Source organism: Myxococcus sp. CA005, from assembly GCF_006518205.1.
GTDB lineage: Bacteria > Myxococcota > Myxococcia > Myxococcales > Myxococcaceae > Myxococcus > Myxococcus xanthus.
This window is the reverse complement of sequence record NZ_SRLV01000006.1, coordinates 112,825-169,660: the sequence shown is the minus strand read 5'-3', so window position 1 is coordinate 169,660 and position 56,836 is coordinate 112,825. Positions and strand designations below refer to the sequence as shown.

The following is a 56,836-nucleotide window of genomic DNA, read 5'->3' as shown; positions in this document are numbered from 1 at the left end:
GCGCCTTCCTGATCAAGCACGGGAGCGCTGAGGAGCGCGCGCGCTTCGTGGACCTGGCGCGCGAGCTACGTCCGGTGGAGGAGATGGACGCGGTGCGGGAGACGGACCTCTTCATCGTCATTCCTGCCTTCGTCATCACCGAGTTGAAGGAAGCCTTCCAGATTGGCTTCCTCGTCTTCCTCCCGTTCCTCGTGCTGGACATGGTGATTGCCAACGTGCTGCTCGCGCTGGGCATGCAGACGCTGTCACCCAGCCAGGTGAGTCTGCCCTTCAAGATTCTCCTCTTCGTCGCCGTGGATGGTTGGTCGCTGCTCGCGCGGGGCCTCATCCTCGGCTACCGGTGACGCCATGACCCAGGACGTTTTCCTCACCCTGGGACGCGAGGCCCTGCTGTTGATGGTGATGGCGTCGCTGCCACCCATTGGCGCGAGCCTGGTGGTGGGGTTCTTGTCGAGCCTCTTCCAGGCCACCACCCAGCTTCAGGAGTCCACGTTGTCGGTGGTGCCCAAGCTGTGCGCGGCCGTCCTGGCACTGGTCCTCGCCGGACCCTGGATTGCCGGGCAGCTCACGCGTTTCACCCACCAGCTCCTGATGCTCATCTCCGAGGTCGCGGCATGAATCTGGAGCCGCTCCGCGCCTGGCTCGAGTCACTGGGGCCGGACATCATCGTGGTGGCGCTGTGTGCCGCGCGGCTGCTGCCTATGACGTTCCTGTGTCCGCTACTGGGAGGTCAGGCCACGCCGACGATGGTCCGCCTGGCATTGGTGCTGTCCCTGTCGCTCTTCCTCCGGGTGGAGGCAGGCGTGGTGCTGGATGCGCCTGTCACGTCCGCGGTGGCCCTGGGCGGATTGGTGATTCGCGAGCTGCTCTTCGGGACATCCGTGGGGTTGGTCGCGGCACTTCCCTTCGATGCCGCGCGCATGGGGGGCCGCTTCATCGACCTGCTTCGTGGAACCTCCGCCGAGGCGAGTCTGCCCCTGGCGGGGAGCCGTGAGTCCGCGGCAGGGGAGGGGCTCTACCATCTGCTGGTGGCGCTGGTGGTCTCCGGTGGCATGTGGCCGCTCGTCATCTCCAGCGTGCTGCGTGGGTTCGGCGTGGTGAAGCTCGGCGCCTTCGTTCCAACCGAGGCGGCCACGCTGCATGTCGTCCTGCTGGCGGGCGCGGCCATGGCCACGGGGCTGGCGGTGGGGGCGCCGATCGCCGCGGCGGTGCTGACCGTGGACTGTTTCCTGGGTCTGGCCTCGCGAGCGGCACCTCAGGTGAATCTTCAGGAGGTGGGGACGCCGCTGAAGATTCTGGGAGGGGGCGCCCTGTTGTGGCTGGGGACGGGCGTGTTGTGTGAGCGGCTGCTGGCGGGTGTGTTGTCCGTGGAAGGCGCGCTGGCGCTGTTGGGTGAGGTGGCGCGGTGAGTGGGGAGAAGACAGAGAAGCCCAGCGCGAAGCGCCTTCGTGAAGCACGGCGCAAAGGACAGATTCCCCGCAGCCGCTTGCTGAACGCCAGCGCGGTGACGGCGGGTGGCTTGTTCGGGCTCACGGCGGCCGCGCCAGTGGGCATGGCGAGGCTCCAGGCATGGACGGAGCACCTCTTCCTGGGACAGCAGGACCTTGGGGCGTGGCAGGAAGGGCTCTGGATTGCCGCGCGTTTTTGTGGCCCGGTGCTGGGGGGCGCGTTCGCCGCGGCACTGCTCGTGTCCGTGGCCACGGTGGGTCTGGAAGCCGACCTCCAGCATGTCGAGCCGAAGCTGGAGCGCATCAGTCTCGTGGCGGGCATGCAGCGGCTCTTCAGTTGGCGCCCCTGGGTGGAACTGGCGAAGACGCTGCTGATTGTCTGCCTGGTGGGGGCGCTCGTCTGGAGCGATGTGGAGGAGGCCGCTCCGGATGCGATGAAGACCGCGTGGCTGGGCGGTGCGGAGGGTTTGAGCTTGGCGGTCGCGCACGTGTCCGGACTCGCGAGCCGCCTGGCCTGTTTGCTGGTGGTGCTGGGCGTGGGGGACTACGCGCTGGCCTGGCGGCGCCACATCAAGGATTTGATGATGACTCGCGAGGAGATGAAGCGCGAGTACAAGGACAGTGAGGGCGACCCCCGGCACAAGGGGCAGCGGAAGGCCCTGCATCGCCAGCTTGCTCAGGGCGGTGCGGCACGCGGGGTGCAAAAGGCGACCGCCGTGGTCGTCAACCCCACGCACATCGCGGTCGCGCTCCGCTACGACGTCGACGAATGCGAGGCGCCCTATCTCGTGGCCAAGGCCCGGGAAGGGGATGCGCGCGCCATGCGGGAGCAGGCACGCCGACTTGGCATTGCGGTGGTGCGGGACATCCCGCTGGCACGCAGCCTCATCCACTACGACGTGGGCGAGCCCATCCCAGAGGAGCTGTACCAGGCGGCGGCGGTCGTCCTGCGCACGGCGATGGATGCGCGGGAGTTGGACGGCCATCCACGGAGACAGACGTCATGAACCCCCTCATGAAGGTATTGCTGAAGGCCCGAAACTCCTCGGACGTGGTGTTGGCGGTCGCCATGGCCGCGGTTCTGGGCGCGCTCATCATCCCCTTGCCCGCATGGCTCTTGGACGCGGGGCTCGCCGTCAATCTGGCGGCGTCGGTGGCCCTGCTGGTGGCCGCGCTGCGTGCCCGGGACGCCTTGAAGGTGACGTCGTTCCCCACGCTGTTGCTGTTCACCACGCTGTTCCGGTTGGCGCTCAACGTATCCTCCACGCGGCTCGCGCTCGCGGAGGGGCACGCGGGAGACGTCATCCAGGCCTTCGGTGAGTTCGTCGTCCGGGGCGACTACGTTGTGGGTGCGGTGGTGTTCGCCATCCTCACGCTGGTGCAGTTGCTGGTCGTCACCAAGGGCGCGGAGCGGGTGGCGGAGGTGTCCGCGAGGTTCACGCTGGACGCGATGCCCGGCAAGCAGATGTCCATCGACGCGGATCTGCGCGCGGGCGCCATCGACCAGGCGCAAGCCCGGCGCCGGCGGCGTGACCTGGAGCGCGAGTCACAGATGTTCGGCGCCATGGACGGCGCGATGAAGTTCGTGAAGGGGGACGTGATTGCGGGCCTGGTCATCGTCGCCGTGAACCTGCTCGGAGGAACCGTCATTGGCGTGCTGCAGGGTGGCATGCCCCTGGCCGAGGCGGCGTCGACATTCGCGCTCATTGCCATTGGTGACGGGCTTGTGTCCCAGGTTCCCTCGCTGTGCATCGCCGTGGCCGCGGGCCTCGTCGTCACGCGCGTCGCCTCGGAGAAGGAAGAGGACACGCTGGGTGCGGAGATTGGGGCCCAGTTCTTCGGAGAGGCGCGGACGCTCTGGGTGGTGGCGGGCCTGTGCGTCGCGTTGGCCCTCATGCCGGGAATGCCGCATGTGACGTTCCTTCTGCTGGCGGGAGGCCTGGGGGGGCTTGGCCATGTGCTGAGCCGCGCGGGTGTTCCGAAGGTCGAGGAGAAAGCAGGCGCGCCCGCGGACGGTGTGGCGCCTGGCGCGGCTGGAGCCCCACCGGAGAGTGCCGCGTCGCCCGTGGGTGTCTCCCCGCTCACGTTGGACATGGCGCCTGACCTGACGGTGCTGGCCGAAGCGGAGGGCGCTGCCTTCGTCCACAAGACGTTGAACGGCGTGCGGGACGAGCTGTTCTTCGAACTGGGGGTTCGGGTGCCCGGCATCCGGGTGCGCACGCAGGCCGCCTATCTGGGCCCCGGCGAGTACCGCGTCCTGGTGGACGAAGTCCCGGCGGGTGGAGGGCAGGTGCTGCCGGGGGCGCTCTACGCGCTGGCGCCGCCGGACGAACTGGCGTTCCTCCAGGTGAGCGCGGAGGCCGCGACGGAGCCCTCGAGCGGGAAGGTCATCAGCCGCATTCCAGAGTCGGCTCGGGTCCTGCTGGAGACGGCGCAAGTGCCGCTGCGGCGCCCGGGAGAGCTGGTCTCGGACCATGTGCGCGCCATCCTGCGTGTCCGCGCTGCGGACCTGCTGGGGCTGCAGGACGTCCAGGGACTGCTGGAGGGACTGGAGGCGCAGGCGCCCGTGCTCGTGAAGGAGGCGCTGCAGAAGGTGCCGCTGCCGCTGCTCACGGATGTGCTTCGCAAGCTGCTCCAAGAGGGCGTCAGCATCCGGGACTTGCGAGCCATCCTGGAGGCGCTTGTGTCGCCGACGACGGAAGGGGATGCCGTCGCGCTCGCGGAGCGCTGTCGGCAGGCGCTGCGGCGGTACCTCAGCCACAAGTTCGCGCCCACCGGGCCGCTGTACGCGTACCTCGTGGACCCGGAGGTGGAAGAGGTGCTTCGCGGCATGGGCCCGCGAGGGCTGGCGCCCGACCCGGAGCGGGTGGCGGAAATCCTCGAAGGCGTGCGGCAGGTGGCCACCGAGGGACGGGCGGTGCTGCTCACCGCTCCGGATGTCCGGCGGCCCCTGCGCAGACTGTGCGAGGGCGCGTTCCCGGATGTTGCGGTGCTCACCTATGGCGAGCTGGATGGGGCCCTCCAGATTCGCCCCATCGGCCGGCTGTCGCCGGTGGCGGTGGGGCGCTGACGGAGGTGGGCCTAGAGCCCCGTGCCCGTGTTGCCCGGCCCCTTGCTTTCGGGAAGCGGGGGCAGCTCCGTCTGGGCCTGCTGGGGCGCCGGACGGTTCACGCGGTCGCGCAGCTCCTTGCCCGTGCGGAAGAGCAGGCCGCGCTTGGGCTTCACCGGGATGACCTGTCCCGTCTTCGGGTTGCGGCCTTGGTAGCCCTGGTAGTTCTTCACGTGAAAGGCACCGAGCCCGCGAATCTCGATGTTCTCGCCGCGGCAGAGGGCATCCTTCATCGACTCGAAAATCGTCTCGATGGTGGCCTCAGCCTGCTTCTGCGTCACGCCCCTCTTGGCCACGAGGATGTTGATCAGATCGGACTTGAGCATCGGACGCTCCCGCAAACCCGGTGACCCCTTGGAAACAGGGCGCTCTGGCCCGTGGTCGAATCCTGAAAACATAACAGAACGCATCCTTCGTGCAAGCAGGGTGAGCTTCCAACCACCCAGAAACGCTACGGATTTCCCCCTGCGGCCACCCTGGGTGGTGGGGCGGGAGCAGGCTCGGCCAGCCCTGGGCGGAGCGGCACCACCAGGTCCAGCCATCGGGTGCGACGTAGCAGGTCGACACCGGCGCAGTCAGCTGCCTGGAAGATGGGCTCCATCTGTTCGAATCCGGGCGCCCGGGGCCCGTTCCATCCCTCCGCGCCGCCGGTGAGCATCACGCCGTGCACGGCGAGCGTGGTATCCGCCAGCGTGAGGACAGCCGGGTCCTTCGCGGGACGCAGGCCCCCTTTGCGGAGGCGCTCCAGCAGCTCGGCGGTCACCATGCGGTCGACGACCTCGTGGACCAGCGACTCGGGGACGCGCAGCCGCGTCGCCAGCTCGCGCGGCGAGGGAGGCGGCAGTCCGTCCACCCAGGCCAGGGTGGCCTCCTGGGCGACACGGGCGGCGACCAGTTCGTGCGCGCGCGGGTGGCTTCCAAAAGCGAAGAGGGAGTGCCGGAAGGCGGTGTGTTCCACGGCATAGGAGAGCCGGGCGCCAAAGAGTACCAACAGCCAGCTCACGTAGACCCACGCCAGGAACAACGGGAGCGCGCCAAGCGAGCCGTAGAGGGGGTTGTACTGGAAGCTGCGCTCCGCGAATGCGGCGTACACCTGCTTGGCGAACGTCCACCCCAAGCCGGCCACCAGTCCTCCGGCGAGCGCGGACCGGACGCGGACATGCGCGTAGGGCGTCCAGTAGTAGAGCAGGGTGAGGCTGGCCACGGTGACGAGCGTGGTGCCCAGCAGGATGAAGGCGCCGGCGTAGGGCGCGTGGCTCTGCAGGAAGACGCGGACCTTGCCCGTCCCGGAGAAGGACAGCGCGAGGAAGAAGGGGCCCACGAGCAGGAGGCCCGAGTAGATGAGCAGCCGGATGCGCCACGGCCGTTGCCGCCGGATGCCCCACAGCTCGTTGACGGCGCCGTCGAGCTGCCGCAGCAGCGAGCCGGCGGACAGGAGCACCGCCAGGAAGCCCACGCTGCCAATGGCGACGGTGTGCGTGGGGTTCAGGAACCGGTCGAGGAACTGGGAGGACTTGCCGCGCACCCCGGGGTTGAGCACTTCGCTGACGACGAAGCGCAGCTTCTCCTTGAACTCGTCCTGGTGGAAGGCGGTCAGCAGCACGAGCGCCACCGTCAGGAGGGGCACCAGGGAGAACATGCTGACGTAGGTCAGCGCGGCGGCCCGAAGCCGGAGATTCTCCCCGCGAAAGCCCTGGGCCACAGTCTTCGCGGCCAGGAAGGTGTCCGTCGCGAACAGCCCCACGGGTGTGTGCTGTAGGGGCGCCCAGAGCCGGGTGGCCCGCTCGCGGAAGTAACGGAGCCACGGGAGGGGCGTCAGCTTCACCGATTCCCTCAAGAGGCCCGGCCGCGCCAGTCGCGGGCCTGACGGAGGCGGAGGGAACGCTGCCCCACACGGGGCGATACGTGCTCGGAGCGTGAGGACATCATCCGTGTGACATGGCCGGCCGCGCGAGGCGGGAACCGCCTTGGGGCATGGAGGCTCACGCTAGCCAATCCGCGGCCGCCAGTGCCAGCCCACCTCGGTTTGAGGTGGCTTGCCGGCGTACACAGGCCGACACGGTGCGGGGCTTCGTGTGCACTGGCCAGCGACTTCCGCCTCGCCAGCGCCGCCGGCTCCCAGCCCCGGCCTTGAAACCACCGGCAGGGCAGGGCGCCGACGACTGACCGGCGGAAAGAACTCAGGTCGTGCCGCCCGAAGGCTCCGACCCACCACCCGAGGCTGGAGGCGGAGGCGGCGTCGAGCCACCCGCGTTCTCGCCTCCACCAGACGTGTTCTGCGAACCGCCGCGCTCTCCACGCTCGCCGCGGTCGCCACGCCGGTCGCCACGCTCGCCGCGCTCGGAGCGTTCACCACGCTCGCTCCGTTCGCCGCCGCGCTCGGAGCGTTCGCCCCGTTCGCCGCCGCGCTCTCCACGCTCCCCACCGCGCTCGGAACGGTCGCCCCGCTCGCCACCCCGGTCACCCCGAGGGCGGTCTCCGCCACTCCGGCCCTCGCGGCGGCCCTCGCGACGGTCTCCGCCCCGCTCACCGCGCTCGGAGCGTTCGTTGCCCCGCTCACCACCCCGGTCCCTGCCTCCACCACCGCCGCCACCACCGCCGCGCCGGCCCTGCTCCTGGCGGCCGTAGCCTCCGCCATTGCTGTCGGGCTTGCGCTGCTGCATGGCCAGCTCGCCATCACCCGAGCCAGGCGACGAGGCCACCTTGTGCTCCGGTCCCGAGGCCGAGCGTCCGTAGATGTCGTACTGCTCGCGGTGGTAGTTCTGCTGCGCCTTGACCTGGATGGACTTGTTGTACCGGTCCATCAGGTGCCGCAGCTCGTTGCGCTCCTCGCCCTGGAGCAGGCGCGCCACTTCCGCGTTGCAGTTGATGACCAGCGTGGAGTCCTTGTAGCCCGGCGCTTCGCGGCGAATCTCCCGGAAGATTTCGTAGGCCACGGTGGTGGCCGTCTTCACGAAGCCGTTGCCGTCGCAGTACGGGCAGTCCTCGTGGAGCATGCGGCCAATGGACTCGCGCACGCGCTTGCGCGTCATCTCCACGAGGCCCAGCTCGGAGATGCGCAGCACGTTCGTCTTGGCCTTGTCGCGGCCCAGCGCTTCCTGCAGCGCCTTGAAGACCTTGTCGCGGTTCTGCGCCTTCTCCATGTCGATGAAGTCGCAGATGATGATGCCGCCGATGTTGCGCAGCCGGAGCTGGTAGACAATCTCCTTGGCCGCCTCGACGTTGATCTTGGTGATGGTCTCCTCGAGGCTCTTCTTGCCGACGTAGCGGCCCGAGTTGACGTCGATGGCGGTGAGCGCCTCGGCCTGGTCGATGATGAGGTAGCCGCCGCTCTTCAGCCACACCTTGCGCTGGGTGGCGCGCTGGAGCTCCTGCTCGATGCCGTACGCGTCGAAGACGGTGTCGTCGCCCTCGTGCAGGGCCACCCTGTCTCGCAGCGCCGGGTCCTGCGCGGTGACGAAGCCGAGGATGCGCTCGTACTCCTCGCGGTCATCGACGACGAGCTTCTCCACGTCGTGCGCGAAGAGGTCGCGCGTGGCGCGCAGGATGAGGTCCAGGTCGGGGTGCAGCAGACCAGGGCCGCCGCGCTTCTCGTTCTTGCGCACCACCTGGTTCCACACCTCGATGAGGAACCGGATGTCGCTCTCGAGCTTCTCCTGCGGCACGTTCTCCGCGACGGTGCGGACGATGAAGCCCGTCCCGGGCGGGCGCAGGCGGTCCACGATATCACGCAGACGCCGGCGCTCCTTCTCGTTGGAGATGCGGCGGCTGATGCCCACGTGGTCCACCGTGGGCATGAACACCAGGTGCCGGCCGGGGATGGAGATGTGCGAGGTGAGCCGCGCGCCCTTGGTGCCGATGGGGTCCTTGGAAATCTGGACGACGACTTCCTGGCCCACCTTCAGCAGGTCCTCAATCTTGTCGGTGCGGCGCGGCTTGGCCTTCTCCTTGTCTTCGTGCTTGTCGCCCCGGCGCTTCTCCTCCTGTGGCCGGCGGCCCTTGTCCTTCTCGCCGCGCTCCTTCTCCCTGTTCCGGGGCTCACGCGCCTCACGGGCCTCGCGCGGCGTGCGGCGCTCGCCGGAGACCTCGGACGGCTTCGCAGCCTGCGCGCCCTCCTCAGCGGGCGAGGGGATGATGTCTCCCAGCGCGGCGGCCGAGGGGGGAGGGGGCTCGACGGGAAGACCGGTGGCCTCGCCCTCGGCCGCTTCCATGGCCGATTCAGCGGGCACCGCCACCCCGGCCGCGTCGGGCTCGGACGCCGCGGCAACGGCCAGCGCCGCCTCGGGCGACTCGACGTTCGCGTCGGGCTCCACGGCGGCCTCGGCCATCTGAGGCTCGGAGGAGGGCGCGGCCTCGGCCTCTCCACCTGCCGGAGCAGGCGCGGCCTCCACGGGCGCCGCCGTGGACGGCTCGACCGCGACAATCTGCTCGGGCGTGACGGGCTGAACGGCCACCTCGGCGGCCACCACCAGCTCCGACCCGGCGGCCGGCGCTTCCTCCGCGGGCGCCACCGGCGTCTCCGCGCCCGGCGGCGTCACCGTCGGGGCGTTGGCGGCCAGCTCCAGGGCGGTATCGCGCGGCAGGGACTCGGTGGGCGCCGCGACAGGCTCGAAATGGGCGTCCTCCGGCTCCGGCTCCAGGTGACGGGGGGGCGCGTGCCGGGCGGCGGCCTCCGCGGCCTCGGCCTCGGACTCGTCCGGGACGTCCGGCGCATCCTCGTGCTCACCTTCGGTCAGCTCGAACTGCGCGCGCGCGAAGTCAGGGTCGTAGACGACGTCACTGACATAGAGGAACGCGGCCTTCTCCAGGCCAATGTCCACGAAGGCGGCCTGCATGCCCGGGAGCACCCGGACGACGCGGCCCTTGTAGATGTTCCCGACGACGCCCTTGTCCTTCTTACGCTCGAGGTAGAACTCCGCGATGTGTCCGCCCTCGACGAGCGCGACGCGCGTCTCTCGGCCCGCGGCGTTGATGACCAGGATGCTGCTCATGGATGAATCCTGCTGGCGCGCGCGGTAGGGCGGACCTCACCGGACGGGCGGCGGCGAGACGCCGCGCCTCCGAGCGCGCTGCGAAGGGAGAGGCGGCCTCCGGCGGGCCTACAGCGAGCGACACCGGCCCGGGCATGCCGGGTGCGGCTGGGGGCTCGTTGTCGAGGACCGAGGGGACCACCGCCTGCTCCTCCGAGTTCATTGGCGCCCCGCATTGCGACCGGCACCGTGCCGGGCGAGGCCTTGTCTTCACAACGCGTTCGAGCTTCCCCACGACGCGCGTGCCGCCCGCTCTTCTATCCACACCCGGTCGATGCCCATCGTGGGCCACCTTGGGGGGGCGACTGGAGCCTCGGTGCAGCTGACGCGCCCGGAGGAGCCGGGAACGCAACCCGTCAAAATCCCTACCAGACGTCGACCCCCGACAACGCGGGGCGTCACACAACCGTCCAGAAACACGGGGAGTTTTTCACGGCCCCCCAGGTGTGTAAAGCCGAGAAACGGCTTCCATCCACTGTCAGGCAGATGCCGGGCGGCTACCCGGCAGGGCATCAGGCCTGGGCGGTGGCTCGCTTGCGCTCCCCTGGCTTGTCCGGTCGCCCTCGGGGCCGCCTCACCAGCCGGAGGCCTGTCCAGGTGGCGTCGATGATGCAGATTTTGTTGTCCACCAGACCGATGTCCAGGGCCGCGTGGCGGACGAAGTCCTCGGAGAGGTCCCGGCGGGCACCCTCGCCCCCCGGCCAGCACACCCAGATGCCGCCAGTGAGGGCCATGGCGCGGGCCAGGGCCGGCAGCCGCTGCACCAACTCCTGGGGGTCCTCGGTGAAGAAGAGGATGACATCCAGGCCCGTCACCGCGGTGATGAGGAACTCCACCCCATCCGGCAGCGGGTTGAGCTTCTGCACGAAGCCCCGCGGCGGGTTGATGACGGAGACCTTGGACCCGGCCCGGATACCCAGCATGGCCGGGAGAGAGGCCAGCGCGTAGGGCGTCATGACGTGCGCTCCACGTTGAATTGACTGAACTCGCCGGTGGCCTTGCTGTCCGTGCGCTGAACGCCCGAAACCCGGGCCTGCGCCGGACCGCGATGACACCAGTGGATGAATTCCTCGAGCACGGCGGGCTCCCCTTCCACGACGGCCTCCACGGCCCCGTCCGGCCGGTTGCGCACCCAGCCTGTCAGGCCCAGGCGTGTGGCTTCAACGCGGGCGCTCTCCCTGAAGAAGACGCCCTGCACCTTGCCTTCGATGCGCAGCGAGGCTCGCCGCGTGCCACTCATGGACTGCCCCATCCTCTAGGCGTTCGTCTGCAGCATCTGCAGGAACGCCTGCTCGTCCAGGATTCTTACCCCGAGTTCCTGGGCCTTCTTCAGTTTGCTGCCCGCATCCTCACCGGCCACGACGAAATCGGTCTTGCGCGAGACACTTCCGGCGACCTTGCCGCCCCGGCGCTCGACCTCTTCCTTGGCCTGCTCCCGCGTCATACCCGTCATCGCGCCGGTGAGCACCACCGACTTGCCCACGAAGGGGCCTCCCGTGGCGACCTGGGGCGCCGCGGGCTGGACCCCCGCCGCCAGGAGCGCGCGGATGGCCTCCTGATTCTGGGGCTCCTGGAAGAAGGTGTGGATGACCTGGGCCATGATGGGGCCTACGTCCTTTACGCGGGAGATGTCCTCCAGGCTGGCCTCGAAGAGCATCTCTGACCGGGGGAAGGCCTCCGCCAGCGCCTTGGCGGTGGCGTCACCCACGTGGCGGATGCCCAGGGAATAGAGGAAGCGGCGCTGTGTGGTCTGCTTGGAGCGCTCCAGTGACGCGATGAGGTTGTCCGCGCTCTTGTCGCCCATGCGCTCCAGCGTCAGCAGGTCCTCCTTGGTGAGCGCGTAGAGGTCCGCGAACGCCTTCACCCTGCCGGTGGACACCAACTGCGCGGCCAGCTTGTCGCCCAGCCCTTCGATGTCCATGGCCAGGCGGCTGGCGAAGTGGCGGATCTTCTCCACCAGTTGTGCGGGGCAGGAAGCGCCCGTGCAGCGGATGATGGCGCCGTCCTCGTCCTTGGTCGCCACCGCATCGCAGACAGGACAGTGCTTGGGGAACTCGAAGGGCGCGGAGTCCGCGGGGCGCTTGGACAGCACCACGGAGACGATTTCCGGAATCACGTCACCGGCGCGGCGCACGAAGACGGTGTCGCCCTTGCGCACGTCCTTGCGGCGCAGCTCGTCCTCGTTGTGCAGCGTGGCGCGCGCCACCGTGACGCCGCCCACCTTCACCGGCTTGAGGTGTGCCACCGGCGTCAGCGCGCCCGTGCGGCCCACCTGGATGCCGATGTCCATCACCTCCGTGGACTCCTCCTCCGGAGGGAACTTGTAAGCCACCGCCCAGCGGGGGCTCTTGGAGACCTGGCCCAGGCGCTTGCGCTGGTCCTCGTCATCCACCTTCACCACCATGCCGTCCACTTCGAAGGGCAGCTCGTGGCGGCCCTTGAGGGAGGCGTCATAGGCCTGGCGCACGCCCTCCAGGCCCTCGGCGCGGCGGTACTGGTTGATGGGCAGGCCCAGCGTCTTGAGGTACTCCAGCTTCTCGATGTGCGTCTTGAAGACGGGCACGCCTTCGCCCGGGACGCATTCGTAGAGGAACACGGAGAGGGGCCGGGCGGCCGTCATCCGCGGGTCCAACTGGCGCAGGCTGCCGGCGGCGGCGTTGCGCGGGTTGGCGAAGAGCGGCTCGCCTTCCTCCTCGCGCTTCTCGTTGAGCTTCTGGAAGTCCTTCTTGCGGATGAAGACCTCACCGCGGACCTCCAGCACGTCCGGCACCTTCACGTCGTCCTGGGGGAACAGCGACATGGGCAGGCTTCGGATGGTGCGCAGGTTCGAGGTGACGTCCTCGCCAGTGGTGCCGTCGCCCCGGGTGGCGCCCTGGACGAACGCGCCCTTTTCGTAACGCAACGCGATGGCGAGTCCGTCCAGCTTGGGCTCGCAGACGTAGGCGATGCCCGGCAGGCCCACCAGCTTGCGGATGCGCTCGTCGAACTCAGTGAGGCCCTGGTCCTCGAAGATGTTGGCCAGCGAGATCATGGGCGCCCGGTGCACCACCTCGCCAAACTCCTCGGCCGCCGCGCCGCCCACGCGCTGGGTGGGCGAGTCCGGCGTCTGGAGGCTCGGGTGCTTCGCCTCCAGGTCCTGCAGCTCGCGCATCAGCTTGTCGTATTGCGCGTCGCTGACCTCGGGCGAGTCGAGGACGTAGTAACGGTAGTTGTGGTGCGCCAGCTCACGGTGGAGCTCACGGGCTCGGGCTGCGGCTTTCTGGAAGTCGTCCACGGTTCGCGGTCCTTACTCCAAAACACGGCGCGTCGGCGCGTGCCTCGAAAGGCGGCCACTCTACGGTTCCCGACTGACAAGGTCCGGTCGTCGTCTCCGCGTGAACCGCGTCCTGAGGGGGAAGCGGACCTGGAGGGCCAGGTGTTATTGCTGGCAGTGGCGATGTCCGCGCGCCGACCCGCCGGGTCCTCAGGTCCGGGGCAGGGGACTCCGGAAGGCCCGCACGGCCGGCTGGAAATGAGGGCCCCGGGGGCGCGTGTTGCTCATCTGGAAGCGACGCAACCGTGGCCCTCAAGATGCCTTGACAGGCCAGGAGGGGGTCAATAACGTCCCTTGCGGTTCATGGCGCAGGTGTATTCCGACGGCGCCGACGCTTCTCCCAACCACAAGGCTCACGCCCGCGCAGTCCCTTCCTGGGATTCCGGCGGGGCCGTCCTCCTGGAAGGTGCTTCCGAGGGCCGCGCGGACGTCTCCCCCCGCCATTCCACCCGTCCGAGTCCTCGGGCGCTTCATTCCTCCCAAGCGTTACAGACATGCGTAAAGCCCGTACTTCGAGAGAGAAGGCTGCCGACACCGATGTCGCCGTCGAGGCCGACGCGGAGAAGCCACGCCGCAAGCGCGCCGCGAAGACGGTGGAGCGGGACGAGGCCGAGAAGCCCGCCCCGCGCGCCCGCCGCAGCGCCGCCCGCCGCGACGAAGAGCCCGGCGCCGAGGTCGAGGAGGCTCCCGCCGAGCCACCCCGTCCTGTGCTCACCCCCATCTCCCGCCCGGTGCGGGACGACGACCTCCAGGAGGCCCGTATCTCCGGCGAGTCCGAGGAGCCGGCCGCCTCCCTGCCGCCCCCGCCGGAGTCCCCTGAGACTCCCGCCATCACGGAAGTCACCCGGGATGGCGAGCCCATGCAGGTCATCAAGCTCAATGACCTGAAGCGGATGAAGATCACCGACCTCTCGAAGATGGCCCACGACGTGGGCATCGAGGGGTACCAGGGCCTGAAGAAGCAGGACCTCATCTTCGCGCTGCTGGGCGGCATCGCCGACAAGCGCTTCGAGGTCCACGCGGAGGGCGTGCTGGAGCTGCTCAGCGACGGCTTCGGCTTCCTGCGCAGTGCGGACAGCGACTACCAGCCCAGCCCGGACGACATCTACGTGTCCCCGTCGCAGGTGCGCCGCTTCAACCTGCGTCCCGGCGACACGGTGACGGGCCCCATCCGCCAGCCCCGCGAGGGCGAGCGCTTCTTCGCGCTCCAGAAGGTGGACAAGGTCAACTTCGCGGACCCGATGTCGGACGCGGCGCGCGAGCGCATCCTGTTCGACAACCTCACGCCGCTCTATCCGACGCGCAAGCTCAAGCTGGAGCATGAGTCGTCGGAGATGACCACGCGCATCATCGACATGTTCTGCCCCATCGGCCTGGGCCAGCGCTGCCTCATCGTGGCGCCGCCGAAGGCCGGTAAGACGGTGCTGCTGCAGAACATCGCGCACGCCATCAGCCGCAACCACCCGGACGTGTACCTCATCGTGCTGCTCGTGGACGAGCGCCCGGAAGAGGTGACGGACATGGAGCGCAGCGTGCGCGGCGAGGTGGTGTCCTCCACCTTCGACGAGCCCGCCACGCGCCACGTGCAGGTGGCGGAGATGGTCATCGACAAGGCCAAGCGCCTGGTCGAGCAGAAGTACGACGTCTGCATCCTGCTGGACTCCATCACCCGTCTGGCGCGCGCCTACAACACCGTGGTGCCCGCGTCCGGCAAGATTCTGTCCGGCGGCGTGGACGCCAACGCGCTCCACAAGCCCAAGCGCTTCTTCGGCGCCGCGCGCAACATCGAAGAGGGTGGCTCGCTGACCATCATCGGCACCGCGCTCATCGACACCGGCAGCCGCATGGACGAAGTCATCTTCGAGGAGTTCAAGGGCACGGGTAACTCCGAAATCGTCCTGGACCGGAAGCTGATGGAGAAGCGCATCTTCCCGACGCTGGACATCAACAAGTCCGGTACGCGCAAGGAGGAGCTGCTGCTCGGCCCGGGCGACCTGGTGCGCATCACCGCCCTGCGGCAGGTGCTCCACCCGTTCACCCCCATCGACGCGATGGAGTTCGTGCTCAAACACATGCGGCCCACCCCGTCGAATGCGGACTTCCTCGGGTCGATGAACCGGTAGAGATTGTCTGAGCAAGGAGTGTCCATTGCTCAGACACGGACGTTTCCGCCTGCTCACCCTCGTGCTGGGGGTGACGCTGGGCGGTGGTGGAGTGGGGTGTGACGGTTTGGAAGACCTGCCGCTGGGGGACGTGCCCCCGGTGCTGTCCGACAAGACCTGTTACACGGACGACGACTGCGTGGCCGACGCGTGCTGTGGGCTGGGGACCGCCGTCACGCACGCGGACGAAGGCCCGACGTGTCGCGCCCCCTGTACCAGTGGCTGCCCGGAGGGCTCCATCGACTGCGGGCGTTGCATCCCCACCTGCCGTGAAGCGCGCTGCGCCGCCGCCTGCCAGTAGGGCTCAGGCGGCGGGCGGCTGACGTTCAGCAGGCAGCGGTCCGGGCGTGGCCAGGGCCACCGCGGGCGCGGGCTGGGCCTTGAGCCGCGCGTAGTCGAAGCACGCCACCAGGACGGACGCCACGGGCACCGCGAAGAGGGCGCCCACCAGCCCGAAGAGCCGCTCTCCGGCGATGAGGGAGAAGGCGACGATGACGGGGTGCAGGTGCGCCGCCTGCCCCATGATTTTGGGGTTGAGGAAGTACGCCTCTACCGCGTGGATGCCGATGATCCACGCGAGAATCGCCAGCCCCTTCTGGAAGCCGTCCGCCAGCGCGATGAGGACGATGGGCACCGAGCTGAGGATGGTGCCGAAAATCGGGATGAGGCTGAAGAAGGTGGCGATGGTCGCCAGCAGGAACGCGAACTTCACGCCGAACAGCAGCAGTCCCATGAACGTCAGGATGCCGTTGACGATGCAGATGGTGACCTGCCCGCGCACCACGCCGGACAACGAGCGGTCAATGCGCTCCAGCAGTTGCCGCGCGTCGATGGCGTACTCCGGCGGAATCAGCGTGCCGAAGTAGCGGCGGATGGCGTGCGCGTCGATGGAGAAGAACGCGGCCACCATCAGCACGAAGAAGAGCATGAAGACGCCCGCGGCCACGCTGGTGACGATGCTGCGGGACACGTTGACGATGTCGCCCAGGTTCTCCTGCACCAGGATGGACACGCGCTTCACCGCGTCCCCCAGGAACTGCTCCAAATCCAGCGCGAAGCCGAAGGTGCCGTTGCTACTTCCAGCGTCCGCGCCCTCCAGCGCGCGGTTGGAGAGCGCCACCGGAATGCCTCGTGTGCTGAGCCACGTCTCCGCGCGCTGCGCGAGCTCCTGGACGTGCTCCGGGGTGAGCGTGTTGGCGAACGTCACCGCCTCACGGCTGACGCGGGACAGTTCGCGGTAGAGCTGCGGCACCAGCGCGACGATGAAGAGGTACACGCCCACGAAGAAGCCGGCGTAGATGAGCAGCAGCGCCGTCCATCGCGGCACCGGCCGGCCGGCCACCTTCACCCGGGAGATGCGCCCCACCAGCGGCTGCACCAGGTAGGCGATGAGCGCGGCGCCCGCGAAGGGCATGACCACCGACCGGAAGGCCAACAGGACCAGCGCCAGGCTCAGCCACAACACTCCCAAGAGGAGCAGGCGCTTGCGTCGGTTGGCGGAGGCGGTGGAGTCCGAAGGCTGCTGCGACATGCCGTCTGGCTTACGGCAGTGCCTTCCCGGTGACAAGGGCCGCCACATGAGCGCCCCGCCGGCGTCCTGGGAGGGGGATGGTGCCTGTTCAACATTTCACCGAGCCACCCGGCGGCGGCTCAGACGCCAGGCACCGGGAAGGCGCCGAGCTTTGACTGGAGCCGCTCCAGGCAGTCGCGCATGTGCTTGCGCTTGACGCGGCCCTCGGTGGCCTCGCCCAGGCCCAGCATCTGCTCGGTGAGCCAGCGGCTGAGGAGCAGCAGGGGCAGCCGGTCGCTCGGCACCAGGCCTCGCTCCAGGTAGCGCTTGTTGCGCATGTAGTCGTCGTAGGCGTCCGTTTCGCGCGCCAGCTCCCACTGCGCCAGCCGGAACGCCTCCGTGTAGACGGCCCGGGACGGCCGCGGCCGGGGCTCCGTGAAGAGAGTCGCGAAGTGGCCACCGGTGTCCAGGTCCAGCTCCTCGACGGGCGGCGGCCACTGCAGCAGGTCCTTGTGCAGCAGCTTCGCCACCTCCTCCAGGAGGTGCTCCAGCAGGGAAGTCGGTTTGAGGTCGAAGAGGTGGTCCCAGCGAGACGCCATGGCTTCTTCTCTACCTCAAATGCCGGCGTCGGCCGTGCCCGCGTCGGGGACGCCCGCGTCACCGTCGCCCGTGCCCGCGTCGGTGCCGCCGTCGCCCGTGCCCAGGCCCTGGCAGCAGGCGGGCACCTGCGCGAAGTAGAGCGCAGACTGGGCGCAGGGCACGCGGATGTCGCGGCGGTAGGCGCTGCAGCCGGTGGCGAAGCGGTCGCTCCCGCAGGTGGGCGGGGCCGCGGTCGCTGGGTCGCAGGCCTCCAGGGTGACGGCGCACACGGCGCGGGAGCGGTAGAAGCGTGCGTCGTTGCGGTCGCCGGGGACGACGGTGCACGTCGTGCGCTCGGTGCACGCCTGGAGGATGGGGCCGCTGGAGCACGGGCCCACTTTGCACTCCGGCTCGCAGTTGAGCGCTTCCGAGTCGTCACAGCGGGGCGCCTGGGTGCACAGGTCTTCCGAGCACGCGGTGGTGAGCAGGGCGAGGAGCAGGGTCGGCAGGGCAAGACGGGACACGGAGGGCCTCTGTCAGGTCAGGTGAATCGCTCGAGGAAGTTCAGCAGGATTCTGCGGCCCGCGGGAGAGGGTGTGAGGCCCGCCAGGAGCTGACGGACGTATTCGCCGGGCGCGGCGCCTCGCGCCACGGAGTCCCGCTCGAGGCCCTCCCAGCGGGCCTCGATGACGGCGCGGAGGGTGTCCACGCTGGCCTCTGGATAGAACTGCACGCCGCGCACGGTGGGGCGGAAGGCCAGCGCCTGCGCGGCCGTGTTCGCGTTGCCCGCCAGAACCTGCGCGCCGTCGGGGAGGTGCGAGACGATGTCCTCGTGCGTCGCCTGCGCGATGAAGCGCTCCGGCACGCCGTCGAAGAGTGGGTCCTGCTTGCCGGCCTCGGTGAGCGTCACCTCGACGCTGCCCGTCTCCCGCCCCTGGGGATTGCGCGAGACGCGGCCGCCATACGCATGCGCCAGGAGTTGCTGGCCGAAGCACACGCCCAGCACGGGCGTGCCCCGCTCACCGGCCTCCACCATGAAGTCCGCGGCGCGCTTCATCCACGGCTCGAGCGCCGTCACCGACAGCGGCGAGCCCGTCATCATCACCGCGTCGTAGCCATCCGCGCGCGTGGGCAAGGGGGCGTCCCGGTGTGCCAGCACGATGTCGAAGCGGTAGCCGGACAGTCCGATGGCTTGCAGAAACCACCGGTCGTAATCGCCGACGGAGACGCGCACGGCCTCGGCCGCCTCACCGGCTTTCAGCAAGAGGACGTTCTTCACCGCCGTAGGTTGCCGCATTGCGTCCCCATTCCTACCGTGTCGTGCCCCGCGTGTCCGTTCCTGGCCAGTCGCAGTGGAACGCGCCCGTGTGCTTCGAGGTACCCACATGACCGGCGCCTGTTGGCTCACCTTCTCATTCCTCGTCCCCAGGCTGAGCATGGCCGGGCGGCGGGTGGAGCCCCAGGTGTCGGGCGTTTCCAGCAAGAGAGGGGATTGAATCGATGCCAACCCGACCCAAGGCGAAGGTCCTGACCCACCCTGCCATGGCTCGCCGGGTTCGCGGCAAGGCATCGCGTGCACCGGCGCGAGGCCCGGCGGCGCGGGACGCGGCGAGCGTGGACACGCTGCGCCGCTGGCTGGATGAGAAGGGCGTCCAGAAGGTGAAGGTGGGCGCGGTGGACGTCGATGGCGTCTGGCGCGGCAAGTACATCTCCCTGGAGAAGTTCCTCAGCGCCGCCAAAGGCGGCCTGGGCTTCTGTGACGTCGTCTTCGGCTGGGACTTGAGCGACGACTTGCTCGACAACACCCAGGTGACGGGCTGGCACACCGGTTACCCGGATGCCCACGCGAAGGTGGACCCGTCCACCGGCCGCGTCATTCCCTGGGAGCCGGACACCGCGGCGTTCCTGCTCGACTTCGAAAACCCCGACGGCACGCCTTTCGAGGCGAGCCCCCGGCAGTTGCTCCAGAAGGTGGCCGCCCGCGCGCGCTCGCTGGGGTACCTGCCGCGCTTCGGCGCGGAGTACGAGTTCTTCATCTTCAAGGAGCAGCCGCAGAGCCTGCGCGACAAGGACTTCCAGGGGCTGACGCCGCTGACGCCAGGCATGTTCGGCTATTCGTGGCTGCGCACGTCGCTCAACGCGCCGCTGGTGCATGCGCTCATCGACGGGTGCAACGCCTTCGGCCTGGGCATCGAGGGCTTCCACACGGAGACGGGGCCGGGCGTCTTCGAGGCGGCCATCCGCTACGACGACATCGAGAAGTCGGCGGACAAGGCCGCGCTCTTCAAGACGGTGGTGAAGGAGATTTGCGCCCGCCACGGCGTCACCGCGTGCTTCATGGCGAAGGTGGACGCGAAGCTGCCGGGGTGCTCGGGGCACGTCCACCAGTCGCTGTGGGATTTGGACGGGGAGCAGAACCTCTTCCACGACGCGAAGGCGCCCCACGGCATGAGCAAGCTGCTGCGCCACTACATCGGCGGGCAGGTGGCGCTGATGCCGGAGCTCACCGCGCTCTACTGGCCCACCATCAACAGCTACAAGCGCAGCGTGGAGAATACCTGGGCGCCCACCACCGTGACGTGGGGCCTGGAGAACCGCACCACCGCCATCCGCGTCATCGGTGAGAGCGCCAAGGCGATGCGCCTGGAGTACCGGCAGTTGGGCGCGGACATGAATGCGTACATCGGCATGGCGGTCAGCCTGGCCGCGGGCCTGTGGGGCATCGAGAACGAGGTGGAGCCTCCCGCGCCCTGCGAGTCCAACGCCTACGCGAAGAACGACGCGCCGCCCTTGCCCCGCAACCTCAAGGACGCGGTGGCGCTGCTGAAGGGCAGCGAGCGCGCGCGGGAGTTGCTGGGCTACGGCTTCGTGGACCACTTCGTGCGCACGCGCGAGTGGGAGGTGCGTCAGTACGAGCGCGCCGTCACCAACTGGGAGTTGGAGCGTTACCTGGAGCTCATCTGATGAGCGCAAATGAGGCAGCCGTCATGAAGCCGTTCGACATTCCCTCCGAGCCGCGCGTCACCGAGATGGCGTGGCCCACGCGCATCGTCTTCGGCGCCGGCGCGCTGCTGCGCCTGCCCGCGCAGGCCCAGCGTCTGGGCATCCAGCGCCCGCTGCTGGTGACGGACGCGGGCGTGGTGAAGGCGGGGCTGGCCGCGCGCGTGGCGGACGTGCTCAATACGGCGGGACTGGCCTGTGAAGTCTTCGACCGCGTGGAGCCCAACCCCACCGAGCGCGACGTCTTCGCGGGCCTGGAGGCGTACCGGAGCCACTCCTGCGACGGCATCGTCGCGCTGGGGGGCGGCAGCGCCCTGGACGCGGGCAAGCTGATTCAGCTCCTCACCACACACGAGCCGCCGCTCAGCCGCTATGACGACGCGAAGGGCGGCGACCAGTACGTGCGCGACGACCTGCCGCCGCTCATCGCGATTCCCACCACCGCGGGCACCGGCTCCGAGGTGGGGCGCTCGGGCGTGGTGACGCTGGAGGACACGGGCCGCAAGACGGTCATCTTCAGTCCGTACCTGCTGCCGCGCGCCGCCATCTGCGACCCGGAGCTGACGCTGGGGCTGCCGCCGGGCATCACCGCGGCCACGGGCATGGATGCCTTCACCCACTGCCTGGAGGCCTACCTGGCCAATGGCTTCCACCCGCTGGCGGACGCGGTGGCCATTGACGGCATCTACCGCGTGGGCCGTTCGCTGGAGACGGCGGTGCGCGACGGCAAGGACCTGGCCGCGCGCACGGACATGATGGTGGCGGCGATGGAGGGCGCCATGGCCTTCCAGAAGGGCCTGGGGGCCTGCCACGCGCTGGCCCACGCGCTCACGCCTGTGTCCAACGTGCACCACGGCCTGGCGAATGCCATCGTCCTGCCCGTGGTGATGGAGTTCAACCGCGCGGTCTGCACGGCGCGGCTGGCCCGGGTCGCGGTGGCGCTGGGGGACACGACGCAGGCGCGCGAAGAGGTGCTCGCGGGCAACGCCATCGACCGGGTGCGCAAGCTCAACGCGGCGGTGGGCATTCCCTCGCGGCTGCGCGACGCGGGCGTCCAGGAGAAGGACCTGGAGCGGATTGCCGAGAAGGCCTTCCAGGATGCCTCGCACCTGAGCAACCCGCGGAAGGTGTCGCAGGCGGACCTGCTGGCCCTGGCGCGCGAGGCCTACTGAGCCGCCGCCCGCCGGGGGAGGGGATTCCCCCGGCGCGCCGCTTCATGGCTCAGGGCGCTTCGTCCATGGCGCCCATGCCGCTGCCCTCGGTGCCACCATCCGACAGCACCGGGGCACCCGTGCCCTCCGGTTCGGTGTCGCCTCCCGCGCCCACCACGGTGCCCGTCACGGGCGTGCCGCCTTCCTCGGGGGTGAACTCCAACGTCTCCACGAACACGCGGCCGGGCAGGCGCAGGTCCATGGCGTTGATGCGCTCCTGGCTCCGAAGCTCGTAGAGCTGCTGCGCCACCGGGCCCGCGGGGATGCGGTCGTCGGAGAAGAAGATGTACATGCGGACCTTCCCCTCCTGAACGGGGATGCGGAAGCTCGTGTGCGCCACGGGCTTGTTCGCATCACAGCGGATGGAGCGGTTCTCCCGCGTCAGCGTGAGCTGCCGGATGACGCCCTTCTCGGACACTGTGTACAGCATGCAGTAGGGAAGCTGGCCGTCGGAGGGGATGACCTCCACCGTGGCCCCGCCCGTCTTCCGCAGCTCGGCCCGCGTGGGCCTGTCCGTCGACTTCTTCCCGTCACAAGCCGCGCCACACAGCGCGGCCACCGCCAACAACCCAGTCCAGCGCCTCATGTGTCCCTCCCGGGGTGTGGAAGAGCCTTCACCTGCCTCCCTCCAGCCTACTTCGGAGCTTCGTCCTGAGGGGAGGTCAGGGGTTGTCCTGTGACAGGTCGCGCCAGCTACAACGACCGCCAGTGCACACCGCGACCGGGCGGGCGCGCGCATGCACGGCGTCATGTCCTCCGCGCGCGACGTGGGCGCGCTCCTGACGGGGCTCAGGGACAGCCAGAGCTGACCTGGAGGGCGTCATAGGCCATCCACCCGTTGCGCTTCGTTCCCGTGGCGGCGATGACGTAACCGTAGAGGAATTTCATGGTGCCGGACTGCTGACGGTAGCGTCCGGCGCTGTCCTGGACCCACAGGGGAATGTCGATGGACGGCACGCCGTGCTCGGTGGGGACGTCCAGGCGCTGGAACTTCGTCCCTGCGGGGAAGTGGTCCACTGCGGGCCCGCCCAGCGCGAAGCCCGGCACGTTGAAGACCAGGTTCGCCGAGCGCAGGCCATTGGCGCGCACCAACGGCAGGTAGTCCCCGGCCCGCTCGTGCGTCGCCGTGCTGTCGTAGACGACCTTCTTGAATTCGAGCGTGGTGTCGTGCCAGTCGCGCACGGCGTAGCAGCCCAGGTTGCCCAGGCCCGCGCCGAGCGCGGAGACGTGGCCGACCTTCTGCTCGAAGGAAGTCCTCCCCAGGATGCTGGAGATGGGGAGCCACCCGGCGCTGGAGTTGGACGTCGACACCGCGAAGGCATGCTTCTCGCCCGCGAAGGTGCGCGTCTGGCCATAGTTGAAGGCCGCGCTCGTCCGCGTGTTGGTGCCTACCACCGTGCCATGACCGTCCCGGATGGGAACGCCTGTCACCAGACCCCAGTTGTCGTCCTCGGGCGAGTTGGTGGGGACGCGGTTTCCGCCAGACGCTTGCAGCTTGCAGTTGTAGGGGCTGACCAGACAGTAGGTGCCATTCACACCGGAGAACGCCGCCTGCTCCCGTGAAGCGAGGGCTTCGTCCGGACTGGAATCGGCGGAGGACGGTGCCTCGCCTCCACAAGCAGAGGCCACGAGCATTGCTGCGATGAAGGCATGGAGTGGGATTCGCATCTTGAGATGGGAATTCGACAGGATTTGAGAAAGCAAGTGAACGGTTGTGCGGGCTTGTCGGCGGGGAGGGGAAATGGTCAATGATAGACATATTCCTTTCGCCGCCGCCCGCTGGGTAGCCTTTCTGGGAGGCGGGCTCGACGGCGCCAGGGATTTGGATTCAATTCCTCACCCCCCGAAGGAGTTCTCCATGAAGAAAGTCGGCTCCCGAAGCCTCAAACCCAGCACTTCCTCCTCGAACCGCTACTCGCCGTACCCCAAGCCCCCGCCGAAGACGTCGGCCTCGCCGTCTCCATCGGCTTCGTCCTCGAATCGCACGCCGTCTCCGACGGATGGCTTTGACGGCGGGCCGGTGAGGACGCGGCCCCAGCGCGCGGCGGCGGCAGGAGGGCCACGCCCCTCCAATGCGGACCTCTTCAAGCAGTCGCAGGCGGCGGGACTCCAGGATACGCACGCGGCGCGTCCGGCCAACATGGAGGCGCTCCGGACGGAGAAGGACGGTCCCAATGACAACCTGAACATGCTGGCGCACTACGGGAGCCAGGCGGCGAGCAAGAAGGGCATCTTCGCCTCGGGGCCGCTCGACCCCAGGGGCCTGGGGCCGCAGCAGGTGCAGACCGCGGTGCCGGACCGCGACAAGGGCGAGCACACCAAGGTCTTCGGGAAGATGACGGGCGGGGAGACGAGCTCCACGAAGTACCAGCAGAAGCTCGGCACGGCGGAGCCGCGAACGGACTACGAAATCCTCCACGGCATGGGCCACGGCGAGGGTGGCAAGAAGACGCAGTCGCCCAACAACCTGGCCTCGGCGTCCCATGGCGCGAACACGGCCATGATTCCTCCGGACAAGGCCATCTCCGGCAACCCGGACGTCATCGTGGACACGAAGTTCGCCATGCGCCCGGGTACGCAGCGCGCCGAGTACGTGGACCAGCGCTTCTTCCACAAGGACTTCCCCGACCAGCCTTTCTTCCAGCAGCGCATCGACGGGGACCGGCCCAAGGTCACCCAGAGCGAGTACAAGCAACTGAAGGAACAGGTGGCGCCGCTCAGTGACGCGGAACTCCTGCGTGGGGCCGCCCACTTGATGAACTTCCGCAAGAAGGCGGGGAGCAGCGGCGGAGACACCTGAGCCCCGCGTCCCGGCGGACGCGGTGGCCTCGAGGGGCTACCGCGTCTCCGGCCGGACGTAGACGACCACCTGGGGCGTCTCATCCAGGTAGAGGCCCGTCACCGGCGTGCGCGTGCCGAAGGCCTGCCACGTGAGGAACTCGTGCTCGCGGAACTCCTGGTGGTACTGGTACGCGACGATGTCCGCGTCCGCCGGGCTGCCCACCGCGCGCAGGTCCTTCCGCAGCATGCCGTTGCGCTGGTAGTCGCGGAACGAGCCGCCGTGCACCTCGTGCAGGAACAGGCGTGCGCCCTGCTTCGCGTTCGCGTTGATCCACGGCAGCACGCCGGTGACATGGCTGGACCAGAACTGGCGCTGCATGCCCAGCGTGGCCGCGCCCGGCAGTCCTCCCGCCAGCTCCGAGTACGCCGCCGTCCCGTAGGGGAACACGCGCACCGAGTACACCAGCGCGGGGGCCAGCAGCATGGCGAACACCGGCACGGCCACCACGGCCTGCGGCAATGAGGGCCACTTCATCTTCAGCCGCTCCCACAGCGCCGTGCAGCCCCGGGCCACCGCGGCGCCCGCGAGGATGCCCAGGAACACCATGGACGGGAACCAGTGCTTCACCCCGCCGAAGTGCGGCACCTGCGGGTGGCTGATGATGAGGATGGACGCCACCGCGTTCACGCACACCAGCGCCTCCGTCATCGTCACCGGGCGCTCCACCCACGCGCGCGTCCGCGTGAAGGCCCCCAGCACCATGCGCGCCACCAGCGCCGCCAGGCCCGTCACCATGGGGACGAAGATGCTGGTGGGCACCGTCAGCGCTGTCTTCACGACGACGTAGGCGAGCGGGAAGGGCGGCTCGCGCAGCAACTGGTTCAGATAGAACCAGGCGTAGTGGTTGTGCTTGGCGTGAAAGGCCAGGTACCACGCGGTGCGGTCCACCGGCTGGTGCCACAGGTAGGGCCAGTGCAGGTAGAAGATGACGGGCCCCAGCACCGCCATGGCGGCGATGGGCACCAGCGCGCGCGCCACCTGCGCGTTCACCTTGTCCACGCCCTTGAGCACCCAGGCGCCGCCCACCGCGAGCCCGGCGAACAGCAGCGTGTGCGGACTGAGCAGCAGGAACTTCCGCTGGAAGCCCTCACCGCCGCCCAGCGACAGGACCAGCAGGCCGTAGAACACGGCCACCGCCGTGAACACGCCCACGAAGCGGCCCAGCCAGGCGCGGGCCTCTGGCTGACCCTCGCTGGCGCTGTAGGCGCGCCACAGCGCGAAGGGCGTGAGTACGAAGGGGAGGAACAGCGCGTTGTGCTTGGTGGCCAGCGTCAGGCCAAAGGCCACGCCGCACCACAGGCCCCAGCGCACGTCCTCCATGGCGCGCCAGAAGCAGTACACGACGAGCAGCCACATGGCGGCCACGGGGACGTCGAAGCACGCCATCTCCGCGTTGAAGTACTGCCGCGGCACCAGCATGAAGGCGAAGGCGGCGAACAGCCCCGCGAGGCGGCCGTACATGGCGCTGCCCAGCAGGAAGGACAGCGCGGGAATCAGCGCCGCCATGGCGAAGGCGGGTATGCGGAACGCCGTCGCCGAGCGCACCCATCCCAGCTCCGTGTGGAAGAGCAGGTGGCTCAGGCCGAACAGCGTCTTCATCAGCACCGGGTGCTCGTGGTTGTAGTCCCACGCGCGCACGATGGCCGCGTCCGTCAGCGCCCGGGCCGGTGACTGGAAGAGCTGCCGGAACCAGCTCGAGTAGCCCTCCGCCGCGATGAAGTAGACGCTTTCGTCGCGCGTGTAGCCCACCGCGGACTCCGTCAGCCACAGCGCCGCGAAGGCCAGCACCCACAGGGCCCAGGCCAGGGACTTCTCGTCGCGCGTGGGGGCGCGTCCTCGCATCATCCCTGCACTCCCACTTCGGGCTCCACGGCCAGCACGTCCAGGCACACCTGCCGCCGGTCCGCGTTGTCCGCCTGCACCCAGACCTTCACCGTGTGTGGCGCGCCCTCGGGGAGCCGGACCTCGGCCTTCTGCACGCCCTCCAGGCCCGGCGGTATCGCCAGCGACAGCAGCCGCGCACCGTTCGCCGCGTCATCCACGCCCAGGTGCGTGGTGGAGAAGCGCGAGTCCTTGGGGAAGGCGTGCTCGAAGATGATGCCGCCCTCCAGGCGCAGGCCCAGGCCACCGGGCACGCCGTCCAACTCCGCCACCAGCCGCTGCTTGCCGCCCGGCGCGTGCATCCACAGGCAGCGCCGCGGCTCGTAGAGGATTTCGTGCCACTCCGGCGCCACGTACAGGTGCGCGGGCCCGGGGCAGCGGTGCACCTTGCCGTCGAAGGGACAGTCGCGGCGCGTGCCATCCGGTTGCTCCAGGTACACGCGGGCGCGCGCATAGGCCTCCGTGGCGGTGAAGCGCCGGGGACGGTGCCGGCCGTTCTCATAGAGCGCCAGCGTCAGCGTGCCATGCCTCGACGGGGCGCCCACCGCGCGGCGGCCACGCAGGAAGGTTTCGAGGAAGCCCGCCTCGTCCGAGCGGGGCAGCTCCGGCTGGCCCAGCACCCAGACCCGCGGGTGCGCGGACAAGTCATCCTGGTCCGAGCCCAGGTAGCCGTACACCGGCAGCGTGGAGGGGACGAAGATGCGGGCGCGCTCCGTCCACCACGGGAAGAGCAGCACCGCGTCGCCGGGCTGGGCTTCCGCCTGGAGGCGCTCCGCCACCGCGCGGTAGTCCGCCTCCGACGGGAGGCGGCCCGGCAGGCGCAGGTGGAAGAGCAGGCACAGGAACGCGACCAGGAGCAGCCCCCCCAACTCCACGAGGGGCAGCGCGCGCGTGATGCTAGGACTTCGCAAGGCGAATCTTCTGCTCGCTCTTTTCGCGGCAGAAGGTGCAGAAGATGGCTTCACCCTGGGCGAAGGACGGCGTCCAGGGCGGGTACATCGAGCAGCGCGGGTCCAGGCAGTGGTGCAGCTCCCAGAGGTGCCCCAACTGGTGGAGCGCGTGGCGGGAGACGGCCTTGAAGGCGCTCTCCAAATCCTTGTGCGGCGCGATGGTGAGGATGGCGCGGTCCTTCCCCTGGCGCGCGAAGCCCGCCGTGGGCGCCACGCCGCTGGGAAGCTCGCGGTCCTTCAGCTTGCGCGTGGTGAGGAGCAGCACCTTGTCGTCCTTGTAGGAACGGATGCCCTTCACCTCATCAATCAGCTTCTCCGCATCCAGCGGCTCGGACATGCCCGCGGGCACCTCCACGCTGTCGGAGTGCTCACTGCCCACGCCGAACGCCGTGTAGAGCGTGCGGTTGAACTTCGCGAGCTGCTTGTCGTCGAAGGGGTCCAGCGTCACGACGCGAATCACGGGGCGTCACCTCGGCGGAAGGGCCCCATGTGCAGGGGCCCGTCGGTCCATGGGGCTGTCAGCTCTCACCCTCGGGCGGCTTGACCTTGGGCGGACGGCCGCGCTTCTTCGGCGCGGCGGGCGCGGCGCCTTCCACCTCGGGCGGCTTGGGCTTGGGCGGGCGGCCACGTTTCTTCGGAGCAGGGGGCTCGGCGCCCTCCGCCGTGGCTTCCGGCTTGGGCTTGGGCGGACGGCCGCGCTTCTTCGGAGCAGGGGGCTCGGCGCCCTCGGGCGCCTCCGTCTTGGCCTTGGGCGGACGGCCGCGCTTCTTGGGGGCGCTCTCCTCGGAGGACGCGGCCTCCTCGGACTCGCCTTCCTCGCTGGACTCCTCCTCGGACGGCTCGGAGGGCTCCTCGTCGGACGGCAGGTCCAGGTCGCTGTCCAGGCCCAGCAAATCGCTGTCCAGGTCCAGGTCGCCTTCCTCGCGCTGGAACTCGGCTGCGGTGCGCTTGGGGCGCTCGCGGCCGGGCGGGAAGAGGACGATGTCGATGGCGTCCTCGGCGTTGACCTCGGCAGTGCCCAGCGCGGCGGCGACCTCCGTCACCAGCAGGTGCCGGGCATTGTCGTAGAGCTCGCGCTCCTTGGTCGGCAACGGGCGCAGCTCACTGAGAACCTGGAGCCCCTTCACCACCTCGGCCAGACCCATGATGCCGCCTTGGGTCATCCGGTCCAGGTTGGTGCGGGCTCGCTGCTTCCAGTCGAGGTCGGCCTTGTCGCTGTCCGAGCGGAGGAAGGTGAAGATGGCCTCCACGTCCTCGGCGGATGCGACCTTGCGCACGCCGATGGCGAGCACCTTGCCCTCGGGGACCATCACGACGGCGCCATCCTCTTCGCGGCGCATCGTGACGAAGGTGAGCTTCTGTCCCGCCACTTCCTTCACATCGATGGCGGAGACGCGGCAGACCCCCTGGTTCGGATAGACGACCCGGTCGCCAACCGCGAGCTGGAGTGACGCGGACCCTTCAGGCATGTCCCCCTCACGGGTGAGGTTGGTGGGCTGAACGTCGGAACAGGCCTGGGCTTAGCACCGAGCCACGTCGGACGCCACGAGTTTACCGGTGGATTGCCGCCGTGCGTGCGTCCGTTTGCTGAACCCGGAGGAGGTTGCCCAGCACCAGCTTCTGCCGCGCGTCCAGCGCCGCCTCGACCTGTGCATCCGTTGGCTCCATCCCGTCCACTCCCGGCCGGGCGTCCACGCGCGCGGCCATCCCCAGGGTTCCCATCAGGCCGAACACGGCCACCGCCACCAGCTTCTTCATGGTGAGTCCTCCGTGGCGCCCAGGGTAGGGGGCAGCCTCCGGTGATCAACTTTTCGGCAACAGGTCGCTGCACCGCTGTAGCGGCCCGTTACCGGTTGGGAGCGGGAGCGGGCGGCCCTGGTGGGGGAGCGGGCGAGGTGCCGGGCGCCGTCACGGGCGATACCTCCAGCACCAGGCTGCCGGTGTTGTCGGCCAGGTGGTCGTCGGGGAACGCGAGCTGCAACCAGGTGGCGCCCCGCAGGCGCAGGGGGCGGCCCACCTCCAGCAGCGTCAGCAGGCCGGACACGGTCTCCGGGCCCTCGCCGGCGCCGTACAGGCCCAGCACGCGGCCCACCGGTCCCCCGTCGAAGCCCCGTGTGCGCGCGGACTCAGCGGTGTCCCGCAGCACGACGTCGTAGTGCGTGTCCGGCTCCAGCCCGCGCAGCAGGAAGCGGTCGACGCGCGACAGCTTCACCGCGTGCGTCCGGGCGTCCACCCGCAGGGTGGTGACGGCGCCGTCGTTGTCCCATTCGCGCACGCGGACCATCAGCGTGCCGTGGTTGTCCGTGCGGTTCGCGTCCAGCAGGAAGACGTGGAGGCGCGAGGCGTGGCGCACCAGCCGCTCCTCGCCGTCCAGCACGCCGAAGGACTCGCGTGCCGCCAGACGCGCGTCTCCCTCCAGGAAGTACCCGGCGTGTTCCACCGTATTGGCATGTCCCAGCGAGGCCGAACCCTCCACCCGGACGCTGTAGGTGCGCGACGGGTCCAGCCGCATCTGCGCGGTGGAGAGGTAGGGCACGCGGAAGGCGTGCACCACGCTGGACAGGGACATCCGCTCGGCGGGCATCCGCACCTCATGAGGCGGCGGGGCGCGGTGTGGCTGCTGGGCGGGGCCTTGAATCCGCTTGGGGAGCAGGCGGGCATGGACGGCCAGGGTGGTGCCGCGCTCGGCGCGCACCGTCTGACTCCACGCCACCATGCCCGGGACCTGGACCTCCAGCAGGTGCTCCGCGTCCGCGGGGAGCTGCGTGAGCAGGGCGGGGGTGCGCGCGGTCTGTGGCTGGCCGTTCACCCGGATGGCGGCGCCTGGAGGGGAGGAACTCAGCTCCACGGAGAAGGTGCCCGTGCTGTTCGACACCAGCAGGGCCAGCGTGGCTGTCAGCGCCACGATGATGGGCGCGCCCAGGGTGACGGCCCGGGGCATGCCCATCGTCCGCGATGCCGCCGCGTCCAGGGGCGGGACACCGGGCTCGGGCGGCGCTCCGGGGCCGGGCAGCGCGGGGAGCGTCAGCGTCGTGCGCTCCATCCGCCCTTCGACGGGCGCGGCGGCCTGGGAGGGAGGCAGCTCGAACTCGGCGATGGGGGTCCGCTCCTCCTCATCATCGGGCGGCTCACGGACGGGCGGCGCCATCTCCCGGAGGGCGCGGCGCTCCAAGGGGGACTGGGTCCACCGGGCCATCTGCGCCAGGAACTCGCGGGGCAGCAGCACGGGGCGGCCTTCGCCCACCAGCTCCGCCTCGAAGAGGTAGCCCATGAAGTGAGCGCGCGCGCTGGAGGACACGTCGGGCCCGGCCGTGTGGAGGTGGCGTGTGAGGGCCTCGGCGAAGGCCTCCGCGGTGGCGTAGCGCTGCTCGCGCTCCACGGCCAGCGCGGTGAGCAGGATGCGCTCCAGCGCGGTGGGGATGCCTGGGTTGAGGTCGCGGGGCCGCGGGAAGTCGCCCAGGGCGAGCTTGCGCAGCACGTCCGGCATCTTCCCTTCGAAGGGGAGGCGGCCGCACAGCATCTCGTAGATGACGATGCCCGCGGCGAAGATGTCCGAGCGCGCGTCGGGCTCGCGCCCGCGGACCTGCTCCGGCGCGAAGTAGGTGTACTTGCCCTTGAGGTCGTACTCCACCGGCTCGGCGCTGCCGGCCAGCCGCGCCCGCGCGATGCCGAAGTCGACCAGCTTCACCTGGCCTTCGTAGCTGAGCAGCACGTTCTGCGGGCTGACGTCGCGGTGGACGATGTGGAGCGGTCGGCCGCGTTCATCCAGCCGCGTGTGCGCGTAGCCCAGCCCTTCCAGCATCTCCACGGCGATGAGCAGCGCCAGCGGCTGGGGCAGGGTGTACATGCCCTTCTCCCGCGCGCGCCGCATGACGCTCGACAGGGTGCGGCCGTCCACCCACTCCATGGCGATGAAGTACTCGCCGTCCACCTCGCCGAAGTCGAAGACCTGGGCGATGTTGCCGTGGCTCAGCCCCGCGGCGATGCGGGCCTCGTTGACGAACATCGACAGGAAGGCGCTGTTGCCCGCATAGCCCGGGAGGATTTTCTTGATGACCACCGGCTTGGTGACACCCGCCGCCGCAGTCATCCGAGCGCGGTAGATCTCCGCCATCCCGCCCGTCGCGATGCGCTCGAGCAGCTTGTATTTACCGAAATGAAGCCCTTCGGAAAGCTGCTGCACGTTCGTTCCGGCTCCTTCGGGTGCAGGTGGCCGCTGCGCCAAGGGGGCCCGTGCTGTCTTGGCAGGGGCACCTGAATGTATCATGGGGTAGGTAAAACGCCATTACGGGAAAAATCCGTTGACTGTGATTCGACGATGGGTGTGCCTCTTCCTACGTCTCGCGACATCCACCACCATGGCGGTGCCCGAGGTGTTGTGGGGGCCGGGGGGCAGGGCCGGACGCCGAAGGATGCCCGCTCGGCGCGCCACTTATCGATGCGTCATCACCAGCGACGTTGGATGGCGGCCACTTGGGTGGAGCGCCACGTGAGGATGGTGCGGGGCATGTATGCGGCCACCCAGGCGCTCGCCGTGGTGCTGCTCGTCGTGGTGGGCGCCGGCTGTCGTGAGGAGAAGCAGGCCGAGCCGCTCAAGTCATTGAAGCCCGAGCCCTTGCCCTCGCTCACCGTGCCGGGCGAAGCGGCTCCGGAAGCACCGCGACCCGCGTCGCCGTCCGAAGTGGAGGTGGCGGGCCCCATCCATGGCGAGCCGCTTCCAGCCTCCGCGCTCCGGGTGGCGCTGGCGGGGGAGCGCGTGCGCGTGGGCGAGGAGGCCTTCGAGCCAGCGCGCCCGGATGACGCCGCGCGGCTGGCGCGGCGCGTGAAAGGGCACACGGTGTTGGTGGTTCCGGACGCGGACACGTTCCTGGTGCAGACGTCGGAGCTGTTCACCGTGCTGCGGGACTCGGCGGAGTCCGTGTGGCTGGCGCACCCGGACGGGCCCGTGGCCTATCCCGTGGTGCTGCGGGACGAAGCGGGCTTCCGCGCATGGCTGGAGGAGGTCGCGCCGGGCAAGCTGCGCATCATCATGCGCGCGGACGGCTTCGAGCTGACCACCAGCGTGGGCAAGTTGCCGGGGCCGGATCCGAATGGTCCCTCGGTGCCAGTACGGGCGGGGCGGCAGGACATCGTCACGCTCCGCCGGGGCCTGGGCTTGCTCAAGGGGCGCTTCAAGACGTCCGAGGACATCTGCCTCGTGCCCTCGTTCGGCACGGAGGTGGCGCAGGCGGCGCGGGCGCTCGGCGGAAATTTCACCGCGCCGGGTGAGCCGCTGTTCGACACCCTGTGCTTCGTCTACCCCACGCCGCACAAGGCCCCGGACGGAGGATGAACCCGCTGTGTGGAATCCACCGTGGCCGCGCTCTCGTGTCATCGCCTTGTGCATTGACATCGTCGATAAGTCGCCGTTTATATAAGTCCATGCTTATTGATGGAGGCGACATGATTGATGTGAAGCGGTACCTGGGGGCCGTCGTGCGGGAGGTGGAGAGCCGTGAGCATGAGGGCAAGCCCGCACGCGTCGTCGTCGCCACGCGCGACTACGACACGACGGTGGAGGACCTCTGGGACGCGCTGACCAACCCCGAGCGCATCCCCCGCTGGTTCCTTCCGGTGTCCGGCGACCTGAAGCTGGGTGGGCGTTACGAGCTCAAGGGCAATGCCAGCGGCTCGGTCACCCGTTGCGAGGCTCCGCGGCACCTGGGGTTGACGTGGGAGTTCGGAGGGAGCGTGAGCTGGTTGGAGGTCATCCTGGCCAACGCGCCTGGCGGTGGCACCCGGCTGCGGCTGGAGCACATGGCCCATGTGAGCCCCTTCTGGGACGACTACGGCCCTGGTGCAACCGGCGTCGGCTGGGAGCTGGGGCTGATGGGCCTGGGCATGCACTTGGAGTCCGGCGGCGCCGCTGTCGACAGCGCCGCGGTGGAATCCTGGACGACCTCGGATGAAGGCAAGGCGTTCATCACGGCCAGCAGCGAGGGCTGGGGCCAGGCGGATGTGACGCGGGGAGAGGACGCCGCGGCGGCGAAGGCACGCGCGGCGCGGACGACGGCCTTCTATACTGGAGCGCCGCCGCCCGACGTGCGGCATCCGGGGACCTGATAGCCACGATGCATGCCTTCGACGTCCTGGGTGAGCCGGTGCGCAGACGGATCCTCGAACTCCTGGCCGAGGGGGAACGCCCCTCTGGCGAGGTGACCGAGTCCATCCAGGCGGAGTTCGGCATCAGTCAGCCGGCGGTCAGCCAACACCTGAAGGTGCTGCGCGACAGCGGCTTCGCGGAGGTTCGCGCCGAAGGGACCCGCCGCCTCTATCGCGTCGACCCGGCGCCGTTGCAGCAGGTCGACGCGTGGCTGGAGCAGTTCCGCGTGTTCTGGACACCGCGCCTGGAGGCGCTCGCCACCGAGGTGGCGCGGGGCAAGCGGGCTCGGGCCAAGGCCGACAACGAAGGCGGCGGCCCGTAGCCTGGCGTGCGCGGTGTCCAGGACCGCCTGCTTCGGCTGACTTGAAGGGCACCGCTCGCCCGTTTGCTTACGGGAAGGCGCTGCCTGCCGGACAGCGAACTTCATCTGAAGCGAAGCAGGGCAGTGGACTGGCGAGGACTCGCCGGGTCTTCGCGGGCGACTTCCAGCCGGAGGATTAGATTCAGGTCCCAGGGCGGGGTGCGCTCGCCCGCTGGAGGGATACTCATGGATGCCGCATCCAAGGCCACTTCGCAGCAGGGGCTTGCTCTCGGGGGCGCGTTCCTCTTCGAGGAGGTGGGCTCGGCCCGCATCCTCACCCCGGAGACCTTCACGGAGGAGCAGCGCCTCTTCTTCAAGACGGCGCTCCAGTTCTCCCGTGAGCAGGTCCTCCCCCTGTCCGAGCGAATCGAGGCCAAGGACAACGCGCTCCTGCGCCAGTTGCTGCGACAGGCCGGCGAGCTGGGCCTGCTGAGCGTGGATATCCCCGAGGCCTACGGCGGCACCGGCCTGGACAAGACGACGTCGCTGCTGCTGGCGGAGGCCATGAGCCTCAACGGCTCCTGGTCGGTGACGTTCGGCGCGCACACCGGCATCGGTACGTTGCCCATCGTCTGGTTCGGCAACGCCGAGCAGAAGGCGAAGTACCTGCCGAAGCTGGCCACGGGGGAATGGGTGGCGGCCTATGCGCTCACGGAGCAGGGCAGCGGCAGTGACGCGCTGGGCGCGAAGACGAAGGCAGTCCTGTCCCCCGACGGCAAGCACTGGATTCTCAACGGCTCCAAGCTCTACATCACCAACGCGGCCTTCGCGGACGTGTTTGTCGTCTTCGCCAAGGTGGACGGGGACAAGTTCACCGGCTTCATCGTGGAGAAGGACACGCCCGGCCTCACCGTGGGGCCGGAGGAGCACAAGATGGGCATCCGGGGCTCTTCCACGTGCCCGCTCTACTTCGAGGACGCGCGCGTCCCGGTGGAGAACCAGCTGGGCGAGGTGGGCAAGGGCCACAAGATTGCCTTCAACATCCTCAACTACGGCCGTCTCAAGCTGGGCGCGGGCGTGCTGGGGGGCATGAAGCTCCAGCTCCAGAACGCGCTGCGCTTCACGCAGGAGCGCAAGCAGTTCAACGCGCCCATCGTCCAGTTCCCGCTGTCACGCGAGAAGCTGGCCCGCATGGCCGCGCTCGTCTACGCGGTGGAGAGCATGACGTACCGCACCGCCGGGCTCGTGGATGCGCGCCTGGGGCAGGGGGACAAGGACGCCCCGGACTACGAGGCGCGCCTCCTGGAGGCGGTGGAGGAGTACGCCATCGAGTCTTCCATCATGAAGGTGCACGGCTCGGAGTCCTTCGGCCACCTCGTGGATGACGCCGTCCAGCTCCACGGCGGCGCGGGCTACATCGAGGAGTACCCGGTGGAGCGCTCGTACCGCGACGCGCGCATCAACCGCATCTTCGAGGGCACCAACGAAATCAACCGCATGCTCATCACCGGCATGCTCCTCAAGCGCGCGGTGAGGGGGGACCTGCCGCTGTTCGCCATGGCCGGCAACGTGGCGGAGGAGCTGTCCCGGGGCGAGCGGCCCCGCGCGCGCGTGCAGGACGCCCTGGCCCCGCAGGAGGTCGCCGCCGAGGCCGCCAAGCACCTGGCGCTCCACGGCCTGCGCGTGGCGGCGGAGACGTTCGGCCCGGAACTGGAGCAGCACCAGGAGGTGCTCGCGGCCCTGTCGGACGTGGTGATGGACGCCTTCGCCCTGGACTCCATGGTGACGCGCACGCGCCAGGCCGCCACGTCCGGCGCGTTGGACCCGGTGCGGGTGGCGATGACGCAGCTCTACGCACTGGACGCCATCCCCCGCGCCTACGACAGGACGCGCCGCGCGCTGTGCGCCACGTTGAAGGGGGGCGCGCTCGACCAGGAGCTCGAGCGCCTGGGCACGCTGGACGTCTTCACGCCATATGACCCGGCGGCGCTGCGGGAGACGGTGGTGGCGGCCCTGGAGTCCGCGGGCGGCTACCCCCTGGGCGCGGTGTAGCCCGCGGGGGCCTCCGAGCCGTCACGGCATCCGCGCGACGGCCTCCATGCCGAAGCTCACCCGGGCCTTCCAGGGGACGGGCGGCAGCGTGGCCAGGGACAACAGCCCCTCCAGCCGCTGCTGCATGTCCGGCCGGAGCCGGCCGAAGGTGGCGCCGAAGCCCGGCGCCACCGTCCCCGAGTTCTTCCGGGGCACCGTGGAGGTCCACACCACCTCGCCGTGCAGCATCATGGGCCCCTCCCGGAAGTCCATCTCCAGCAGGAAGGGCGTGCCCACCTTCACCTGGCGCGGCAAGGAAGGGGCCTGCACCTCCAGGCCCACGCCGCCCCGGGAGATGTCCCGGACGACGAAGCCCGGGGACAGGGGGGCCGCCTCCACGGCGCGCAGGTACAGGGGCAGCCGTGGGAAGCGGCGCAGGCCGGAGTGTTCATCGGCGGAGTAGATGCGCTGGAGGATGGCGTCCAACGCGCTGCGGTCTTCTCCGACCCCATAGCGGACGGTGAGGAGGAAGCGCTGGGACTCCTCGTGTGGGACGACCTGGACCACTTCCCCCAGCACTTCCACGGGCCGAGGCACACCGCCCGCATGGAGTTCGAAGGTGAAGCGGGTTCCCAGGGGCAGGCTGCGGCGCGTCTCCAGGGTGACACCCCCCAGTCCGACACTGCGCGTGTACTCCCCCACCAGGGACTGCGGCGTCTTGTAGGCCACCTTCAGCCGAACGTTCGTGTTCACGCGACTGACACTTTGCGCCTGGGTCAGGGGGGAACTCAAGTTTACCCCAGCGCAATAGGTAGGGCGTCGTACGGCGCCAACCACTGGACCTTCCAGGTGTGACGGCCTTTCCGGACGTCCGGCGCGGACAAACCGCTGTTTCAACCTGTTGCGGTTTCTTGACCCCCCCAGGTGGGGCGCGTATGTATGCCGCCCGGAAGTGGTAAGGAGTGGGAAGGAGTGGAGGTTCATCCCTCAGCGGGCTGAAAAGGTGGATCGTCCCGAGTGTTCCGAGGCGTCTATGAGCACCAGATCGACGCGAAGGGGCGGACGAGCCTCCCGGCGAAGCTCCGGGACACGCTGGTGGGCGCCTACGACGAGAGGCTCATCCTCACGACGGCGCTCGACCGATGCCTCCACGCCTACCCGGTGCGGGAGTGGGAAGCGCTGGAGCTGTCGTTGGCCAAGCGCAACCCGATGGAGCCTGGGGTGAAGACGCTGATGCGCTTGTACGTGGCCAGCGCGCAGGAGTGCCCGCTGGACAAGCTGGGGCGCCTGCTCATCCCTCCGACGCTCCGCTCCTATGCGGGGCTGGAGAAGGAAGTGGTGTGGGCGGGGATGGTGAAGGTCATCGAGCTGTGGAGCCGGGAGGGGTGGGCGAAGGCGCAGGAAGAAGCGCGCCAGGAAGCGACCTCCGCGGATGTGATGAAGGTGCTCGCCGAGCTGCGGCAAGCGTGACGGGAAAGTCGACAGGACCCCGAAGTACCGGGAGGGTGGCAAGCGTATGAACCAGGTTCTGGAGGTTCGGCCAGGGTTGGCGGGCGCGGCGATTGCCGCCGGCCGTGTCGAGACGCTCATGCTGGAGGGCGAGCTGAGCGAGCAGGACCTGCTCGAGCTGTGCGACGACCTGGGCCGCAAGCTGCAGCGCGGCACGCGTCAGGTGGTGCTGGACTTCGGGGACGTGGGGCACCTGAACTACCGCGGCGTCAAGCCGCTGATGGCGCGCACGGATGCCTTCCGCCGCGCCGGCGGGGACGTGAAGCTGTCCGGACTGTCGCCGTACCTGGCCGCCATCTTCCGCGCGGCCGGCGCGCACGACTGTTTCGAAATCTACCCGCACATGAACGATGCCCGAGCCGCCTTCGCGCTGGCACGGGCCCCCTTCGTCTGACGGCCCGTGACGGCTTCGGACTTCCAGCACCAGACCGTCCTCCTGCGGGAAGCAGTGGATCTGCTCCGGCCGGCGGATGGGCGGGTCATCATTGACGGGACGCTGGGTGGCGGTGGCCACTCGGAGGCGCTGCTGGCCTCGGGCGCCACGGTGGTCGGCGTGGACCGGGATCCGGTGGCGCTCGCCGCGGCCACCGCGCGCCTGGGCGCGAACCCGCGCTTCCAGGGCCGTGCCGGCAATTTCGCCGAGCTGCCCCGCGTCGCCGCGGACCTGCTGCCCGTGGATGGCGTGCTGGTGGACCTGGGCGTGTCGTCGCCGCAACTCGACGTGGCCGAGCGCGGCTTCTCCTTCTCCAAGGACGGCCCGCTGGACATGCGCATGGGGCCGGACGGCCCGACGGCGGCGGAGCTGATCGCCACCACGGACGAGCGCGAGCTGGTCCGCATCCTCAAGGACTACGGTGAAGAGCCCTTCGCGCGGCCCATTGCCCGCGAGCTGAAGAAGGCCCTGCCCACGCGCACGCTGGAGGCCGCGGAGGTCGTGAAGCGGGCGGTGCCGCGCAAGGCGTGGCCCAACCGCATCCACGTGGCCACCCGGACCTTTCAGGCGCTGCGCATGGCCGTCAACGGCGAACTGGAGGCGCTGGACGCGCTGCTGGCCGCCATCCCCGGGCTCCTCAAGGTGGGGGGCCGCGCTGCCGTCATCGCCTTCCATTCCCTGGAGGACCGGAAGGTGAAGGAGGCGTTCCGCGCGCTCGCGGGGCGCTGCACCTGTCCGCCGGGCCTGCCCGTGTGCGTATGCAGCGGGGTGGGTGATTTTGCCCTGGTGACGAAGAAGGCCGTGGCCGCCTCCGAGGCGGAGGTCGAGGCCAATCCCCGTTCACGCAGCGCGCATCTGCGCGTGGTGGAGAAACTCCGATGAGCAAGGTGCACTCCCGGGTGTCGGCGTTGCGTTCTTCCGTGACGGTGGGCGGCGTGCTGCTGCACCTGCTGCCGGCCGTGTGCCTCTTCGCCCTCTTCGTGGCGGTGGGCATCCTGCACGTCACCAGCCGGGTGCTGGTGGTGGACATGGGCTACCGCCTGTCGCGCGAGGAGGCGGAGAGCCGCATCCTCACGCGCGAGAATGACCGGCTGAAGCTGGAACTGGCCACGCTCAAGGCGCCGGGCCGGCTGGAGCGCGTGGCGCGCGAGCAGTTGAACATGGCCATGCCGCGCGGCGGCGCCGTGGTGTCGCTGTCGGCGGAGAAGCCGGCGCGTGACAGCGGGGCGCGCGCGGAGGTCCCGGACGCCACGCAGCCCACCGTCCGCGTGGCGGGCCGAGCCGGAGCCAGTCGGTGAGGGATTTCAAGGCGGCGCGGGCTCCCGAGCCCAACGCGAAGTGGCTGAAGCTGCGGGTACGGCTGCTGTTCGGGCTGTTCCTGATGCTGCTCGGCGTCGCCTTTGGTCGTGCGGTGCAGCTCCAGGTCTTCGAGCAGGAGAAGCTGCGCGGCATGGCGCAGGACCAGTACGTCCGGCACATCGAGATTCCGGCCCGCCGCGGCGACATCTTCGACCGGCGCGGCACGCCGCTGGCCCAGAGCGTGGAGGTGGACTCCATCTGGGTGGACCCCTCCATGCTGCCCGACGTGAAGGCCGCGTCCCGGGCGCTGGCCAAGGCGCTGAAGCTGGACCCGGACGAGCTGGGCGCGCGCCTGGCCCGGGCCAAGCGCTTCGCCTGGGTGAAACGCCAGGCCAAGCCCGCCGAGGTCGCCGCGGTGAAGGCGCTGGCGCTGCCGGGCATGGGCTTCTCCAAGGAGCCCAAGCGATTCTACCCCCAGCGAGAGCTGGGCGCCCACGTGGTGGGCACGGTGGGCATGGACGGCCGCGGCCTGGAGGGCCTGGAGTTGGCCTTCCAGGACGAGCTGTCCGGGCAGAACTCCTCCACCTCCGGCTTCCGTGACGCCAAGGGCCGCAAGCTGCTGGTGCAGGGCGCGTTGGATCCGCTCCAGCGCCAGGGCGCCGCCGTCACCCTCACGTTGGACCGCCACCTCCAGTACGTCGCGGAGAAGGCGCTCAGCCGCGCGGTGGAGGACGCCAAGGCCGTGGCCGGCATGGCGGTGGTGTTGGATCCGCGCACGGGCGAGCTGCTCGCCGTCGCCAACCACCCGCGCTTCAACCCCAATACGCCGGAGTCCAGCTCGCGCTCGGGCATGCGCAACCGCGCCGCCCTGGACACCTTCGAGCCGGGCTCCACGCTGAAGGCCTTCGTGGTGGCCGCGGCGATGGAAGAGAAGGCCATCACCGCCGACAGCCTCTTCTTCTGTGAGAATGGCGCCTGGCGGGTGGGCCGCCATACCATCAACGACACCCATTCCTACGGCTGGCTCACCCCGCAGGGCATCCTCCAGAAGTCCTCCAACATCTGTATGGCGAAGATTGCCCAGGCCATGGGACGGGAGAAGTTCGTGAAGGGCTACCAGTCCTTCGGCTTCGCCGAGCGCACCGGCCTGTCCCTGCCGGGAGAGGGGCGCGGCGTCCTGCCGTTCCCGAAGGCGGAAGTCTCCCTGGCCACCCAGTCCTTCGGACAGGGGATGACGGCCACGGCGGTGCAGATTGCGGCCGCCTATGGTGCGCTGGCCAACGATGGGGTGCTGATGCGGCCCTATCTGGTGTCGAAGGTGGTGGACCCGGACGGTGTCGTTCTGCTGGAAAACCGTCCCACGGAGCTGCGCAGGGCGGTCTCCGCGAAGGTCGCCCGGCAGGTCGTGGGCATGCTCGAAAGCGTGGTGGTCAAGGGAGGGACGGCCACCAAGGCCGCCATGGAGGACTACCGGGTGGCCGGAAAGACGGGCACCGCGCAGAAGGCAGACCCGGTGGCGCGGGGGTATTCGGACAAGCGGATCGCCTCCTTTGTTGGGGTGGTACCGGCCGAGTCTCCGCGAGCAGTGATTCTTGTCGTAGTGGACGAACCCAAGACGGACGTATACGGGGGGACCGTGGCTGCCCCTGCTTTCAAGGAGATTGCGACCGCCGCCATGGCTCACCTGGCCGTGCCCCCGTCCCGGACGGTGGCACCCGAGGTGGCCGTGGCCGCCGAGTCCCCTGCGCCTGCCGCGGCGAAACCGGGGGCGAATGCCTCCGGTGCCGCCCGGACGGCACTGGCGGACGCGGTGACGGAGACCCCTGAACCCGGCACGGTGCGTGTGCCGGACCTTCAGGGAGAAGTAGGACGTGAGGCCGTGGTGAAGCTGCTCGCCGCGGCGCTGGAGCCACAGGTATTGGGCAGTGGACGCGTGGTATCTCAAACCCCCGCCGCCGGTTCACTGGTGGAGAAGGGGGCCCGGGTGACGCTGGAGCTCGCCGCGCGGCAATAAGGCCGCGTCCGCTCCAGGCCCCGCTCTTGCAATGCGTGTGAAGGGGAAGAGATGAAGCTGACGGATGTCCTCGCAGGATGTGGTGCCGAGCAGACCTCGGGCGGCCGTTCCGCGGTTGACGTCACCGGTGTGACGCAGGACTCGCGGCGCGTGAAGCCGGGAGACCTGTTCGTCGCCATTCCTGGCACGAAGGAGGATGGGGCCCAGTTCATCGGTGAGGCCGTGTCCCGTGGCGCCGTGGCGGTGGTGTCGGAGAAGCCGGTGCCGTCCTCTCAGGTGCCCTTCTTCAAGGTGAGCAGCGCTCGAAAGGCGCTGGCGCTCATCGCGGCCAACTTCTACGGCCGCCCGGCGGACCAGCTGACGTTGCTGGGCATCACCGGTACGAACGGGAAGACGACCACCAGCTACCTGCTGGAGGCCATGAGCACCGCAGCGTACGCGTCCACCGGCGTCATCGGGACGCTGGGCTACAAGTTCGCTGGCCGCACGGTGGAGTGCGCCAACACCACGCCGGATCCGCTGGAGCTGCACCGCATCCTCCGGGAGATGGTGGAGGCGGGCGTGGAGACGGTCATCATGGAGGTGTCCAGCCATGCGCTCGCGCAGGAGCGCGTGCACGGGTTGACCTTCAAGGCCGCGGGCTTCTCCAACCTGAGCCGCGACCACCTCGACTACCACAAGGACATGGAGGACTACTTCCAGTCCAAGCGGAAGCTCTTCGCGGAGAACCTGTCCGCCACGGGCGTGGCGGTGGTGAACGGCGACGACACCTACGCCAGCCGCATCTACAACGAGCAGCGCGGCCAGAAGCGCATGGCGTGGAAGTTCAGCCGTCAGGGCTCCGGGGAGATTTCCGCGGCCGACGTGAGCTTCTCGCTCCAGGGCATCAAGGGCGTGCTGAAGACGCCCGCCGGCGACATCCCGCTCAAGAGCAAGCTCCTGGGGCCCCACAACCTGGAGAACATCCTCCTGGCGGTGGGCATTGGCCTGGGCGCGGGCTTCGCGCGGCGCGACGTGCAGGAAGGCATCGAGCGGATGATGCCGGTGGCCGGCCGCATGGAGCGCGTGGAGAACTACGGTCCGTCTGGCGCCCCCGCGGTGCTGGTGGACTACGCGCACACGGATGACGCGCTCAAGCGCTCCATCGAGGCGGCGCGCTCGCTGGCCAAGGGCCGCGTCATCGCGGTGTTCGGCTGCGGCGGGGACCGCGACAAGGGCAAGCGTCCGCTGATGGGCGCGGTGGCGGGTGAGGGCGCCGACCTGGCCGTCGTCACCAGCGACAACCCCCGCACCGAGGACCCGGAGGAGATCATCTCGCAGGTGACCGCGGGCATCGAGAAGAGCGGCCTGCGCCGCATCTCCGCCGGCAAGGCGAAGAGCGGTGAGAAGGGCTACCTGGTCGACGCGGACCGCCGCGCGGCCATCGAGCAGGCCATCAGCCTGGCGTCCGCGGACGACGTCGTCCTCATCGCGGGCAAGGGCCACGAGACGTACCAGCAGGTCGGCGAGGAGAAGCTCGTGTTCGACGACCGGCAGGTGGCCGCGAAGGCGCTGGCCAACCGCATCGCTGGCTGAGCCCGAGCCTCCCAAGCCCCGTCGACCCGCCCGCCCATCTCTCACACCATGGCAGCTTCCTTCAGCGACGAAGAGGTGGTGCAGGCGACCGGGGCGACCCGGCGTGGCGGCCCGGCCCCGGCCGCCTACGCTACCGTCTGTACCGACACGCGGGCACTCACCCCCGGGTGCCTCTTCGTGGCCCTGGTGGGTGAGCGCTTCGACGCCCACGCTTTCGTGGACGCCGCGGCGAAGGGCGGGGCGGCTGGCGCGGTGGTGGCACGCGGGCGCCCGTTGCCCGCGCTGCCCGACGGGCTGACGCTCTATGAAGTGGATGACACCCTGCGGGCCCTGGGCGCGCTGGGACGGCACCACCGTCAGCGCTTCCGGATTCCGGTGTGCGCGGTGGGTGGCTCCAACGGGAAGACGACCACCAAGGAGATGGTGGGCGCCATCCTGGCCACGCGCGGGCCGGCGCTGAAGACCGAGGGCAACCTCAATAACGAGATTGGCGTCCCGCTGACGCTCTTCCGGCTGGAGCCGCGCCACGTCGCGGCGGTCATCGAAGTGGGGATGAACCAGCCGGGGGAAATCGAGCGGCTGGCGCGCGTCGTCCAGCCGGACGCGGGCGTCATCACGGTGGTCCAGCCCGAGCACCTGGAAGGGCTGGGCAGCATCGAGGGCGTGGCGGCGGCGGAGGGCGAGCTGTTCCAGGAGATGGGGCACGGCACCACCATCGTGGTGAACGTGGACGACGCGCTCATCCCCGCGCAGGCGGAGCGCAGCGGAGCGCAGCGGCTGACGTTCGGCCGGGCGGAGCACGCGGACGTGCGGCTCGCGGACGTGAAGACGCTGGGCCGCGAGGGCATGGTGGCCACGGTGCGGCACCTGGGCCGCGAGTGGCCGGTGCGGCTGCACTTCGTGGGGCCACACAACGCGCAGAACGCGACAGCGGCCTTCGCGGTGGCGCTGGCGCTGGGCTACACGCCGGAGGAGTGCGTGCGCGGCCTGGAGTCGGCGCGGCCGTACTCGCGGCGCCTCAACGTGGTGGACGGGCAGCACGGCGTGACGGTCATCGACGACTGCTACAACGCCAACCCGGCCTCCATGGACGCCGCGCTGGAGACGCTGGGCACGCTGGTGCCCGCGAGCGGCCGGGCCGTGGTGGTGCTGGGGGACATGCTGGAGCTGGGGCCGGGCGAGCTCGAGGAGCACGCGCGCCTGGGCGGCCAGATTCCCTCGCACGCGGCGCTGGCGGCATTTTTCGGTCCCCGCTCCTTGAAGGGGTGGGAGGCCGCTTCCATGGGTGAATCCGCCGCCCACTTCACCGACGTGGAGCCGCTGATGGCGTGGTTGGCGCCGCGGCTTCGCGAAGGTGACGTGGTGCTGGTGAAGGGCAGCCGCGGCATGCGGCTGGAGCGGGTGGTGGCCGCCCTGACGGGCACGGCCGCCCCCGGAGGAAACCACTAGTGCTGTACCTCCTCTACGAGGTCATCCAGAACTCCGAGGCGGGGCGCGTTCTCAACTTCCTGCGCTACCCCACCTTCCGCATCATCGCCGCGGGCGTCTTCGCGCTCCTCCTGGGCATGCTCATCGGGCCCAAGCTCATCGCTCGGCTGCGGCTGAAGCAGCACGGGCAGAGCAACGTGCGCGAGGACACGCCGGACTCGCACCAGAAGAAGAAGGGCACGCCCACCATGGGCGGCGCGCTCATCCTGCTGTGCATCGCGGCGGGCACGCTGCTGTTCGCGGACCTGAAGAGCCGCGCCGTCTGGGTGATGCTGCTGCTGACGCTGGGCTACGGCTTCATCGGCTTCCTGGATGACTGGCTCAAGCTGTCCAAGCGCAACTCCAAGGGCCTGGCCGGGCGCAAGAAGATGGTGTTGCAGACCTTCTTCTTCCTCGTCGCCGTGTTCGGCCTGCTGACGACGTGGACGCTGCCGGACGGCTCCTTCGGCCCCACGCTGCTCATCAATACCAAGCTGACGCTGCCCTTCATCCCCACGCGCTGGTTCAACCCGGACCTGGGCTGGTTCTACGTCTTCTTCGCGTGGATTGTTGTCGTGGGCACGTCCAACGCGGTGAACCTCACGGACGGCCTGGATGGTCTGGCCATCGTCCCCACCATCGTGTCCGCCATCACCTTCGCGGTGCTCTGCTACGTGGCGGGCACCACGCTGAGCATCGCGGACTACGAGGTGGTGGGCGGCGCGTCGAAGCTGGTGGCCACGCCGCTGTACCAGTACCTGGGCATCCTCCAGGTGCCGGGCGGCGCGGAGCTGGCGGTGTTCTGCGCGGCCATCGTCGGTGCGGGCATCTCGTTCCTGTGGTTCAACACCTACCCGGCCTCCGTCTTCATGGGCGACATCGGCTCGCTGGCCCTGGGCGGCGCGCTGGGCGGGCTGGCGATGCTGTCCAAGAACGAGGTGGTGTCCGCCATCATCCACGGCATCTTCTTCGCCGAAATCCTGAGCGTGATGATTCAGGTCACGTCCTTCAAGATGACGGGCAAGCGCGTCTTCAAGATGGCGCCGGTGCACCATCACTTCGAGCTCAAAGGGATGGCCGAGCCGAAGATCATCGTCCGTTTCTGGATCGTCTCCATCCTCTGTGGTGGCGTGGCGCTCCTGTCCCTGAAGCTCCGCTGAAGCCGGAGGTGGCACGGCCATGACGTTGGCGCTGTCCGGTCAGAAGGTGCTGGTGTTCGGGCTCGCGAAGAGCGGCGTGGCCGCGCTGCGCCTGCTGCGTCAGCAGGGCGCGGACGTCACGGCGCTGGACGCACGTGGCGAGGACGCGCTGGGCGCGGTGGCCCACGAGGTGAAGGCGCTGGGCGCCACGCGGGTGTCCGGGCCCACGCCTCCGGGGCTGCTCGCGTCGCAGGACCTGGTGGTGGTGAGCCCGGGCGTGCCGCTGGCGCTGCCGGAAATCCAGGCCGCGCGCGCGGCGGGCGTGGCGGTGTGGGGCGAAGTCGAACTGGCGGGCCGCATGCTGTCCGGCGTGCCGCTGTTCGGCATCACCGGCACCAACGGCAAGAGCACCACCACGGCGCTCACCGGCACGCTCTTCGCCAGCGGCGACAAGCGCACCTTCGTGGGCGGAAACCTGGGCCGGCCCTTCAGCGAGGCGGCCATGTCCCCGGGGGACTGGGACGCGCTGGTGGTGGAGCTGTCCAGCTACCAACTGGAGGGCATCCGCACGCTGCGCCCTCGCGGCGCGGCCATCCTCAACCTGACGCCAGACCACATCGACCGCTATCCCAGCCACGCGGCATACGGCGAGGCGAAGGCGCGCATCTTCCAGAACCAGCAGGCCGGTGACTTCGTGGTGGTGAACGCGGACGACGCGGACGTGCTGGGCCTGGCGCGTGCCGCGAAGGCGCCGGTGTACGGCTTCAGCCTCACGGGCAAGCCGGTGGCGGACGCTCCGGCGCTGGCGGGCCTGGCGGTGGTGGAGCCGGGCGGCTTCCGGCTGGCCTTCCTGGGCGAGCACTACACGCTGACGAACCGCGCGCTGCGCGGCGCCCACAACGCGCAGAACGCGATGGCGGCGGCGCTGCTGGCTCGCCTGGGCGGCGTGGCCTCCGGCGCGGTGCAGGCGGGGCTGGACGGCTACCCGGGCCTGCCGCACCGGCTGGAGAGCGTGCGCGTGCTGGATGGCGTCGAGTGGGTGAATGACTCGAAGGCCACCAACGTGGATTCGGTGCTGGTGGCGTTGCGCGCCTTCTCCCAAGGCGTGTGGCTGATTGCCGGAGGCAAGGGCAAGGGCGCGCCGTACGCGCCCATGGTGGAGGCGGGGCAGGGCAAGGTGAAGGGCGTGCTCACCATCGGCGACGACGCGGACACGCTGGCCCGGGCCTATGCCGGCGCGGCGCAGGTCCACGCGTGCGGCACCCTGGCCCATGCGGTGGCGCGGGCGCGGGAGTTGGCGGAGCGGGGTGACACGGTGCTGCTGTCGCCCGCGTGCGCGTCCTTCGATCAGTTCAAGAACTTCGAGGACCGGGGCGATTCGTTCAAGCGCCTGGTGGAGGCGCTGTGACTGCATGAAGAACCCTTCTCCTCCGTCCTCCGCCCTCGTGCGCTTCGACCCGGTGCTGCTTTGCGCGGTGCTCGGGCTCGTGAGTTTCGGGCTGGTGATGGTGTACTCGGCCAGCGCGGTGCTGGCGCAGGACAAGCTGGGCGACAGCCTCTACTTCCTCAAGCGCCAGCTCGTCGCCGCGGGCCTGGGGCTGGGTGCCATGGCCGTGGCCATGAAGGTCGGCTGGCGCCGGCTGGCGCGCTGGGCCTATCCGCTGCTGCTGGCGGCCATCGTCCTGTTGGTGCTGGTGAACATCCCCGGCATCGGCAGCACGGCGGGTGGCGCGCGGCGGTGGATTCGCCTGCCGGGCTTTGGCCTGCAGCCGGCGGAGGTGGCGAAGTTCGCCTGGGTCGTCTACCTGTCCTACTCGCTGGCGAAGAAGCGGGAGAAGGTGGCGAAGTTCTCCGTGGGCTTCGTTCCGCACCTCGCGCTGTGCGGCATCCTGGTGTTGCTTTGTATGATGCAGCCCGACTTCGGCAGCAGCGTGCTGCTGGTGTTCATGCTCTTCGTGCTGCTGTTCGCGGCCGGCGCGAAGCTGAGCTACCTGGTCGGCATGGTGCTGCTGGCGTTGCCCCTGGCCTACGTGGCCATTGCCTCCAGTCCGTACCGCATGAAGCGCATCCTGGCCTTCATGGACCCGTGGGCGCACCGGCATGACGTGGGCTACCAGGTGGCCGAGTCGCTGATGTCCATCGGTTCGGGTGGCGTGGTGGGCCTGGGCCTGGGCGACGGACGGCAGAAGCTCTTCTTCCTGCCGGAAGCCCACACTGACTTCATCTTCTCCATCATCGCCGAGGAGACGGGCCTCATTGGCGTGGGCCTGCTGGTGGTGCTGTACGGCGTCGTGCTGTGGCGCGGCGTCCGGGCCAGCCTGGCGGCGGGGGAGACGTTCGGAACGTACCTGGGGCTGGGCATCAGCTCCATCATCGCGTTCCAGGCCGCGGTCAACATGTGCGTGGCCATGGGGTTGCTGCCGACGAAGGGCCTGACGCTGCCCTTCGTGTCGTACGGAGGTTCGTCGCTGGTGGTGTTGATGGGTGCGGCTGGAGTGCTGTTGTCGTTGAGCGCGAACACCCAGGGGGTCGCGAGGCCCAGCCGGGTGGGAACCGACATGCGGGAGGTGGCGGCATGATGAAGGTGCTCATCGCGGGTGGGGGCACGGGCGGACATCTCTTTCCGGGCATCGCCCTGGCGGAAGAGGTGGTGACACGGCATCACCGCAACGAGGTTGTCTTCGTGGGCACCGAGCGCGGCATCGAGTCGCGCGTGGTGCCGAAGGAAGGTTATCCGCTGGAGCTGGTGAAGGTGCAGGGCCTCAAGGGCAAGGGCTTCTTGTCCCTGCTCAAGGCGCTCTTCGCGCTGCCGCTGGCCTTCATCGAGTCCTTTCGCATCCTCGCCCGGCAGAAGCCGGATGTGGTGGTGGGCGTGGGTGGCTACGCCAGCGGGCCGGTGGTGATGGCCGCGTGGCTGATGGGCATCCCCACCGCCATCCAGGAGCAGAACGCGCTGCCCGGCTTCACCAACAAGGTGCTGGGCCGCATCGTGCGCGTGGTGTTCATCGCCTTCGAGGAAGCGCGCGCCTTCTTCCCGGAGAAGAAGGTCCAGCTCATCGGCAACCCCATCCGCCGCAAGCTGATGGACAACTACCTGCGCAGCCACGTCGCGCACGAGCGCTTCTCCGTGCTCGTTTTCGGCGGCAGCCTGGGTGCGCGGGGCATCAACCAGCGGATGACGGAAGCGCTGGATTCGCTGGGCGACCTGAAGGACAGCCTGCACTTCGTCCACCAGACGGGGAAGAACGACCTGGAGTCGGTGCGCAAGGGCTACGCGGACAAGGGCTTCCAGGCGGAGGTGGTCGAGTTCATCGACGACATGTCCAGCGCCTATGCCCGCGCGGACCTCGTCGTCTGTCGCGCCGGCGCGACGACCCTCGCGGAGCTGACCGTCTGTAAGAAGGCCAGCATCCTGATTCCCTTCCCGCACGCCACGGACGACCACCAGGCCGTCAACGCGCGGGCGTTGGTGGATGCTGGCGCGGCGCTGATGTTTCGCGAGTCGGAGCTCACCGGGGAAAAGCTGGCGCAGACGGTGCGTGAGCTGAAGAGCCACCCGGAGCGCCTCAAGAGCATGGAGAAGAAGGCGGGCCTGTTGGGCCGTCCCGAGGCCGCCAAGGAACTGGCGGACGTGTGCGTGGACCTGATGGTCCAGACGTGGGGCCCCAACGGCCGCGAGCGTACCCCCATCGAAGCCGAGAAGAAGGCCCCCAGGAGCAATTCGTGACACGTAACAAGCCCCCCAGCCTCTTCAAGACGCGCCATGCGGCGCAGGTCCACTTCGTGGGGCTCGGTGGTATCGGCATGAGCGGCATCGCCGAGGTGCTGCTGAACCTGGGCTACCGGGTGTCCGGCTCAGACTTGCGCGAGAGCGACATCACCCGGCGCCTGGTGCGCATGGGCGCGACCTTCTTCGAAGGCCACCGCGCGCAGAACCTGATTCAGGCGGACGTGGTGGTGATTTCCTCCGCGGTGCGCAAGGACAACCCGGAGGTGGTCGCCGCCCGGCAGCGGAAGATTCCCGTCATCCCCCGCGCGGAGATGCTCGCGGAGTTGATGCGCCTGAAGTACGCGGTCGCCGTGGCCGGCAGTCACGGGAAGACGACGACGACGTCCATGGTGGCCACCGTGCTGAGCGCGGCGGGGCTGGACCCGACGGCGGTGGTGGGCGGCAAGGTGAACGTGCTCGACTCCAACGCCAAGCTGGGCAAGAGCGAGCTGATGGTGGTGGAGGCCGACGAGAGCGACGGCAGCTTCCTCCACCTGCATCCGTCCATTGCCATCGTCACCAACATCGACCCGGAGCACATGGACCACTACGGCGACCTGGACACGCTCCAGTCCGCCTTCGTGGAGTTCTGCAACCGGGTGCCGTTCTACGGCCTCAACGTGCTGTGCCTGGACAACCCCAACGTCCAGGCGCTGCTGCCGCGCATCGAGAAGCGCTTCGTCACCTACGGCAGCTCGCACATGGCGGACTACCGGCTGGAGAACATCCAACTGGACGGCTTCACCACGCGCTTCAACGCCTATCGCCGGGAGGAGTCGCTGGGCGAGTTCCGCGTGCGGATGGTGGGCGCGCACAACGCCTTCAACGCGCTGGCCGTCATCGCCGTGGCGGAGGAGATGGACATCCCGCTGGAGACGGTCCGCGAGTCGCTGGCCGAGTTCGGCGGCGTGCAGCGGCGCTTCACCGTGCGCGGCGAAGCCCAGGGCATCACCGTGGTGGACGACTACGGGCACCACCCCACGGAAGTGCTGGCCACGCTGGCCGGCGCGCGGCGGGCCTTCGGACGCCGGGTGGTGGTGGCCTTCCAGCCGCACCGCTACACGCGCACGCATGACCTGATGAAGGAGTTCACCACCTCCTTCAATGATTCGGACGTGCTCTTCGTCACCAGCGTCTACGCGGCGGGTGAGGAGCGCATCCATGGCGCCACGGGAGACGCACTGGCGGACGCCGTCCGCGCCCACGGCCACCGCGACGTCACGTTCGTGGAGAAGCGCACCGACCTACCGGCGGCGCTGCTGCCGCGTCTGCGCGAGGGTGACCTGGTGCTGACGCTGGGAGCGGGTGACATCACCCACGTGGGGCCGGAGTTGCTCGAGCTGCTTCGCACCACCCCCCTGGCGAAGGACTAGCGCCATGGTGGAAGCAGGCGTGAAGACGGCGCTGGCGGCTCGCGTGGAGTCGCTGGGCGGCTGCGAGGTGAAGGCGGGCGAACCGCTGGCGCCTCTCACCAGCGTCCGGGCCGGCGGCGCCGCGGAAGCCCTGGTGCGCCCGCGTTCGCCAGACGCCCTGGTGGCGCTGCTGAAGCTGGCGCGTGAAGAGGGTGTCCCCGTTTCGATTCTGGGCGGCGGCGCCAACACGCTGGTGGGCGACGGCGGGGTGCCCGGCCTGACGCTGAAGCTGCCAGGAGACCTCTTTCCGGAGGTGGCCGACGTGGGCCCCGAGGAAGGGCGGCTCACCCTGGGGGCGGGGGCGGCCATCGTCCGCCTCATCAATGTCATGCGGGCCCACGCGCTGGTGGGCGCGGAGTTCCTGGCCGGCATCCCCGGCACGCTGGGCGGCGCGGTGTCGATGAACGCCGGCACCAAGAACGGCGAAGCCTTTCGCGTCATCGAGGCGGTGGAAGTGGCCACGGCGGACGGGGTGGGGTGGCTGACGAAGGCACAGGTGCCGTATTCCTACCGTCACTCCGAATTGCCGCCGGGCGGCGTCGTCACCCGGGTGCGTTTCGCGCTGCGCAAGGGGGACGTGGTGGCCTCCAAGGCCGTCATGGACGCTGACCTGGGTTACCGGAAACGGACACAGCCGCTCAGTCAGCCCAACTTCGGCAGCGTCTTCACCAACCCGCCGGGCGACCATGCCGGACGGCTCATTGAACTGGCGGGCCTGAAAGGGTACTCGCTGGGGCGCGCGCAGGTGTCCACCCTGCACGCCAACTGGATTGTGAACCTGGGCGGTGCCACCGCCCGCGACGTGCTGGGACTCGTCACCCTCATGCAGCAGCGGGTGCTCGAGCAGTCCGGCGTTGACATGAAACCCGAAGTCAAGCGCCTGGGAGACTTCCTGTGACTCCGAACCGCGGTGCCTTCACGAAGGACGAGCTCAAGCAGAAGCGTGTCGGTGTACTGTTGGGCGGAATGTCCGCGGAGCGCGACGTGTCCCTGCGCACCGGTGAGGCCGTCTCCGGGGCGCTGCGCGGGCTGGGCTACGACGTGGTGGAGATTGACGTGGGCCGGGATTTGCCCGCGCGTCTGGCGGCGGAGAAGGTGGACGTGGCGTGGCTGGCCGTCCACGGGCGTTATGGCGAGGACGGCTGTCTCCAGGGACTGCTGGAGTCGCTCTTCATTCCTTATACCGGCAGCGGCGTGCTGGCCTCCGCGCTGGGCATGGACAAGGTGTACGCCAAGCAGGTCTACGTGGCCCACGGCATCCCCACGCCCGCGTACCGTTCCTTTAAGGACGCCGCGTCGGCGCTGGCGGCGGCGGACAGCCTGCCCTTCCCGTTTCCAGTGGTGGTGAAGCCCAGCCGCGAAGGCAGCAGCGTGGGCGTGCACATCTGCAAGACGCGGGACGCCTACGAGGCCGCGGTGACGGACGCGGCGAAGTACGCGGGCACCCTGCTGGTGGAGCAGTTCGTCAAGGGACGCGAAGTGCAGGGTGGCGTGCTGGACGATGAGGCCCTGGGCGTCATCGAGGTACGCGCCGCGCGCGAGTTCTACGACTATGACGCGAAGTACAAGGCGGGCACCGGCACGCAGTACCTCTTCCCCGCGCCCCTTCCTCCGGATCAGTATGCGCGGGTGAACGAGGTGTGCCTGGCCGCGCACCAGGCCCTGGGGTGTAGCGGGGGCTCGCGGTCGGACGTCATCGTCACCGACGGAGGCGATGTGTTCCTGCTGGAAACCAACACGCTGCCGGGCATGACGGCCTCGAGCCTCTTGCCCAAGATTGCCGCGGGGCGCGGTATCGACTTTCCCGCCCTGTGTGAGCGCCTGCTGCTGGGCGCGTGTCTCAAGGCCTGAGCATCTGGTATGGGGCCGGCGCAACTTGGCGTCGGTCTCCTTCGAAAATTTCCGAAGCGCCTGTGTGGCGGCTTGCGCTACAGCGACGTGCCTGTAGCCAAAAACTGGCGTGGCTCCCGAACCGGGCACAGCATGCGTCAACCCTTTTCTCCCCATGGCCTTCGGTAAATCCAAGAACCGCCGCCGTCAGGACGCCGCCCAGCAGAAAGAGGCGGTCCGGGGCGCGGTGCGCTCGCACGGGCCGGGCGTGCTCAAGGTGCTGGGGCTGACCCTGGGCACCGGGCTGCTGGTGTGGGGTGGGGTGGCGCTGCGGGAGTGGGCGCTGACGTCGCCGCGCTTCGAACTGGAGGCGGTGTCCTTCTCCGGCCTCCAGCGCGCCTCCCGGGTGGAGCTGCTGCGGCTGGCGGCGCTGACGAAGGGGCAGAACCTGTGGACGCTGGACGTGGACGCGCTGGAGCGCGCCATGCACCAGCACCCCTGGCTGCGCACGGTGGAGGTGACGCGTCGCTTCCCCAACCGCGTGTCGGTGGAGGTGACGGAGCACGTGCCGGTGGCGATGGCGGTGCTGGGGGAGCTGTACGTCCTGGACGAGGAGGGCGAGCCCTTCAAGCGGGTGACGCCCGGGGACGGACTGGACCTGCCCCTGGTGACGGGCCTGGACCGGGAAGGTTATGTGGCGGACCCGGCGGTGGCGCGGGAGCGCCTCCGTTCGGCGCTGACGGTGGCCAGCGCGTACGCGCGGCTGTCACCCGAGAAGGCCGAACAGTTGTCGGAGGTCCGCCTGGAGGCGCTGAGCCTGGCGCTGGTGACGGCGTCCGGGCAGGAAGTGCGCCTGGGTGAAGGAGATTCAGAGGTCAAGCTGCAGCGTCTTGCCCGTGTCCGGCGCGAACTGGGTGCGAGGGGGCTTGCAGCGGAGATCATTCACCTGGATAACCGTGCCCGGCCCGGCTGGGTGGCGGTGAAGATTTCGAGCCCCGCGTCCGAGAGGAGCGGGGCTTCGATGCGGTAAGAGGACGCGCCCCTTTCACGAAAGTGGGGGGCCTGGGAGGGTTGTCATGGCGAAGCAGAAGTCGGGGGAGATCATCGTCGGCCTCGACATCGGCACGACGAAGATCTGCGCCATCGTCGGAGAGCTGACCGACAGCGGCATCGACATCATCGGTATCGGTACGCATCCGTCGAAGGGTCTGCGCAAGGGCGTGGTGGTGAACATCGAGGCGACCGTCTCTTCCATCCGCCGCGCGGTGGAAGAAGCGGAGCTCATGGCGGGGGCGGAGATTTCCCACGTCTACACGGGCATCGCCGGAGGCCACATCAAGGGCTTCAATTCCCAGGGCATCGTCGCCGTCAAGGACAAGGAGGTCCGCGAGGCGGACATCGCCCGGGTCATTGACGCGGCCAAGGCCGTGGCGATTCCGCTGGACCGGGAGGTCATCCATGTCCTCCCGCAGGAGTTCATCATCGACGACCAGGGCGGCATCAAGGAGCCCCTGGGCATGGCGGGCGTCCGGCTGGAGGCCAAGGTCCATATCGTCACCGGCGCGGTGTCCAGCGCGCAGAACATCGTCAAGTGCGCCAACCGCACCGGGCTCAATGTCTCCGACATCGTCCTCCAGCCGCTGGCCAGCGCGGAGGCGGTGCTGGGCGAGGACGAGAAGGAGCTGGGCGTGTGCCTCGTCGACATCGGCGGCGGCACCACGGACATCGCCATCTTCTCCGGCGGCTCCATCGTCCACACGGCGGTGATTGCGCTGGGCGGCAACAACCTCACCAGCGACATCGCCATTGGCCTGCGCACCCCCGCGCACGAGGCCGAGCGCATCAAGCAGAAGTACGGCTGCGCGCTGTCGTCGCTCATCAACAAGGACGACACCATTGAAGTGCCCAGCGTTGGGGGCCGTCATCCCCGCGTGCTCGGGCGGCAGATTCTCTGCGAAATACTGGAGCCGCGCGTGGAGGAGATCTTCCAGCTCGTGCACCGCGAAATCCAGAAGTGCGGCTACGAGGACCTGCTGGCCTCGGGCGTGGTGATTACGGGTGGCTCTACGCTGCTGGCCGGCATGCCGGAGCTGGCCGAGGAAGTGCTGGGCCTGCCCGTCCGCCGCGGCATGCCGCGCGGCATTGGCGGTCTGGTGGATGTGGTGAAGAGCCCCATGTACGCCACCGGCGTGGGCCTGGTTGTCTACGGCGCCCGCCACCTGGACCGGCGCATGTTCCGCATCCGCGAGGAGAACGTGTACAAGAAGGTGAAGGGCCGCATGCGCGAGTGGCTCGAGGAAATCTTCTGACGCGCCGGGCCGAGCGCCAACCGCGTTGCCAAAGGGCTCTCCGAAAGGGGGGCCCTTTTTTGTTGGCCGTGGGCCACACCCCGCGTCCCGGTTGACGCGTCAGCGTCCTGGTTTGACGCGTCAGCCGACCTGGTGGGTTGCCCCCCGAAGTGCCCGAGCCGGTCCAGTTTCCGGAATCTGGATCCGTGGTTCGGATGGGGCACGGGATACCCCGTGAGGCGGACGCTGAAATCCTCGGAATCTCCAGGGTCGTAGATTGGACAGAGGCTGGCTCTCGGATTGCTATGTGCGGCATTTGCCGCTGGAGCCACACCCCCCAGCGACCCCAGGTTTATGAATCGAAAGACCTTTTACGTCCCCCTGTTTAGTCGGGCCTTCCGAGGACGCCTCGGCTTGGCCGTCGCACCCCTGGTGCTGCTGTGCGCGGCCCTGCTGGGTCCTGTGGCGAAGGCCGCGGCGGACAGCTTCGGCCTGGGGAACGGGAGCAGCGGCGCGCTGACCGTCGGTGTCGCCGGCACTGTCATCAACACCTACACGCGTGTGACGGCCGCAGTGCCAGCGGGGCAGAGCTTCGTGGCGGTGGACACGACTGCCGAATTCACGGCGGAGGACCTGGTGATGGTGTTCCAGGCCACGGGCCTTGAGGATGCCCCTTCTGGGAATCAAGCACCCATCGTCCTGACGGGGGGCTTGGTGGGACGCTGGGAGCTGGCGCGGATTGGCAGCGTCGATGTTGAAAACGCGCAGCTCCATTTCACGCAGCCTCTCACTGGCGCCTTCGCGGCCACCAGCACGCAGGTGATTCGGGTGCCCGAGTACGCCAGCGTGACGGTGAACGCCGCGGGCAGCATCACGGCGCAGCCCTGGAATGGGACGACGGGCGGCGTGGTGGCCTTCCTGTCGCAGGGCGCGGTGAACAACGCGGGGGCCATTCATGCCGATGGCCGTGGGTTCCGCGGAGGGTTCGCCTGGAATGGTTCGGGAGACGGCTGCGACGGCCTGGATGAGGCGTGGGGGCCGGATAATCTGTGGCTGGGCGGGACGTCGAAGGGCGAAGGCTTGGTGCCTGGCCGTTTTGGGGGGGAGGAACTCCCTCCTGATGGGAGAACGGGCCCGACGACGGGCCGGGGCAACGCCGCCAACGCCGGTGGCGGCGGCGTTTGCCACAACTCGGGTGGCGGTGGTGGCAGTAACGTGGGCATGGGCGGCATCGGAGGGCGGACGTGGGTGGGTGAAGCGCCCCCGTATTCCCGCGAGGTGGGTGGTCTCGGCGGGGCCCCGCTGATCTTCGATGCGGTTTCCTATGCGGTGTTCGGCGGCGGTGGCGGTGCGGGCCATGGCAACAACGACGCGGCTGGCGGGGGGAGCGCGGGTGGCGGTTTGGTGTTCATCCGCGGGGCCTCGCTCTCGGGGGCCGGTCGCGTGTCGGCGGACGGGTTCGCGGGTGGTAACGCCATCGGGCTAGCCAATGACGCTGCGGGCGGCGCCGGCGCTGGCGGCACCGTGTATGTGCGCGTCACCGGAGCCCTGTCTTGCTCGGCCAATGCAGTGTCGGCCCGTGGTGGTGATGGTGGCAGCACCACGCACGATCAGCACGGAACAGGCGGTGGCGGTGGTCGTGCGCTGATTCAGGGCGTGACGGTCGGGTGCATCCCGGTCGTCACGGGCGGCTTTGCGGGCACGCAGCCGACAGCCAACGCGCCGGGCGGGCTCACGTATGGCGCCGCTCCTGGCAACCCCGGTATCGTCACCATCCTCCCGGGTGCCTTCCCGGCGAGTGTGGCGGCCCCCGTGGTGGTGACGCCTGCCAACGGCTCCACCACGGGCTTTCGTCCGGTCATCAGCGGTACTGCCCCCGCGAGCTCCACGGTGATCATCTTCGTGGATGGCGTCGAAGTGGCCCGCGTGACGGCGGACCCCTCGGGGAACTTCAGCTTCACGCCGACCGCGGATCTGTCCGTCGGTGCGCACACGGTGAATGCCTACGCCCTGTTCCAGGGCGTCTCGTCCGTGCTGAGCAACACCAATAGCTTCACCGTGGTCTCCGACACCACGCCTCCGGATACCACCATCGTGAGTGGACCGCCGGCGGTGTCGAACTCCACCAGCGCGACGTTCGACTTCGCCTCGAACGAGGGCCCGGTGACGTACGAGTGCTCGCTGAACGGTGGTCCGTTCGAGGACTGCTCGGCCCCGCAGACGTTCACGGGTTTCAGCGAGGGCGACCAGACGCTGGCGGTGCGCGCGGTGGACGCAGCGGGCAACGTGGACCCAACGCCCGCGACGTACGCGTGGACGGTGGACACGACGGCACCAGACACGACGATTGTCAGCGGCCCTTCGGGGACGACGACGTCCCCCAACGCCACGTTCGACTTCAGCTCGAATGAGAGCCCGGTGACGTACCAGTGCTCGCTGGACGGCGCGCCCTTCGTGGCCTGCACCGACCCGCAGACGTTCACGGGCCTGGCGGACGGTGCGCACACCCTGGCGGTGCGCGCGGTGGACGCGGCGGGCAATGAGGACCCGACGCCCGCCACCCGGACGTGGACGGTGGATGCCACTGCCCCG

At 69.2% G+C, this 56,836-nt stretch carries 50 protein-coding genes (2 of these 50 running past the window's edge); 31 read left to right on the top strand and 19 right to left on the bottom strand.

The window, feature by feature from the left end; translation table 11 throughout:
• The 5 genes in view from sctR to FMQ63_RS04555 are tightly spaced (at most 4 nt apart) and all read left to right on the top strand, a layout consistent with a single transcriptional unit that may run on beyond the window.
• Positions 1–344: the end of a type III secretion system export apparatus subunit SctR gene (sctR, locus tag FMQ63_RS04575; protein WP_020478377.1), read on the top strand. It extends 388 nt beyond the left edge of the window; only the last 344 of its 732 coding nucleotides appear in the window; its start codon lies beyond the left edge, outside the window; its stop codon occupies positions 342–344.
• Between the two features lie 4 nt (positions 345–348).
• Entirely contained in the window at positions 349–618 is a 270-nt protein-coding gene (locus tag FMQ63_RS04570) for a flagellar biosynthetic protein FliQ (protein ID WP_011555600.1), read from the top strand.
• Positions 615–1,409: an EscT/YscT/HrcT family type III secretion system export apparatus protein gene (locus tag FMQ63_RS04565; RefSeq protein ID WP_011555599.1), complete on the top strand. Its 795-nt coding sequence runs from the start codon at positions 615–617 to the stop codon at positions 1,407–1,409. Before FMQ63_RS04570 ends, FMQ63_RS04565 begins: the two co-directional genes overlap by 4 nt.
• Positions 1,406–2,455: a flagellar biosynthesis protein FlhB gene (locus FMQ63_RS04560; protein ID WP_011555598.1), complete on the top strand. Its 1,050-nt coding sequence runs from the start codon at positions 1,406–1,408 to the stop codon at positions 2,453–2,455. The genes FMQ63_RS04565 and FMQ63_RS04560 overlap by 4 nt, the downstream gene beginning before the upstream one ends.
• The gene (locus tag FMQ63_RS04555; protein WP_011555597.1) at positions 2,452–4,518 is read left to right on the top strand and encodes a flagellar biosynthesis protein FlhA; all 2,067 of its coding nucleotides are present in this window, start codon (positions 2,452–2,454) and stop codon (positions 4,516–4,518) included. Before FMQ63_RS04560 ends, FMQ63_RS04555 begins: the two co-directional genes overlap by 4 nt.
• Before the next feature lie 11 nt (positions 4,519–4,529).
• Here the strand turns inward: FMQ63_RS04555 and FMQ63_RS04550 are convergent, their stop codons facing one another.
• The 6 genes from FMQ63_RS04550 to ligA form a co-directional block, all read right to left on the bottom strand.
• On the bottom strand, positions 4,530–4,883 hold the full coding sequence (locus FMQ63_RS04550; protein ID WP_011555596.1) for an HU family DNA-binding protein: 354 nt from the start codon (positions 4,881–4,883) through the stop codon (positions 4,530–4,532).
• A gap of 125 nt (positions 4,884–5,008) precedes the next feature.
• Complete coding sequence (locus FMQ63_RS04545; protein ID WP_225909464.1) at positions 5,009–6,382, bottom strand: YhjD/YihY/BrkB family envelope integrity protein; 1,374 nt, start codon at positions 6,380–6,382, stop codon at positions 5,009–5,011.
• A gap of 355 nt (positions 6,383–6,737) precedes the next feature.
• Complete coding sequence (locus FMQ63_RS04540) at positions 6,738–9,548, bottom strand: Rne/Rng family ribonuclease (protein ID WP_011555594.1); 2,811 nt, start codon at positions 9,546–9,548, stop codon at positions 6,738–6,740.
• Between the two features lie 551 nt (positions 9,549–10,099).
• Entirely contained in the window at positions 10,100–10,543 is a 444-nt protein-coding gene (locus FMQ63_RS04535; protein WP_011555593.1) for a DUF3052 family protein, read from the bottom strand.
• Positions 10,540–10,839, bottom strand: coding sequence for an acylphosphatase (locus tag FMQ63_RS04530; RefSeq protein ID WP_011555592.1), 300 nt, complete (start codon positions 10,837–10,839; stop codon positions 10,540–10,542). The genes FMQ63_RS04535 and FMQ63_RS04530 overlap by 4 nt, the downstream gene beginning before the upstream one ends.
• Positions 10,840–10,842: 3 nt before the next feature.
• On the bottom strand, positions 10,843–12,861 hold the full coding sequence (ligA, locus tag FMQ63_RS04525) for an NAD-dependent DNA ligase LigA (RefSeq protein WP_011555591.1): 2,019 nt from the start codon (positions 12,859–12,861) through the stop codon (positions 10,843–10,845).
• Positions 12,862–13,394: 533 nt separating this feature from the next.
• Between ligA and rho the strand changes: the two genes are divergently transcribed.
• The gene (gene rho / locus FMQ63_RS04520) at positions 13,395–15,023 is read left to right on the top strand and encodes a transcription termination factor Rho (protein ID WP_020478375.1); all 1,629 of its coding nucleotides are present in this window, start codon (positions 13,395–13,397) and stop codon (positions 15,021–15,023) included.
• 25 nt (positions 15,024–15,048) lie between these two features.
• Positions 15,049–15,363 carry a hypothetical protein gene (locus FMQ63_RS04515; RefSeq protein WP_020478374.1) on the top strand — a complete coding sequence of 105 codons (315 nt, stop codon included), beginning with the start codon at positions 15,049–15,051 and terminating at the stop codon, positions 15,361–15,363.
• A gap of 3 nt (positions 15,364–15,366) precedes the next feature.
• Here FMQ63_RS04515 and FMQ63_RS04510 read toward each other — a convergent pair whose 3' ends face one another.
• The 4 genes from FMQ63_RS04510 to FMQ63_RS04495 form a co-directional block, all read right to left on the bottom strand.
• The gene (locus tag FMQ63_RS04510; protein WP_167545727.1) at positions 15,367–16,593 is read right to left on the bottom strand and encodes an AI-2E family transporter; all 1,227 of its coding nucleotides are present in this window, start codon (positions 16,591–16,593) and stop codon (positions 15,367–15,369) included.
• Between the two features lie 119 nt (positions 16,594–16,712).
• Positions 16,713–17,171, bottom strand: coding sequence for a hypothetical protein (locus FMQ63_RS04505; protein WP_011555587.1), 459 nt, complete (start codon positions 17,169–17,171; stop codon positions 16,713–16,715).
• A gap of 15 nt (positions 17,172–17,186) precedes the next feature.
• Positions 17,187–17,675: a hypothetical protein gene (locus FMQ63_RS04500; protein WP_011555586.1), complete on the bottom strand. Its 489-nt coding sequence runs from the start codon at positions 17,673–17,675 to the stop codon at positions 17,187–17,189.
• 17 nt (positions 17,676–17,692) lie between these two features.
• Positions 17,693–18,448: a glutamine amidotransferase gene (locus FMQ63_RS04495; RefSeq protein WP_011555585.1), complete on the bottom strand. Its 756-nt coding sequence runs from the start codon at positions 18,446–18,448 to the stop codon at positions 17,693–17,695.
• Between the two features lie 203 nt (positions 18,449–18,651).
• Here FMQ63_RS04495 and FMQ63_RS04490 point away from each other — a divergent pair, with 203 nt between their 5' ends.
• The gene (locus FMQ63_RS04490) at positions 18,652–20,115 is read left to right on the top strand and encodes a glutamine synthetase family protein (RefSeq protein WP_216608841.1); all 1,464 of its coding nucleotides are present in this window, start codon (positions 18,652–18,654) and stop codon (positions 20,113–20,115) included.
• 23 nt (positions 20,116–20,138) lie between these two features.
• Positions 20,139–21,323, top strand: a complete 1,185-nt coding sequence (locus FMQ63_RS04485; protein ID WP_011555583.1) for an iron-containing alcohol dehydrogenase — start codon at positions 20,139–20,141, stop codon at positions 21,321–21,323.
• A 49-nt stretch (positions 21,324–21,372) separates the two neighbouring features.
• On the opposite strand, the gene FMQ63_RS04480 is transcribed toward FMQ63_RS04485, so the two are convergent.
• Positions 21,373–21,948 carry a hypothetical protein gene (locus tag FMQ63_RS04480; protein WP_225909463.1) on the bottom strand — a complete coding sequence of 192 codons (576 nt, stop codon included), beginning with the start codon at positions 21,946–21,948 and terminating at the stop codon, positions 21,373–21,375.
• Between the two features lie 203 nt (positions 21,949–22,151).
• Complete coding sequence (locus FMQ63_RS04475) at positions 22,152–23,030, bottom strand: hypothetical protein (RefSeq protein ID WP_011555581.1); 879 nt, start codon at positions 23,028–23,030, stop codon at positions 22,152–22,154.
• 190 nt (positions 23,031–23,220) lie between these two features.
• On the opposite strand from FMQ63_RS04475, the gene FMQ63_RS04470 reads away from it, so the two are divergent.
• Positions 23,221–24,162: a hypothetical protein gene (locus FMQ63_RS04470; RefSeq protein WP_225909462.1), complete on the top strand. Its 942-nt coding sequence runs from the start codon at positions 23,221–23,223 to the stop codon at positions 24,160–24,162.
• A gap of 36 nt (positions 24,163–24,198) precedes the next feature.
• On the opposite strand, the gene FMQ63_RS04465 is transcribed toward FMQ63_RS04470, so the two are convergent.
• From FMQ63_RS04465 to FMQ63_RS04440, 6 genes are all read right to left on the bottom strand, one after another.
• Positions 24,199–26,049 carry a glycosyltransferase family 39 protein gene (locus FMQ63_RS04465; RefSeq protein WP_011555579.1) on the bottom strand — a complete coding sequence of 617 codons (1,851 nt, stop codon included), beginning with the start codon at positions 26,047–26,049 and terminating at the stop codon, positions 24,199–24,201.
• Entirely contained in the window at positions 26,046–26,996 is a 951-nt protein-coding gene (locus tag FMQ63_RS04460; protein WP_011555578.1) for a hypothetical protein, read from the bottom strand. Before FMQ63_RS04460 ends, FMQ63_RS04465 begins: the two co-directional genes overlap by 4 nt.
• Complete coding sequence (locus FMQ63_RS04455) at positions 26,983–27,495, bottom strand: hypothetical protein (protein WP_011555577.1); 513 nt, start codon at positions 27,493–27,495, stop codon at positions 26,983–26,985. The genes FMQ63_RS04460 and FMQ63_RS04455 overlap by 14 nt, the downstream gene beginning before the upstream one ends.
• Before the next feature lie 58 nt (positions 27,496–27,553).
• The gene (locus FMQ63_RS04450) at positions 27,554–28,504 is read right to left on the bottom strand and encodes a CarD family transcriptional regulator (protein WP_011555576.1); all 951 of its coding nucleotides are present in this window, start codon (positions 28,502–28,504) and stop codon (positions 27,554–27,556) included.
• Between the two features lie 82 nt (positions 28,505–28,586).
• Positions 28,587–28,793, bottom strand: coding sequence for a hypothetical protein (locus FMQ63_RS04445; RefSeq protein WP_011555575.1), 207 nt, complete (start codon positions 28,791–28,793; stop codon positions 28,587–28,589).
• Positions 28,794–28,881: 88 nt separating this feature from the next.
• Complete coding sequence (locus FMQ63_RS04440; protein ID WP_011555574.1) at positions 28,882–31,218, bottom strand: serine/threonine-protein kinase; 2,337 nt, start codon at positions 31,216–31,218, stop codon at positions 28,882–28,884.
• Between the two features lie 312 nt (positions 31,219–31,530).
• Between FMQ63_RS04440 and FMQ63_RS04435 the strand changes: the two genes are divergently transcribed.
• From FMQ63_RS04435 to FMQ63_RS04420, 4 genes are all read left to right on the top strand, one after another.
• Positions 31,531–32,367, top strand: a complete 837-nt coding sequence (locus FMQ63_RS04435) for a hypothetical protein (RefSeq protein ID WP_020478372.1) — start codon at positions 31,531–31,533, stop codon at positions 32,365–32,367.
• A 110-nt stretch (positions 32,368–32,477) separates the two neighbouring features.
• Positions 32,478–33,137 (top strand): SRPBCC family protein, encoded by a 660-nt coding sequence (locus tag FMQ63_RS04430; RefSeq protein ID WP_011555572.1) that lies wholly within the window; start codon positions 32,478–32,480, stop codon positions 33,135–33,137.
• An 8-nt stretch (positions 33,138–33,145) separates the two neighbouring features.
• A complete protein-coding gene (locus FMQ63_RS04425; protein ID WP_011555571.1) occupies positions 33,146–33,499 on the top strand; it encodes a helix-turn-helix transcriptional regulator in 354 nt (117 codons plus the stop codon).
• 225 nt (positions 33,500–33,724) lie between these two features.
• Positions 33,725–35,530 (top strand): acyl-CoA dehydrogenase family protein, encoded by a 1,806-nt coding sequence (locus FMQ63_RS04420; protein WP_011555570.1) that lies wholly within the window; start codon positions 33,725–33,727, stop codon positions 35,528–35,530.
• Between the two features lie 21 nt (positions 35,531–35,551).
• Here FMQ63_RS04420 and FMQ63_RS04415 read toward each other — a convergent pair whose 3' ends face one another.
• On the bottom strand, positions 35,552–36,262 hold the full coding sequence (locus FMQ63_RS04415; protein ID WP_026113772.1) for a PilZ domain-containing protein: 711 nt from the start codon (positions 36,260–36,262) through the stop codon (positions 35,552–35,554).
• 264 nt (positions 36,263–36,526) lie between these two features.
• Between FMQ63_RS04415 and mraZ the strand changes: the two genes are divergently transcribed.
• The 17 genes from mraZ to FMQ63_RS04330 all read left to right on the top strand — a co-directional run.
• Positions 36,527–36,979: a division/cell wall cluster transcriptional repressor MraZ gene (gene mraZ / locus FMQ63_RS04410; RefSeq protein WP_011555568.1), complete on the top strand. Its 453-nt coding sequence runs from the start codon at positions 36,527–36,529 to the stop codon at positions 36,977–36,979.
• 46 nt (positions 36,980–37,025) lie between these two features.
• Positions 37,026–37,412, top strand: a complete 387-nt coding sequence (locus FMQ63_RS04405; RefSeq protein ID WP_011555567.1) for an STAS domain-containing protein — start codon at positions 37,026–37,028, stop codon at positions 37,410–37,412.
• A 6-nt stretch (positions 37,413–37,418) separates the two neighbouring features.
• Positions 37,419–38,333 (top strand): 16S rRNA (cytosine(1402)-N(4))-methyltransferase RsmH, encoded by a 915-nt coding sequence (rsmH, locus tag FMQ63_RS04400; RefSeq protein WP_011555566.1) that lies wholly within the window; start codon positions 37,419–37,421, stop codon positions 38,331–38,333.
• Complete coding sequence (locus tag FMQ63_RS04395) at positions 38,330–38,749, top strand: cell division protein FtsL (RefSeq protein ID WP_011555565.1); 420 nt, start codon at positions 38,330–38,332, stop codon at positions 38,747–38,749. The genes rsmH and FMQ63_RS04395 overlap by 4 nt, the downstream gene beginning before the upstream one ends.
• Positions 38,746–40,764, top strand: a complete 2,019-nt coding sequence (locus tag FMQ63_RS04390; RefSeq protein ID WP_011555564.1) for a penicillin-binding protein — start codon at positions 38,746–38,748, stop codon at positions 40,762–40,764. The genes FMQ63_RS04395 and FMQ63_RS04390 overlap by 4 nt, the downstream gene beginning before the upstream one ends.
• A 51-nt stretch (positions 40,765–40,815) precedes the next feature.
• Positions 40,816–42,339 carry a UDP-N-acetylmuramoyl-L-alanyl-D-glutamate--2,6-diaminopimelate ligase gene (locus tag FMQ63_RS04385; protein WP_011555563.1) on the top strand — a complete coding sequence of 508 codons (1,524 nt, stop codon included), beginning with the start codon at positions 40,816–40,818 and terminating at the stop codon, positions 42,337–42,339.
• 48 nt (positions 42,340–42,387) lie between these two features.
• Positions 42,388–43,788, top strand: a complete 1,401-nt coding sequence (murF, locus tag FMQ63_RS04380) for a UDP-N-acetylmuramoyl-tripeptide--D-alanyl-D-alanine ligase (RefSeq protein ID WP_011555562.1) — start codon at positions 42,388–42,390, stop codon at positions 43,786–43,788.
• Complete coding sequence (gene mraY / locus FMQ63_RS04375; protein WP_011555561.1) at positions 43,788–44,966, top strand: phospho-N-acetylmuramoyl-pentapeptide-transferase; 1,179 nt, start codon at positions 43,788–43,790, stop codon at positions 44,964–44,966. Before murF ends, mraY begins: the two co-directional genes overlap by 1 nt.
• 19 nt (positions 44,967–44,985) lie before the next feature.
• Positions 44,986–46,353 (top strand): UDP-N-acetylmuramoyl-L-alanine--D-glutamate ligase, encoded by a 1,368-nt coding sequence (murD, locus tag FMQ63_RS04370; protein ID WP_011555560.1) that lies wholly within the window; start codon positions 44,986–44,988, stop codon positions 46,351–46,353.
• A 4-nt stretch (positions 46,354–46,357) separates the two neighbouring features.
• A complete protein-coding gene (gene ftsW / locus FMQ63_RS04365; RefSeq protein WP_011555559.1) occupies positions 46,358–47,524 on the top strand; it encodes a putative lipid II flippase FtsW in 1,167 nt (388 codons plus the stop codon).
• Positions 47,521–48,672, top strand: a complete 1,152-nt coding sequence (gene murG, locus FMQ63_RS04360; RefSeq protein ID WP_011555558.1) for an undecaprenyldiphospho-muramoylpentapeptide beta-N-acetylglucosaminyltransferase — start codon at positions 47,521–47,523, stop codon at positions 48,670–48,672. The genes ftsW and murG overlap by 4 nt, the downstream gene beginning before the upstream one ends.
• Complete coding sequence (gene murC, locus FMQ63_RS04355) at positions 48,669–50,087, top strand: UDP-N-acetylmuramate--L-alanine ligase (RefSeq protein ID WP_011555557.1); 1,419 nt, start codon at positions 48,669–48,671, stop codon at positions 50,085–50,087. Before murG ends, murC begins: the two co-directional genes overlap by 4 nt.
• Before the next feature lie 4 nt (positions 50,088–50,091).
• On the top strand, positions 50,092–51,024 hold the full coding sequence (gene murB, locus FMQ63_RS04350) for a UDP-N-acetylmuramate dehydrogenase (RefSeq protein WP_011555556.1): 933 nt from the start codon (positions 50,092–50,094) through the stop codon (positions 51,022–51,024).
• On the top strand, positions 51,021–51,977 hold the full coding sequence (locus tag FMQ63_RS04345) for a D-alanine--D-alanine ligase (RefSeq protein WP_011555555.1): 957 nt from the start codon (positions 51,021–51,023) through the stop codon (positions 51,975–51,977). Before murB ends, FMQ63_RS04345 begins: the two co-directional genes overlap by 4 nt.
• 154 nt (positions 51,978–52,131) lie before the next feature.
• Positions 52,132–52,986, top strand: coding sequence for a cell division protein FtsQ/DivIB (locus FMQ63_RS04340; RefSeq protein ID WP_026113770.1), 855 nt, complete (start codon positions 52,132–52,134; stop codon positions 52,984–52,986).
• Positions 52,987–53,032: 46 nt separating this feature from the next.
• On the top strand, positions 53,033–54,265 hold the full coding sequence (gene ftsA, locus FMQ63_RS04335; protein WP_011555553.1) for a cell division protein FtsA: 1,233 nt from the start codon (positions 53,033–53,035) through the stop codon (positions 54,263–54,265).
• Positions 54,266–54,658: 393 nt separating this feature from the next.
• Positions 54,659–56,836 carry the start of an Ig-like domain-containing protein gene (locus FMQ63_RS04330; protein ID WP_044276409.1) on the top strand. Its footprint extends 5,808 nt past the window's final position, so only the first 2,178 of its 7,986 coding nucleotides appear in the window; it begins with the start codon at positions 54,659–54,661; the stop codon falls past the right edge of the window.

Excerpts from the sequence above, each read along its gene's own strand:
- FMQ63_RS04505 (WP_011555587.1), bottom strand. The coding sequence starts at position 17,171 with ATGGCGTCTCGCTGGGACCACCTCTTCGACCTCAAACCGACTTCCCTG.
- FMQ63_RS04510 (WP_167545727.1), bottom strand. The coding sequence starts at position 16,593 with ATGTCGCAGCAGCCTTCGGACTCCACCGCCTCCGCCAACCGACGCAAG.
- FMQ63_RS04570 (WP_011555600.1), top strand. The coding sequence starts at position 349 with ATGACCCAGGACGTTTTCCTCACCCTGGGACGCGAGGCCCTGCTGTTG.
- FMQ63_RS04445 (WP_011555575.1), bottom strand. The coding sequence starts at position 28,793 with ATGAAGAAGCTGGTGGCGGTGGCCGTGTTCGGCCTGATGGGAACCCTG.
- murF (WP_011555562.1), top strand. The coding sequence starts at position 42,388 with ATGGCAGCTTCCTTCAGCGACGAAGAGGTGGTGCAGGCGACCGGGGCG.
- ftsW (WP_011555559.1), top strand. The coding sequence starts at position 46,358 with ATGAAGAACCCTTCTCCTCCGTCCTCCGCCCTCGTGCGCTTCGACCCG.
- rho (WP_020478375.1), top strand. The coding sequence starts at position 13,395 with ATGCGTAAAGCCCGTACTTCGAGAGAGAAGGCTGCCGACACCGATGTC.
- FMQ63_RS04450 (WP_011555576.1), bottom strand. The coding sequence starts at position 28,504 with ATGCCTGAAGGGTCCGCGTCACTCCAGCTCGCGGTTGGCGACCGGGTC.
- FMQ63_RS04470 (WP_225909462.1), top strand. The coding sequence starts at position 23,221 with ATGAAGAAAGTCGGCTCCCGAAGCCTCAAACCCAGCACTTCCTCCTCG.
- FMQ63_RS04480 (WP_225909463.1), bottom strand. The coding sequence starts at position 21,948 with ATGAGGCGCTGGACTGGGTTGTTGGCGGTGGCCGCGCTGTGTGGCGCG.
- ftsA (WP_011555553.1), top strand. The coding sequence starts at position 53,033 with ATGGCGAAGCAGAAGTCGGGGGAGATCATCGTCGGCCTCGACATCGGC.
- FMQ63_RS04475 (WP_011555581.1), bottom strand. The coding sequence starts at position 23,030 with ATGCGAATCCCACTCCATGCCTTCATCGCAGCAATGCTCGTGGCCTCT.
- FMQ63_RS04540 (WP_011555594.1), bottom strand. The coding sequence starts at position 9,548 with ATGAGCAGCATCCTGGTCATCAACGCCGCGGGCCGAGAGACGCGCGTC.
- FMQ63_RS04465 (WP_011555579.1), bottom strand. The coding sequence starts at position 26,049 with ATGATGCGAGGACGCGCCCCCACGCGCGACGAGAAGTCCCTGGCCTGG.
- FMQ63_RS04430 (WP_011555572.1), top strand. The coding sequence starts at position 32,478 with ATGATTGATGTGAAGCGGTACCTGGGGGCCGTCGTGCGGGAGGTGGAG.
- FMQ63_RS04385 (WP_011555563.1), top strand. The coding sequence starts at position 40,816 with ATGAAGCTGACGGATGTCCTCGCAGGATGTGGTGCCGAGCAGACCTCG.
- FMQ63_RS04485 (WP_011555583.1), top strand. The coding sequence starts at position 20,139 with ATGAAGCCGTTCGACATTCCCTCCGAGCCGCGCGTCACCGAGATGGCG.
- murD (WP_011555560.1), top strand. The coding sequence starts at position 44,986 with ATGACGTTGGCGCTGTCCGGTCAGAAGGTGCTGGTGTTCGGGCTCGCG.
- FMQ63_RS04565 (WP_011555599.1), top strand. The coding sequence starts at position 615 with ATGAATCTGGAGCCGCTCCGCGCCTGGCTCGAGTCACTGGGGCCGGAC.
- FMQ63_RS04405 (WP_011555567.1), top strand. The coding sequence starts at position 37,026 with ATGAACCAGGTTCTGGAGGTTCGGCCAGGGTTGGCGGGCGCGGCGATT.
- FMQ63_RS04535 (WP_011555593.1), bottom strand. The coding sequence starts at position 10,543 with ATGACGCCCTACGCGCTGGCCTCTCTCCCGGCCATGCTGGGTATCCGG.
- FMQ63_RS04435 (WP_020478372.1), top strand. The coding sequence starts at position 31,531 with ATGGTGCGGGGCATGTATGCGGCCACCCAGGCGCTCGCCGTGGTGCTG.
- FMQ63_RS04550 (WP_011555596.1), bottom strand. The coding sequence starts at position 4,883 with ATGCTCAAGTCCGATCTGATCAACATCCTCGTGGCCAAGAGGGGCGTG.
- murB (WP_011555556.1), top strand. The coding sequence starts at position 50,092 with ATGGTGGAAGCAGGCGTGAAGACGGCGCTGGCGGCTCGCGTGGAGTCG.
- FMQ63_RS04340 (WP_026113770.1), top strand. The coding sequence starts at position 52,132 with ATGGCCTTCGGTAAATCCAAGAACCGCCGCCGTCAGGACGCCGCCCAG.
- FMQ63_RS04530 (WP_011555592.1), bottom strand. The coding sequence starts at position 10,839 with ATGGGGCAGTCCATGAGTGGCACGCGGCGAGCCTCGCTGCGCATCGAA.
- FMQ63_RS04395 (WP_011555565.1), top strand. The coding sequence starts at position 38,330 with ATGAGCAAGGTGCACTCCCGGGTGTCGGCGTTGCGTTCTTCCGTGACG.
- FMQ63_RS04555 (WP_011555597.1), top strand. The coding sequence starts at position 2,452 with ATGAACCCCCTCATGAAGGTATTGCTGAAGGCCCGAAACTCCTCGGAC.
- FMQ63_RS04490 (WP_216608841.1), top strand. The coding sequence starts at position 18,652 with ATGCCAACCCGACCCAAGGCGAAGGTCCTGACCCACCCTGCCATGGCT.
- FMQ63_RS04425 (WP_011555571.1), top strand. The coding sequence starts at position 33,146 with ATGCATGCCTTCGACGTCCTGGGTGAGCCGGTGCGCAGACGGATCCTC.
- FMQ63_RS04420 (WP_011555570.1), top strand. The coding sequence starts at position 33,725 with ATGGATGCCGCATCCAAGGCCACTTCGCAGCAGGGGCTTGCTCTCGGG.
- murG (WP_011555558.1), top strand. The coding sequence starts at position 47,521 with ATGATGAAGGTGCTCATCGCGGGTGGGGGCACGGGCGGACATCTCTTT.
- FMQ63_RS04495 (WP_011555585.1), bottom strand. The coding sequence starts at position 18,448 with ATGCGGCAACCTACGGCGGTGAAGAACGTCCTCTTGCTGAAAGCCGGT.